At 37.1% G+C, this 57,671-nt stretch carries 55 protein-coding genes, 2 tRNA genes, 1 pseudogene and 1 riboswitch (1 of these 59 running past the window's edge); of the genes and pseudogenes, 29 read left to right on the top strand and 29 right to left on the bottom strand.

The annotated features are described in order from the left end of the window. Window positions 1-138: 138 nt before the first annotated feature. The 4 genes from A5482_RS00005 (at window position 139) to A5482_RS00020 (ending at window position 2,968) form a co-directional block, all read left to right on the top strand. Entirely contained in the window at window positions 139-282 is a 144-nt protein-coding gene (locus tag A5482_RS00005; RefSeq protein ID WP_161486851.1) for a hypothetical protein, read from the top strand. 161 nt (window positions 283-443) lie between these two features. Then, on the top strand, window positions 444-2,090 hold the full coding sequence (cas10d, locus tag A5482_RS00010; protein WP_069791839.1) for a type I-D CRISPR-associated protein Cas10d/Csc3: 1,647 nt from the start codon (window positions 444-446) through the stop codon (window positions 2,088-2,090). A gap of 63 nt (window positions 2,091-2,153) precedes the next feature. Next, window positions 2,154-2,621, top strand: a complete 468-nt coding sequence (locus A5482_RS00015) for a helix-turn-helix domain-containing protein (protein WP_069791634.1) — start codon at window positions 2,154-2,156, stop codon at window positions 2,619-2,621. A 20-nt stretch (window positions 2,622-2,641) separates the two neighbouring features. Next, a complete protein-coding gene (locus A5482_RS00020) occupies window positions 2,642-2,968 on the top strand; it encodes a transposase (protein ID WP_446684785.1) in 327 nt (108 codons plus the stop codon). 85 nt (window positions 2,969-3,053) lie between these two features. Here the strand turns inward: A5482_RS00020 and A5482_RS00025 are convergent, their stop codons facing one another. Further along, window positions 3,054-4,361 carry an NF041680 family putative transposase gene (locus A5482_RS00025; RefSeq protein ID WP_446684748.1) on the bottom strand — a complete coding sequence of 436 codons (1,308 nt, stop codon included), beginning with the start codon at window positions 4,359-4,361 and terminating at the stop codon, window positions 3,054-3,056. Between the two features lie 110 nt (window positions 4,362-4,471). Between A5482_RS00025 and A5482_RS00030 the strand changes: the two genes are divergently transcribed. From A5482_RS00030 to cas2, 3 genes are read left to right on the top strand one after another with little or no spacing between them, the layout of a single operon-like run. Further along, on the top strand, window positions 4,472-4,726 hold the full coding sequence (locus A5482_RS00030) for a transposase (protein ID WP_446684846.1): 255 nt from the start codon (window positions 4,472-4,474) through the stop codon (window positions 4,724-4,726). A 32-nt stretch (window positions 4,727-4,758) separates the two neighbouring features. After that, complete coding sequence (locus A5482_RS00035) at window positions 4,759-4,950, top strand: hypothetical protein (protein ID WP_069790324.1); 192 nt, start codon at window positions 4,759-4,761, stop codon at window positions 4,948-4,950. A gap of 35 nt (window positions 4,951-4,985) precedes the next feature. Continuing rightward, on the top strand, window positions 4,986-5,258 hold the full coding sequence (gene cas2, locus A5482_RS00040) for a CRISPR-associated endonuclease Cas2 (protein WP_069790325.1): 273 nt from the start codon (window positions 4,986-4,988) through the stop codon (window positions 5,256-5,258). 339 nt (window positions 5,259-5,597) lie between these two features. On the opposite strand, the gene A5482_RS00045 is transcribed toward cas2, so the two are convergent. Continuing rightward, window positions 5,598-7,385: an ABC transporter ATP-binding protein gene (locus A5482_RS00045; protein WP_069790326.1), complete on the bottom strand. Its 1,788-nt coding sequence runs from the start codon at window positions 7,383-7,385 to the stop codon at window positions 5,598-5,600. A 528-nt stretch (window positions 7,386-7,913) separates the two neighbouring features. Between A5482_RS00045 and A5482_RS00050 the strand changes: the two genes are divergently transcribed. The 5 genes from A5482_RS00050 to A5482_RS00070 all read left to right on the top strand — a co-directional run bounded on the left by A5482_RS00050 (window position 7,914) and on the right by A5482_RS00070 (window position 16,605). Next, window positions 7,914-11,042: a DEAD/DEAH box helicase gene (locus A5482_RS00050; RefSeq protein ID WP_069790327.1), complete on the top strand. Its 3,129-nt coding sequence runs from the start codon at window positions 7,914-7,916 to the stop codon at window positions 11,040-11,042. 304 nt (window positions 11,043-11,346) lie between these two features. Continuing rightward, the gene (locus tag A5482_RS00055) at window positions 11,347-12,684 is read left to right on the top strand and encodes a sedoheptulose 7-phosphate cyclase (RefSeq protein WP_242411917.1); all 1,338 of its coding nucleotides are present in this window, start codon (window positions 11,347-11,349) and stop codon (window positions 12,682-12,684) included. 248 nt (window positions 12,685-12,932) lie between these two features. After that, complete coding sequence (locus tag A5482_RS00060; RefSeq protein WP_069790328.1) at window positions 12,933-13,757, top strand: O-methyltransferase; 825 nt, start codon at window positions 12,933-12,935, stop codon at window positions 13,755-13,757. A gap of 212 nt (window positions 13,758-13,969) precedes the next feature. Beyond that, on the top strand, window positions 13,970-14,992 hold the full coding sequence (locus A5482_RS00065; protein WP_069790329.1) for a D-alanine--D-alanine ligase family protein: 1,023 nt from the start codon (window positions 13,970-13,972) through the stop codon (window positions 14,990-14,992). Window positions 14,993-15,282: 290 nt separating this feature from the next. Further along, complete coding sequence (locus A5482_RS00070; protein WP_069790330.1) at window positions 15,283-16,605, top strand: ATP-grasp domain-containing protein; 1,323 nt, start codon at window positions 15,283-15,285, stop codon at window positions 16,603-16,605. A gap of 33 nt (window positions 16,606-16,638) precedes the next feature. Here the strand turns inward: A5482_RS00070 and A5482_RS00075 are convergent, their stop codons facing one another. After that, window positions 16,639-17,319: a glycoside hydrolase family 24 protein gene (locus tag A5482_RS00075; protein ID WP_141712664.1), complete on the bottom strand. Its 681-nt coding sequence runs from the start codon at window positions 17,317-17,319 to the stop codon at window positions 16,639-16,641. Window positions 17,320-17,693: 374 nt separating this feature from the next. On the opposite strand from A5482_RS00075, the gene A5482_RS00080 reads away from it, so the two are divergent. After that, window positions 17,694-18,668 (top strand): hypothetical protein, encoded by a 975-nt coding sequence (locus A5482_RS00080; RefSeq protein WP_069790332.1) that lies wholly within the window; start codon window positions 17,694-17,696, stop codon window positions 18,666-18,668. Between the two features lie 115 nt (window positions 18,669-18,783). Here the strand turns inward: A5482_RS00080 and ftsH2 are convergent, their stop codons facing one another. The 13 genes from ftsH2 to A5482_RS00145 form a co-directional block, all read right to left on the bottom strand. Next, window positions 18,784-20,670 (bottom strand): ATP-dependent zinc metalloprotease FtsH2, encoded by a 1,887-nt coding sequence (gene ftsH2, locus A5482_RS00085; protein ID WP_069790333.1) that lies wholly within the window; start codon window positions 20,668-20,670, stop codon window positions 18,784-18,786. 291 nt (window positions 20,671-20,961) lie between these two features. Then, window positions 20,962-21,969: a CsgG/HfaB family protein gene (locus A5482_RS00090; RefSeq protein WP_069790334.1), complete on the bottom strand. Its 1,008-nt coding sequence runs from the start codon at window positions 21,967-21,969 to the stop codon at window positions 20,962-20,964. A 153-nt stretch (window positions 21,970-22,122) separates the two neighbouring features. Further along, window positions 22,123-22,977 carry a bifunctional class I SAM-dependent methyltransferase/HIT family protein gene (locus A5482_RS00095; RefSeq protein WP_069790335.1) on the bottom strand — a complete coding sequence of 285 codons (855 nt, stop codon included), beginning with the start codon at window positions 22,975-22,977 and terminating at the stop codon, window positions 22,123-22,125. A 25-nt stretch (window positions 22,978-23,002) separates the two neighbouring features. Further along, the gene (locus A5482_RS00100; RefSeq protein ID WP_069790336.1) at window positions 23,003-23,380 is read right to left on the bottom strand and encodes a toxin-antitoxin system TumE family protein; all 378 of its coding nucleotides are present in this window, start codon (window positions 23,378-23,380) and stop codon (window positions 23,003-23,005) included. Continuing rightward, window positions 23,367-23,669: a hypothetical protein gene (locus tag A5482_RS00105; RefSeq protein WP_069790337.1), complete on the bottom strand. Its 303-nt coding sequence runs from the start codon at window positions 23,667-23,669 to the stop codon at window positions 23,367-23,369. Before A5482_RS00105 ends, A5482_RS00100 begins: the two co-directional genes overlap by 14 nt. A gap of 91 nt (window positions 23,670-23,760) precedes the next feature. Further along, window positions 23,761-24,555, bottom strand: coding sequence for an ABC transporter permease (locus A5482_RS00110; protein ID WP_069790362.1), 795 nt, complete (start codon window positions 24,553-24,555; stop codon window positions 23,761-23,763). A 95-nt stretch (window positions 24,556-24,650) separates the two neighbouring features. Then, a complete protein-coding gene (locus A5482_RS00115; protein WP_069790338.1) occupies window positions 24,651-25,814 on the bottom strand; it encodes a DegT/DnrJ/EryC1/StrS family aminotransferase in 1,164 nt (387 codons plus the stop codon). Between the two features lie 81 nt (window positions 25,815-25,895). Further along, complete coding sequence (locus tag A5482_RS00120; RefSeq protein ID WP_069790339.1) at window positions 25,896-26,333, bottom strand: tetratricopeptide repeat protein; 438 nt, start codon at window positions 26,331-26,333, stop codon at window positions 25,896-25,898. Window positions 26,334-26,350: 17 nt separating this feature from the next. Further along, window positions 26,351-26,887, bottom strand: a complete 537-nt coding sequence (locus A5482_RS00125; protein ID WP_069790340.1) for a hypothetical protein — start codon at window positions 26,885-26,887, stop codon at window positions 26,351-26,353. A 71-nt stretch (window positions 26,888-26,958) separates the two neighbouring features. Beyond that, window positions 26,959-27,444, bottom strand: coding sequence for an allophycocyanin subunit alpha-B (locus A5482_RS00130; RefSeq protein WP_069790341.1), 486 nt, complete (start codon window positions 27,442-27,444; stop codon window positions 26,959-26,961). A gap of 105 nt (window positions 27,445-27,549) precedes the next feature. Next, window positions 27,550-27,969 carry a hypothetical protein gene (locus A5482_RS00135; protein ID WP_069790342.1) on the bottom strand — a complete coding sequence of 140 codons (420 nt, stop codon included), beginning with the start codon at window positions 27,967-27,969 and terminating at the stop codon, window positions 27,550-27,552. Window positions 27,970-28,152: 183 nt separating this feature from the next. Beyond that, on the bottom strand, window positions 28,153-28,305 hold the full coding sequence (pirA, locus tag A5482_RS00140; RefSeq protein WP_161486826.1) for an arginine synthesis PII-interacting regulator PirA: 153 nt from the start codon (window positions 28,303-28,305) through the stop codon (window positions 28,153-28,155). A gap of 130 nt (window positions 28,306-28,435) precedes the next feature. Then, window positions 28,436-28,582: a hypothetical protein gene (locus A5482_RS00145; RefSeq protein WP_201150049.1), complete on the bottom strand. Its 147-nt coding sequence runs from the start codon at window positions 28,580-28,582 to the stop codon at window positions 28,436-28,438. A 37-nt stretch (window positions 28,583-28,619) separates the two neighbouring features. Further along, window positions 28,620-28,680: riboswitch (Glutamine riboswitch) on the bottom strand. Between the two features lie 364 nt (window positions 28,681-29,044). On the opposite strand from A5482_RS00145, the gene glmM reads away from it, so the two are divergent. The 4 genes from glmM (at window position 29,045) to A5482_RS00165 (ending at window position 33,530) form a co-directional block, all read left to right on the top strand. Next, a complete protein-coding gene (gene glmM, locus A5482_RS00150) occupies window positions 29,045-30,469 on the top strand; it encodes a phosphoglucosamine mutase (RefSeq protein ID WP_083260401.1) in 1,425 nt (474 codons plus the stop codon). A 64-nt stretch (window positions 30,470-30,533) separates the two neighbouring features. Further along, window positions 30,534-32,258, top strand: coding sequence for a hormogonium polysaccharide biosynthesis protein HpsL (gene hpsL / locus A5482_RS00155; protein WP_069790344.1), 1,725 nt, complete (start codon window positions 30,534-30,536; stop codon window positions 32,256-32,258). Next, window positions 32,255-33,241 carry a hormogonium polysaccharide biosynthesis glycosyltransferase HpsN gene (hpsN, locus tag A5482_RS00160; RefSeq protein WP_069790345.1) on the top strand — a complete coding sequence of 329 codons (987 nt, stop codon included), beginning with the start codon at window positions 32,255-32,257 and terminating at the stop codon, window positions 33,239-33,241. The genes hpsL and hpsN overlap by 4 nt, the downstream gene beginning before the upstream one ends. A gap of 16 nt (window positions 33,242-33,257) precedes the next feature. Further along, complete coding sequence (locus A5482_RS00165) at window positions 33,258-33,530, top strand: glutaredoxin family protein (protein WP_069790346.1); 273 nt, start codon at window positions 33,258-33,260, stop codon at window positions 33,528-33,530. Window positions 33,531-33,546: 16 nt separating this feature from the next. Here the strand turns inward: A5482_RS00165 and A5482_RS00170 are convergent, their stop codons facing one another. After that, on the bottom strand, window positions 33,547-34,140 hold the full coding sequence (locus A5482_RS00170; RefSeq protein ID WP_069790347.1) for a chorismate lyase: 594 nt from the start codon (window positions 34,138-34,140) through the stop codon (window positions 33,547-33,549). Window positions 34,141-34,428: 288 nt separating this feature from the next. Here A5482_RS00170 and A5482_RS00175 point away from each other — a divergent pair, with 288 nt between their 5' ends. The 4 genes from A5482_RS00175 (at window position 34,429) to A5482_RS00190 (ending at window position 37,931) form a co-directional block, all read left to right on the top strand. Further along, window positions 34,429-34,884 (top strand): phosphate-starvation-inducible PsiE family protein, encoded by a 456-nt coding sequence (locus tag A5482_RS00175; protein ID WP_069790348.1) that lies wholly within the window; start codon window positions 34,429-34,431, stop codon window positions 34,882-34,884. 37 nt (window positions 34,885-34,921) lie between these two features. Further along, window positions 34,922-35,815 (top strand): ROK family protein, encoded by an 894-nt coding sequence (locus A5482_RS00180; protein ID WP_069790349.1) that lies wholly within the window; start codon window positions 34,922-34,924, stop codon window positions 35,813-35,815. Between the two features lie 237 nt (window positions 35,816-36,052). Then, entirely contained in the window at window positions 36,053-37,075 is a 1,023-nt protein-coding gene (locus tag A5482_RS00185; protein ID WP_069790363.1) for a potassium channel family protein, read from the top strand. A gap of 37 nt (window positions 37,076-37,112) precedes the next feature. Then, window positions 37,113-37,931 carry a hypothetical protein gene (locus A5482_RS00190; protein ID WP_069790350.1) on the top strand — a complete coding sequence of 273 codons (819 nt, stop codon included), beginning with the start codon at window positions 37,113-37,115 and terminating at the stop codon, window positions 37,929-37,931. A 3-nt stretch (window positions 37,932-37,934) separates the two neighbouring features. On the opposite strand, the gene A5482_RS00195 is transcribed toward A5482_RS00190, so the two are convergent. Then, window positions 37,935-39,836, bottom strand: coding sequence for a serine/threonine-protein kinase (locus A5482_RS00195; protein WP_069790351.1), 1,902 nt, complete (start codon window positions 39,834-39,836; stop codon window positions 37,935-37,937). Window positions 39,837-40,000: 164 nt separating this feature from the next. On the opposite strand from A5482_RS00195, the gene A5482_RS00200 reads away from it, so the two are divergent. Further along, window positions 40,001-40,087, top strand: a tRNA-Ser gene (locus A5482_RS00200). 134 nt (window positions 40,088-40,221) lie between these two features. On the opposite strand, the gene A5482_RS00205 is transcribed toward A5482_RS00200, so the two are convergent. Further along, window positions 40,222-40,803: an Npun_F5749 family FMN-dependent PPOX-type flavoprotein gene (locus A5482_RS00205; RefSeq protein WP_069790352.1), complete on the bottom strand. Its 582-nt coding sequence runs from the start codon at window positions 40,801-40,803 to the stop codon at window positions 40,222-40,224. A 103-nt stretch (window positions 40,804-40,906) separates the two neighbouring features. On the opposite strand from A5482_RS00205, the gene A5482_RS00210 reads away from it, so the two are divergent. Next, entirely contained in the window at window positions 40,907-42,376 is a 1,470-nt protein-coding gene (locus A5482_RS00210) for a glycosyl hydrolase family 57 (RefSeq protein WP_069790353.1), read from the top strand. Window positions 42,377-42,515: 139 nt separating this feature from the next. Here A5482_RS00210 and A5482_RS00215 read toward each other — a convergent pair whose 3' ends face one another. The 5 genes from A5482_RS00215 to A5482_RS00235 form a co-directional block, all read right to left on the bottom strand. Then, a complete protein-coding gene (locus tag A5482_RS00215; protein WP_069790354.1) occupies window positions 42,516-43,478 on the bottom strand; it encodes a GDP-mannose 4,6-dehydratase in 963 nt (320 codons plus the stop codon). Window positions 43,479-43,557: 79 nt separating this feature from the next. Further along, window positions 43,558-43,860, bottom strand: coding sequence for a hypothetical protein (locus tag A5482_RS00220; protein WP_141712665.1), 303 nt, complete (start codon window positions 43,858-43,860; stop codon window positions 43,558-43,560). A gap of 72 nt (window positions 43,861-43,932) precedes the next feature. Then, complete coding sequence (rpoD, locus tag A5482_RS00225; RefSeq protein ID WP_069790356.1) at window positions 43,933-45,111, bottom strand: RNA polymerase sigma factor RpoD; 1,179 nt, start codon at window positions 45,109-45,111, stop codon at window positions 43,933-43,935. 792 nt (window positions 45,112-45,903) lie between these two features. Beyond that, window positions 45,904-46,206: an RNA recognition motif domain-containing protein gene (locus tag A5482_RS00230; RefSeq protein ID WP_069790357.1), complete on the bottom strand. Its 303-nt coding sequence runs from the start codon at window positions 46,204-46,206 to the stop codon at window positions 45,904-45,906. Window positions 46,207-46,491: 285 nt separating this feature from the next. Then, window positions 46,492-46,770, bottom strand: a complete 279-nt coding sequence (locus A5482_RS00235) for a DUF2470 domain-containing protein (protein WP_069790358.1) — start codon at window positions 46,768-46,770, stop codon at window positions 46,492-46,494. A 232-nt stretch (window positions 46,771-47,002) separates the two neighbouring features. On the opposite strand from A5482_RS00235, the gene urtA reads away from it, so the two are divergent. The 5 genes and pseudogenes from urtA to A5482_RS00260 all read left to right on the top strand — a co-directional run bounded on the left by urtA (window position 47,003) and on the right by A5482_RS00260 (window position 51,703). Continuing rightward, complete coding sequence (urtA, locus tag A5482_RS00240; RefSeq protein WP_242411918.1) at window positions 47,003-48,229, top strand: urea ABC transporter substrate-binding protein; 1,227 nt, start codon at window positions 47,003-47,005, stop codon at window positions 48,227-48,229. Window positions 48,230-48,365: 136 nt separating this feature from the next. After that, complete coding sequence (locus A5482_RS00245; protein ID WP_069790364.1) at window positions 48,366-48,863, top strand: HNH endonuclease; 498 nt, start codon at window positions 48,366-48,368, stop codon at window positions 48,861-48,863. A gap of 226 nt (window positions 48,864-49,089) precedes the next feature. Next, window positions 49,090-49,641 carry an NYN domain-containing protein gene (locus A5482_RS00250; protein WP_069790360.1) on the top strand — a complete coding sequence of 184 codons (552 nt, stop codon included), beginning with the start codon at window positions 49,090-49,092 and terminating at the stop codon, window positions 49,639-49,641. A gap of 56 nt (window positions 49,642-49,697) precedes the next feature. Then, window positions 49,698-49,778: transfer RNA gene (locus A5482_RS00255), tRNA-Leu, on the top strand. A gap of 613 nt (window positions 49,779-50,391) precedes the next feature. Further along, window positions 50,392-51,703: pseudogene (locus A5482_RS00260) on the top strand (IS701 family transposase). Window positions 51,704-51,771: 68 nt separating this feature from the next. Here A5482_RS00260 and A5482_RS00265 read toward each other — a convergent pair. The 5 genes from A5482_RS00265 to kdpA all read right to left on the bottom strand — a co-directional run bounded on the left by A5482_RS00265 (window position 51,772) and on the right by kdpA (window position 57,472). Next, window positions 51,772-52,851, bottom strand: coding sequence for a sensor protein KdpD (locus A5482_RS00265; protein ID WP_069791253.1), 1,080 nt, complete (start codon window positions 52,849-52,851; stop codon window positions 51,772-51,774). Window positions 52,852-52,857: 6 nt separating this feature from the next. Next, window positions 52,858-53,436: a K(+)-transporting ATPase subunit C gene (kdpC, locus tag A5482_RS00270; RefSeq protein WP_069791254.1), complete on the bottom strand. Its 579-nt coding sequence runs from the start codon at window positions 53,434-53,436 to the stop codon at window positions 52,858-52,860. A gap of 85 nt (window positions 53,437-53,521) precedes the next feature. Next, window positions 53,522-53,809: a K(+)-transporting ATPase subunit F gene (kdpF, locus tag A5482_RS00275; protein ID WP_369816744.1), complete on the bottom strand. Its 288-nt coding sequence runs from the start codon at window positions 53,807-53,809 to the stop codon at window positions 53,522-53,524. Window positions 53,810-53,981: 172 nt separating this feature from the next. Further along, window positions 53,982-55,892 (bottom strand): potassium-transporting ATPase subunit KdpB, encoded by a 1,911-nt coding sequence (gene kdpB / locus A5482_RS00280; protein WP_369816746.1) that lies wholly within the window; start codon window positions 55,890-55,892, stop codon window positions 53,982-53,984. Beyond that, on the bottom strand, window positions 55,793-57,472 hold the full coding sequence (kdpA, locus tag A5482_RS00285; RefSeq protein ID WP_069791271.1) for a potassium-transporting ATPase subunit KdpA: 1,680 nt from the start codon (window positions 57,470-57,472) through the stop codon (window positions 55,793-55,795). The genes kdpB and kdpA overlap by 100 nt, the downstream gene beginning before the upstream one ends. A gap of 124 nt (window positions 57,473-57,596) precedes the next feature. On the opposite strand from kdpA, the gene A5482_RS00290 reads away from it, so the two are divergent. Beyond that, on the top strand, window positions 57,597-57,671 hold the beginning of the coding sequence (locus tag A5482_RS00290; protein WP_069791255.1) for a sensor histidine kinase. 1,002 nt of this gene lie beyond the right edge of the window; the window shows 75 of its 1,077 coding nt (coding positions 1-75); the start codon lies at window positions 57,597-57,599; its stop codon lies beyond the right edge, outside the window.

The raw sequence follows: 57,671 nt of genomic DNA on the forward strand, positions 1-57,671 counted from the left end.
GTTTTATCTGGTATCCAAGTCTATCAACCTGATAATCGTTGGATTAATCAGATTAACAAACGACTAAAAATACAAGGATTAGTTAGTTATGTCGTGCCTTATTCCATATGGGAGGTTAAAGGGCGTTTACAATTACCTATGCATTTTGAAATATATCCTATCGATGAGGTAGGCACAGATGAAAAACCCCCCTATGCGATCGCTTTTGGGCAATCGGCTTTACTTCTCGACACTTTAGCATATCGTTTAAAAAGTAAAAGAGGTGAATCATGGATTTGCTAGAGTTTCAATCCCTAATAGGTATCGATGTAGGAATTCTTTGCCCCCAAATATGGCTGGTGAAGTCACTAATCAACAAAACACGACAAATTGAAGAGTATTAATTATTTTATCTTTTCTCTCTTCCGTTCTAAATAAAATAATAAATTTCGCAATCTAAAATTATGCCTAAAAAAAGCAAAAATCCTAACTCAGAATCTAATCAACTACAGCTTGATTTAGACAACAATCACATTCAAAAGGATACCTTTGCACAAGAGGAAGAATTAATGAATTACGATGAATTTGAAGATTATGACTATGATGATGATGAATTTAATTTAGGTGATGAGTGGGAAAATAGCGATCGCACCATTGCACCTCCAAAAAGAGAATTAATTACCCTTAAACTTTTACAAGAAGCGATTATCAAACAAAATCCTGATGATATAGTCATGGCAGATTTTGCCGAATATGTATTACCGAATTTGTTGAAAGTTGCTGTCGGTGTAACTGCTAAAGGGGGGAAATGGATTGAGAAGAAGTTAGCCGAAGGAATTAAAAGTAAAAGAGCATTAAGTGATCAATCTCTCAATACTCATCTTTTAAATGGCTTATTTCCTGCTAATTTAATTCAAAAAGAATTACAGAAATTAGACACCACCATTAGACGAGTCATCAAAGAAAAAGAAAGACGATTATCAACAGCAGGTTTCATTCTTCATGACTTTGAAAAATTTGATTATAGTCGTTTCCCTGAAATGCCCCAAAAATATATCGACTTGCAAAAAGATGAAAGTAAAAAAATCAGGGATTTATCCGTTGCCCAACATCGGGAAATTATTACCGTTATCATTAAATATCTTAATCTCGATCGACTCATTGATCCAGAAAATTCAGACAGCTACTTAGAATATTTAGACGATATTTTATTCATAGCTTATAACACTCAAACCCGTTATGACACCAACTGGAATTTATCCAGTAATAGCGACTTAACACCGAAATTAACAGGAGATAAATTAAACTCCCTCGCTTATTTATCCTGTTTAGCAGATCGTTTTGCGTCAATCATCAAACATCCCCAAGACGCATTACAACCAAGTATTAACGATTTAGTTGGGCGACTTAGTAATCGACAGTTAAAACTTTCCTATCATAGTATTGCCGAAAATAGAGGTGTTTTAACCAATATCCTTAACAATGCTTTAATCGATGCCCACACTAATCTCAATACAAACGAACAAAAATACTATTATCCTTTACTTTATTTACCCACAGGAGTAGTTTATTTGTGCGATCGTCATGCACCTAATATCAATAAAGATGATATTCCCTTATTAGTCGTTGACAAGATTAAATCTCTTTGTAGTGATGAACTTAAAAAACGTCAAACAGGATTTAACCGTGATGGTAAAGGCATTAAATATCCTGATTATTATGAGCTATTTTTTGATGATATTAGTTTAATGGAAGTTGCCCTCGATGCAACCATTAAGATTCTTCACGATAAAAAAAACCCTGTTTCCGCTAGTCGTAGTGAAAATTTAGTTAAATTTCAGCAACAAGAAATTTTACCTAGTTGTTATAACTTTCAATTCTCTGATGATATTAGAATTGATCGAATAGCTGAATTTGGCGATACAATAACTCGTAAAATTTGGGGAACAAAAGTAGAAAAAATCACAGAATTAATTAAAGAAAATAAAGCTCAAAGGAAAAACAATAAAGACTTACCTGAACTTCTTAGTCTTGAGTTAACATCTGAAGTATTAATTCAAAAAATTGCTGAATTTTGGAACTTATCTGAGCATTTACCTGCGATTAAGTAGGTAGGCGATGAAAAATCGAGTTAAATGAAGAAATATAAATAGGAAGACAAGGGAGGAAAATAGATGGGAGCAAGATTAAGAGTATTTCTGCTCAAAGAAGAAGAAAGAACTCTCAAAGAAATACAACAAGCACAAAATCTAAACAAAAGAGAAAGACAACGAGGAGAAGCAATCAGGTTAAGTCACCATGGTTGGTACGTAGAGAAAATAGCAGCTTATTTAGGTTGGACAGAAGAAACAGTGAGAAAAACCCTGAGAAATTGGCAAAGTAAAGGATTGGGAGCAATATATGAGAAAAAAAGACCAGGAAGAGAAAAAAAATGGGTTGAAGAAGACATGATATACATAGAAAAAACAATCAGAGAAGATGAACGACGATATAATAGTAAACAATTAGCACAGAAGTTAAAAAGAGAACGAAAAGTAAACTTAAGTAGCGACCGTTTGCGTCGAATACTAAAAAAAAGGGAATCGTCTGGAAGCGAACCAGACAAAGTCATAGACAAAAACAAGACCCAAGAAAACGGCTAAACAAACAGGCAGACTTAGAAATGTTAAACATAAGTGCTGCGACAGGAGAGATAGACCTTTTATATGGAGATGAATCAGGATTTTGTCAGTGGAGCGAACAAGGATATAGTTATTATTTTCAGGGAGAGCAGAAACGACAAGAGCAAACAAAAAGAAGAGGAAAAAGATTGAGCATCATAGGATTGTGGCAACCGTTAGTTCAATTCTTCTATAGTCTGGTGATAGGAAGTTTTAAGAGTGATGACTTTATCAATTTAATGGACGAACAATCAAAAATAGCTTCAGAATCAGGGCGAATGCGTGTAATAGTACTTGATAACGGCTCAATTCATACAACTGTAGTTTAGACTAAGAAAAAATTGTAAGAGAATAAGTAAGCTAACAAAGATTAGCTCAAAAACGCTATAAATGAATTTAATAATGGCTTAAAAGTTATTTTTTTGGTCTTTTTTTAGTCTTAGATAAACGCTTTTTAACCGTAGGATAAACTTTAGCTTTGTTTCTTTTTCGACCTTTAGGCCAGCCATGGGATTTTCCCCGACTTTTAGGAGAAAGGGTAGGACTTCCAATGTCCATCAATAATGAAGTCATAGACAGAGCCACTCTTCCGGGGGTTAAATTCTGTTGAGGTTTTTGCCATGGCAGATGATATTCTTTGACTAAATCCTTGGATAACCATAACTGCCAAGTAATATTGACAATTAAATTGCTCCACCTTTGACAACTCTCAGGGGTGCGAAAATGGGGTAACGTCCAATGTAATCTTTGCTTGGCGAAACGATACCAGTGGTCCACACCAAATCGTCGGCTGTATTGAATCCAAATATTGGAAGAAGATAAAAATTGCTCTCCCACCCAGATTAACCACAGTGGGCGATGTAAAGCACCAGTTTTTTTCTGCTTCAATCGTTCAATTTTAAACAGGGTTAGCTTTTGTGAAGGGGCATTGTAGAAATGAAGTTCTTTCCATTTACTCATCCGTATTGTTCCTAGGGATGAGTCTTCCATTTCTAATATTTCATGGGCATGGGGAAAATGGTCACATTGATTTAATTTCAACTTTGCCCCATGTTTTTTCGGTCTGCCTCTACCGCTATAGGCTGGAGGATTACCATAAAGACATAGATTAGAACGTACTCTAATCAACTTACTGATTTCAATATCTGCGGTTTGCTTAATAAATTTGCCATTGCCATACTCACAATCCAACACCACCAATTTCGGTTTATTTTCTGGCAATTTTCTACACACTTGCCTTAGTTGCCATGTTGCTTTACCCAGAGGATTTTCAAAGGATGTGATTCTTTCATGTCTTAAAGGTAATGCCCAACTTCCTTTCTCATTCAATGGTGGTAACCAAGCGATGGTGCTATATCCTTGTCCTATGACCGATGAATTGATGGATGACGAAGAATATTGATAACCTCTATCTTTCATGGTGGGACTATCTTCAAACTTCCACTGAGTATGATCTATACCTAGTAATGTATATTCTAAGGTGTCTATTTCTTGAATATATCGTTTCATCAATTTGTTGCTGTTCGGACGACAATCTTTTATGGCTTCATAGGTACTACACCATTGCCGATGGAAAAAAGGTGATAAAGAAAAATCTGCCAAACTACGAGCATTTTCCGTGGTCATAACACTATCCATCAATTGAAAAGTGGCATCTTTACCTTTGACTAACATTTCATAGGTGTCATGACGGAAATTTTCCAGTCTGCTATATTTGTTCATAGAGAGAAGATTTTATTTTTGCTTATTTATATTTTCTCTCTATTTTTCTTTTATGTCTTGTCCTTCTTTGCTCCACTTTCCATTTAGTCTAAACTACAGATACAAGTAAAATAGCCAAAGAAAAATACTCACAGTGGGAGGAAAAAGGACTATTTTTGTTTTTCTTGCCACCCTATTGTTCCGAGATGAATAATATCGAGTTGGAATGGCAGCATTTAAAGCGAGACCAATTAGCTGGTCAAATGTTCGAGACAGAAAAAGAATTAGCTTGTCATGTAATATGGGGGTTAGAACATAGAGGAGAAAAAGGACAATATTCTGTTGATTTTGTCAATGTTCGTCCTCATTTACATTCTTTTACATAGCTTGGTTTTCTTTCGCCTACCTACTTAATGCTGTGTCTTTAACTAAAGAAGGATTAAAAGTTTTTCTGCGCTTATATGAAGAGAAAAAACAATCAAAATTTAAACATCCTGTTTTAAAAAGACAATGTACTTATCAAGAAGCATTTGAAATTCAGACTCGTTTATTGGCTAAATATTTAATGGATGAAACAGAACAATATCCACCATTAATTGTGAAAAAATAAGTCTAAAGTTATCCTTTATTTATTCTCTAAAAAAAATGTTTGTTGTTATTAGTTACGATATTACCGACAATAAAAGAAGAACAAAGATACATAATATTTTAAAATCCTATGGACAATGGGTGCAATATAGTATTTTTGAATGTGATTTGACTAATACTCAGTATGCTAAACTGCGTCACCGACTTAGTAAGTTAATTAAGGAGGATAGTGATAGTATTCGTTTTTATTTTTTGGGGCAATGTTGTCAGGGTAAAATAGAGCGTATTGGTGGTGAACAACCCTCAGATGATACTATCTTTTTTGCGTAAGGATGGGGGTGTAAATGTACTATTATTCTCGGAAGTCTCCAAAAAACTCCTCTGTTTATGGTTTACGGCATTTGAATAAGTGCGATCGCCTTACGCTCTTTACTATGACTGATTCATAGGTAATTTAGTTAATGATTTTTAATACTAATGTGCTATAATTTCCCCAGGCTTACGGAAATGAACCTTGAAAACTTTATATATCAAAGGCTTCAAATGTGAGCGGTTTAAATCAACTTAATACCTACTAAGGGATTGAAACACCCTCACTGATTATATTGAGCAACAACAAAAGGTTTAAATCAACTTAATACCTACTAAGGGATTCAAACCATTAATGAACTAACTGTCCATTGCTAATTGTTCCCCTGTTTGTACTTGCCATAAATTTTGATAGATACCATTGTGAGCTATTAATTCTTCGTGTTTACCCTGTTCGATAATTTTGCCCCTTTCCATGACATAGATACAGTCAGCATGGCGAATGGTGGAGAGACGATGGGCGATCATAATTGTGGTACGACCTTTTGTAATATATTGTAGTGAACGGGCGATCGCACTTTCGGTTTCATTATCAACGGCGGAGGTTGCCTCATCGAGAATGAGAATAGGAGGATTTTTGAGAATAGCCCTAGCGATAGATAATCTTTGTCTTTGCCCCCCTGACAACTTTTGCCCCCTTTCACCGACAACAGTATCGTAACCTTGGGGTAATTCCATAATAAATTCATGGGCTTCGGCATTTTTAGCGGCGGAAATCACGTCTTCTTCCGTGGCATCTGGGCTACCATAGGCAATATTTTCCCTCACGCTACCATGGAAAAGAAATACATCTTGACTTACCAAACCGATCGCCCGTCGCAAATCATAGAGTACAATATCTTGAATATTGATACCATCGAGGGTAATCATACCCGAATTAATTTCGTAGAGTCTGAGTAATAATTTAATAATGGTACTTTTTCCCGAACCCGTCGAACCTACAATGGCGGTGGTTTTTCCCGCAGGTATATCAAGATTAAGATGTTGCAAAACAGGCTCTCTTTCAAAATAAGAAAAGGTAACATCCTTTAAATGAATTTCCCCTTGGGTGTGGGCAAAGGATAGGGGTATATCTCCCGAATGAATTTGAATGGGGGTGTCCAATAACGCCATTACCCTAGTGGTAGAAGCCATGGCCCTTTGGTACAAATCGAGGGTTTGCCCTAGACGGGTAAGGGGCCATAATAATCGTTGGGTCATGAATACCAGTACACTATAAGTACCCACTGCCAATGTCCCTTCTTCCACCTGTAAACCCCCAAATAAAAGGATGCTGGTAAATCCTGCCAAGATAACCAGACGAATCAGGGGCACAAAACCTGCACTGTAGGCGATCGCCCTTTGGTTACTACGACGATAGGCTTCACTGTCAACCCTTACTCTCTCTACTTCATAGGTTTCGGTGGTAAAACTTTTGATGGTGGTAATGCCACTTAGATTGTTACTCAAACGACTATTGAGCAGACTTACTTTTTCTCTCACATCACCGTATAGAGGCTCAAGAAACTTCTGAAAGGCGATCGCACCCCAAATAATAATGGGAATAGGTACAATAGCCATCCAAGCAGTGGTAGGGGTAAGAATAAAGAAAGCCAAACCGATAATAATTACCGTGGTAATTACCTGTAAAATTTCATTGGCTCCCACATCCAAAAATCTTTCTAACTGGTTAATATCATCATTCAAGACTGATAGTAAACGCCCTGTGCTTTTATTTTCAAAAAATTCTAATTCTAAATTCTGAATATGGCCATAGGCATCTAAGCGTAAATCATGCTGAATATTTTGGGCCAAATTACGCCATAAACGCTCATAAGCATATTGAAATGCAGATTCTAATGTCCAAATTATGACCGATAAAACCGTCAGCACCAACAACTGAGAAAAAACGCTCTCAAAACCAAACTGTGCGATCGCACTATCTTCCCTCTGTACCACCACATCTACCGCCGCCCCAATCAACACGGGGGGTGCTAAATCAAAAACCTTATTTAATACCGAACAAATAACCGCACGATAAATCAAACCACGGTATTTCGGAGAATATTCTAATAATCGTGAAAGAGGGGCAATAGATTTGGAGGTCATAATGTGAAAAATAACTATACTTAGCAAAAATGCTATATCTCACCATTGTAAAGAAATTTAGACAAAAAAAAGGAGCAAACATCGACTCCAACCCATCAGACTTGTTATTCTATAACCGTATCATTGCTCAAAACAAAAAGAATTAGCGTCAAATCTCCTCAATTATTACTGTGCCAACTTTTCAAAACAGAATGATCAATAATCCTTCATAGTGGTAAAATAAAAATTCATGGCAAAATATCTTACCAGTCGTATTAGATCATACATCGTAAGTATTCCCCAAGCCTGATATTAGTCCATAATGGAACACAAAATATGGGAAATTGATTACCAATTATCAATGTCTCACCGTGAGCTATTATATTTTTATCTAATAAAAAACAGATTATTTATTTATCAAAAATAACTACATCTATAATAACTACAATCTTATTTTTTGCAACCTTATAACCTAGATTATTCCTTAACTATCTCATCTGTAGAAGGTAATCTAAGTTTGTATATCTATTTTTAAAAAACTAAAATAATATGTCAATTTTGCGTGGTAGTTTTATTGTCAAAAATCACTTCAAATATTTCTTTATTTGGAATGAAGAATGGAAACAATTAGGCACAGAAAAATACGATTTACAAACCAGAGATATTTATAACTATCCCTTTCAAAGTCAATCATTAGACAATTTTATCTCCACCTTAGAAAAGTACAAATTAGTTCCCGAATCCATCCATAATCAAACCTTTGAAAAAAGTAAAGGAAAACAAAAAGAATTAGTTTTATTTCCCGTCCAAAAAAAGCCAAGATCAAAAACTGTTGTTCCGCTACTATATGAACAATTTATGGCGATCGAAAATAAACTAAGTACCGTTATTTTATACCCTTGGAAAGTAGAAGGAATTAAACTAAATTTTCTTGATACCATTAGCTTCTTACAGCAAATCCCCCTCAATAACGAAGAATATATCGGCTCAGATTTACGATTTTGGAGTCATGTATATAGATGGAGTTTAGATCTCATTTGTCGCCAAAAATTTCTCCCCACCATTGATGACCATAATAAAAGTTTTTGGCAACCATTACTAGATAGTAACATCGACCAAATAAGGTTAACTAAATTTGTGCAATCGATGCCCTCATTGTGCCGTTGCTACGTTGATTCAGAAGAATCACCAACTATTGATCCTCAAGAATTAATTTTAGACTTTTTAACCAATATTGTTGACTTACAAATCAGACAATTACTAGAACAACCCACCCCTTTAGGCAATGATATAACTATTGAACCTTGGTTAAATTCCTTAGCTGAAACTGACATAAACCATTGCGATTTGCCATCCACAGAAAGTAAACGTTTAAAGATGGCCTTTGACCATTGGACATTGCCAATTCAAGATAATTTAATTACCTCCGACTTTCAATTATCAAAAAAACAATATCGTATTTGTTTTAAATTAAACCCCCCTGCACCATCAGAAAATAACTATGATAATTGGAAACTAGACTACTATTTACAAGCCATTGATAACCCAGATTTTCTCGTACCATCCGAGCAAATTTGGCAACATTCTCACCCTGATTTAGAAATTGACGATCGCACCATAGAAAACCCTCAAGAAATTCTTTTAAAAGGATTAGGTTTAGCATCCAAAATTTATCCTTTGGTGGCAAAAAGTTTAGAAAATGCAATGCCAAATCATTGCCAATTAAACGCTATTGACGCTTATCAATTTATTCGTAGTTCAGTATGGCAACTACAAGATAATGGATTAGGTATTATTTTACCCGAAGGTTTAGCAGAAGGAGCAGGAGAAAAACGTTTAGGAGTCAAAATTGAAGCAAAAGTTAACCTCAAAAAAGGAGAGCGTTTAAACCTCAATAGTTTATTGAACTATAACCTCAAAGTTGCCGTAGGGGATAAAGTTTTAACCAACAAAGAATTTCAAAATCTTTTGGCTCAAAAATCCCCCATTGTGGAAGTAGATGGGCAATGGTTAGCATTGCAACCTGCTGATGTAAAGGCCGCCCAAGATATTTTAGATCAAGCCAATAATAATATTAATTTAACCGTGGAAGATGCCCTGCGCCTGAGCGGAGGTAACGGAGAAACCATTGCAAAATTACCCGTCGTTTCCTTCGAGAGTAGTGGGGCATTATCAGAATTAATCAATAGTGTTAACGACTATCAAAAAATCAAAATTTTACCCACCCCGAAAACCTTTAAAGGGGATTTACGAGAATATCAAAAAGCAGGTTTTAGTTGGCTTTATTTTCTCGAAAAATGGAATTTAGGGGCTTGTTTAGCTGATGATATGGGTTTAGGTAAAACCATTCAATTAATAGCCTTTTTATTACGTTTAAAGCAGGATAAATTATTAACTAAGCCCTGTTTAATTGTCTGCCCAACCTCGGTGATGAATAACTGGGCTAGGGAAATTCAAAAATTTGCCCCCAATGTCAAGGCTTTAATTCATCATGGGGAGCAGCGCCATAAGGGTAAGACATTTGTTAAGGAGGCAAAAAAGTATGATGTGATTATCACTAGCTATGCCCTCGTATTTCGTGATTTAGATGGTTTAAAAGGGGTTGATTGGCAAGGGGTAATTTTGGATGAAGCTCAAAATATCAAAAATCCTCAAGCAAAACAAACTCAAGCCATTCGTCAGTTGGATGGAGATTTTCGTATCGCTTTGACGGGTACTCCTGTGGAAAATCGTCTTTCTGAATTATGGTCAATTTTGGAGTTTTTGAACCCGGGTTATTTAGGTACACAGCAGTTTTTCCAACGGCGTTTTACTTTGCCCATCGAGAAATATGGGGATCAAGATTCTCTGAAAACTTTACGCTCTTTGGTTCAGCCTTTTATCCTGAGACGATTAAAAACCGATAAAAATATCATTCAGGATTTACCCGAAAAGCAGGAGATGAATGTTTATTGTGGTTTGTCTCCCGAACAAGCGCACCTATACCAAAGTTTGGTAGATGATTCTTTGGTTAAAATTAATGATAGTAAGGGGATTCAGCGCCATGGTTTGGTGTTAACTTTATTGATGAGATTAAAACAAGTGTGTAATCATCCTGCTCATTTTCTCAAGGAGAATAGTTTAGATTTTGAGCCTCGCTCTGGCAAATTGTTACGATTGGAAGAAATGTTAGAGGAAATTGTGGCTGAGGGCGATCGCACTTTAATCTTTACTCAGTTTACCGAATGGGGCAACTTATTAGAACCGTATCTACAGAAAAAACTAGGAGTAGATGTGATGTTCCTATCAGGAAGCACAAAAATAGAAAAACGTCAAGAAATGGTTGACCGTTTCCAAAATGATCCCCAAGGGCCGCCAATTTTCATTCTCTCTCTAAAAGCAGGAGGTACAGGATTAAACCTCACCAAAGCAAACCACGTTTTCCATTTCGATAGATGGTGGAATCCCGCCGTAGAAAATCAAGCCACCGATAGGGCATTCCGCATCGGGCAAACTCAAAATGTACAGGTGCATAAATTCGTCTGTAGCGGTACTTTGGAGGAAAAAATTAACGACATTCTCGAAAGTAAAAAACAACTAGCCGAACAAACCATCAATAGTGGAGAAGATTGGCTAACCGACTTAGATAGCGATCAATTAAGAAATTTACTTGTATTGGATCGTAATGCCGTTTTGTAAATCTCATCAAATATCATTCTTAATTAATCTACCATCTTTCCATGACAAGGGATTTTAACTATTGTTTTTGGCAATGGGCTTAAGCCCATTGTTCGTTGCGTTGGTATAATTTTTTTTACAGATTCAGTACAACCTGAAAAAAGTATTAATTTCTTAATATTTGTTTTAACTTTTCTTTACAATCTTAAAAATATTGTGTAGTATGGTAGCCAGAATAGATAAACCTCTGAGGTTTCGGGCTATTCAGTCAACAATAAGGATTGAAACAGTCATGGTTTCTAGTGAAATAAAAAGTTCGTTCCCAATGATGAGAGATTCAACCATGGGCAACGGCGCCCTAGCCGAAAATCTCAAGGAAGATGATAAGACAGTAATTTGGCGCCCCCACGAAGAAAAATATCGCACATCAGAATGGTACACAGGTTCAGGTCAAATTACCACCGCTGATGAGGGTTTATCCTTTGAAGTAACGGCGGTATATCAACTCAAGTCAGAGGTAAAGGTAGTTAAGGATATTTTCGCCATATCTAACCATACCCTCGCGAATATTTATCGCCCTCGTAGTCGTTGTATCGCCGTAGTAGATCAAACCGTTGCCCAGTTATACGGAGAGAAAATAGAAGGTTATTTCCAAGCCCAAGAAATTCCCTTAGAATTAATGGTCATACGGGCATGGGAAAGTGATAAAACCCCCGAAACAGTCCATCGTATCCTTGCCTTTTTAGGGAAAGATGGCTGTGATGTGTCTCGTAATGAGCCTGTATTAGTCATTGGGGGTGGTGTGTTGAGTGATGTGGCTGGTTTAGCCTGTGCGCTGCAACATCGCCGCACCCCTTACATCATGATTGGTACAACCATCATTGCCGCCATTGATGCAGGCCCTTCTCCCCGTACTTGTACCAATGGCACTCAGTTTAAAAACAGCATTGGGGTGTATCATCCCCCAGTATTAACTCTAGTGGATCGTCAATTTTTCTCTACCCTTGATATGGGACATATCCGTAATGGTATGGCAGAAATTATCAAGATGGCAGTCACCGATGATAAGGAGTTGTTTGAGTTATTGGAACAGTACGGGCAGGAGTTGATTAAAACTCGTTTTGCCACCATCGATGCTAGTGAAGAACTAGAAAAAATCGCTGATTTGATTATCTACAAAGCTCTTTATGCCTATATGAAGCATGAAGGAACAAATATGTTTGAAACGTACCAAGACAGGCCCCACGCTTACGGGCATACTTGGAGTCCTCGTTTTGAACCTGCTGTTAAATTAATGCACGGTCATGCAGTCACCATTGGCATGGCATTTGGAGCTACGTTGGCTCAAGAGTTGGGCTGGTTAAGCCAAGAAGAGTGTCAAAGAATTATTAATTTATCTAGTAAATTAGGTTTATCGGTGTTTCACCCCATCCTAGAAGATGTTCAAATCATGGTAGATGGGCAGAAAAATATGCGCCGTAAACGGGGTGATGGGGGCTTATGGGCGCCTTTACCTACCACCATCGGAGCTTGTGACTATGTTCAAGAGGTGGAACCTGAGTTGCTCAATCAAGCGGTTGTTGCTCACAAAAAGTACTGCTCCCAGTTACCCCATGAGGGTGCAGGAGAGCAGATGTATCTCAGTGATCTTGGTTTAGAATAGGACTACGAGGGTTGTTCTGATTGGCGTCTGATCGCCCTTGTTCATCTTTTTCAAACCATCTGAAATCTTAATCTGATCTTAACAAAGGTGGGCTTACAGGTCTGCTTTTGTTAAGAAAATGCAAAATTTGGCAATAAATCCATTTATTTCCTCGATTAGTAAGGGATTAACCTTTATTTTTCATCGTATTTTATTATTTTTTCCCTTAATTTATATTTCATTCATATTACAAAAGTTGGAGTAATCCCATGTCAGCAACTGTTAACAAACCAAAGGCGATCGCACCATTAGCCATCTTAGTCGAAAAATTAGAGCAAATATTACAAAATGCAAAGAATACTGAGAAATCCTCTCAGTTCGTTAATGATTTGCAAGAAGCCTACGAATTCGCTTCAAACTTAGAACCCTACTTAGGAGAAGTATCCACTACTCAATCAGGGGCGCTCGCCAATCTTGCCCAGAAAACAGCCCAAGAAGATTGGAGCAAATTATTTGCAGAAGGGGCAACCCCCTTTGAACTAGAACAGGAAATGCTCTCTGGGCATATCGAAGGGCAAATGTTACAAATTTTCGTCAAAATGTTAGGGGCAAAAAACGTCCTTGAAATTGGAATGTTTACAGGTTACTCCGCCCTAGCCATGGCAGAAGCCCTCCCCGACGATGGCAAAGTAATCGCCTGTGAAGTAGATGACTACGTCGCCAAATTTGCCCAAGAGTGTTTTTCCCACTCTCCCCATGGCGAAAAAATCACCGTAAAAGTAGCCCCTGCCCTCCATACCATGGCAGAATTAGCCCAAGAAGATAAAAATTTCGATTTCGTCTTTATCGATGCCAACAAGAAAGAATACAAAGATTATTTTAATTTATTACTAGACAAAAAATTGGTAAGTCCTGGATGCTTAATTGTTGTAGATAACACCCTATATCAAGGACAGGTATATCTACCCGAATCTAAACGTACAGAAAATGGTCAAGCCATCCACGAATTTAATCAAATGGTAGCCCAAGACGAGCGAGTGCAACAGGTATTATTGCCCCTGCGGGATGGTTTAACCGTCATTCGAGTTAACTAAAGGAAATGGAAGGTAATAATTAGCTTCGTGAGATTATCAGGCAAGGGGCTTAAGCCCCTTGTTATTTATTGCCTAAATCGATTTAATTATGCCTACTTACTCAAAATTTTTACATTGGGTTGAGGTAACAAAACCCAACAAAAGTTAATGTAATTTATCAATCTTCAGAAGCTCAAAAAGAGCGCAAAATTTACTTTTTTACCTAATCTTCAATGTTTACACCAGAAAAACCCTTAAAAGTACTACATATCGGAGGCTCTTTAGTGTCCGATTTTTACGATAAACTATCCTTACTTTACCTCAAAGAAGTAGTACAACCTCCCTGCGTAAACGCTTATTATGCAGTAGTACATCCCGATGGATTGTGGCAACATGGAGACTTATTAACCAACCTCAGCGCCCCTAAACCCCTATCCGATTTTCTCCAAGAATTACCATCCGTAGATGTGGTCGTACCCCATCTATTTTGTGAACCTGGGATGACTACCGTAAGGGGCTTTTTTGAGGATATGTTGGGCTTACCTGTGGTTGGCTCAAAATCTTCCTGCACTGCCCTTGCTACCAATAAAGCCCACACCAGAGACATTGTTTCGGCTAATGGGGTATTAGTGGCAAAGGGTCAACTTTTAAAACAGGGAGATAAAGTAACCTTAAAAACACCTTTTATTATCAAACCCAATCGAGAGGATAATTCTCTGGGAATTACCCTTGTGAAAGATGAAAGTCAAATCGATGAAGCCTTGAAATTAGGTTTTCAATATGATAGTCAACTTTTGGCAGAAGAGTTTATTCCTGGGCGAGAAATTCGGGTGGCAGTTATTGACAAGGGTAATAAATTAGAGGTTTTACCCATGTTTGAATATTTAGTCACCGAAACTAATCCTATTCGCACTACCGCAGAAAAACTGGAACTTAAGGAGGATGGGATGCCCCAACAACAAACCCCCCAACCTAATGTAAAAGCTATTTGCCCAGCGCACCTTACCCCAGAATTGGAAACTAAGTTAAGTTTAGCAGCCATAAAAGCCCACCGTGCGATCGGTGGTAGGGATTATTCCCTTTATGATTTTAGGGTACATCAAGATACTAATGAGCCTTATTTTTTGGAAGCTGGTTTATTTTGGGCTTTTAGTAATATCAGCATGATTTCTAAAATGTTATTGGCAAAAGGAGAAAATTTAGACTCGGTAATCTTTGATGTTTGGTGTAATGCGGTGCAAAGATTTAAGAATTAACTAGACTGGAAAAATTAGTTTTATGTTTATTCAAATTTTTCTTAACAAGAGTCTTATTCAAATTTTTCTTAACAAGGGGCTTATTCAAATTTTTCCTAACAAGGGGCTTATTCAAATTTTTCCTAACAAGGGGCTTAAGCCCCTTGCCTAAATCCCCTTTAAGGATTTCTCGAAATGTAAAAAGTTTAGTTTAAATCATTTTTTTTGCAATATTGTTATTTCTATGGTCATAATCTAAACATTCCAAATATTTTTTATATTATTAATTATTTATTCTTCACTCACGAACAATGTTTTCAACTACTTTTAAGAGTCTTGGTACCCTAGCCTTATTAAAACTAGCATTACCCTTTAATTTAACCCTAGTATTAATAGCTTCAATTATCAACATATTTTCTACTCCATTTAAAATAAAAAAAAAGCCTAATATTAACTCAAAAACTGTCCTTTTAACAGGTGGTAAAATGACTAAAGCTCTACAGTTGGCAAGGTCATTTTATAGTGCTGGACATAGGGTTATCCTAGTGGAAACCCATAAATATTGGTTATCGGGACATCGTTTTTCGGTGGCGGTAGATAAGTTTTTTACTATTCCTGATCCTGTGAAAGATAAGGAGGGTTATATTGATGGTTTATTGGACATTGTAAAACGGGAAAATGTGGATATATTTATCCCTGTTTCTAGCCCTGTGGCGAGTTATTATGATTCGGTAGCAAAAATGGTATTGTCTCCCTATTGCAAGGTTTTACATTTCGATGTGGAAATGACTTTGGTATTGGATGATAAGGCGAGTTTATGTCAAAAGGCTTCTTCTTTGGGCTTGACTTCCCCTGCTTCTTATCTTATTACTGATGTTCAAGAAATTCTTGATTTTGACTTTAGTAAAAATAACCATAAATATATTTTAAAAAGTATTAAATATGATTCGGTTTATCGTCTTAATATGACGCAATTTCCTTTTGAGGGAATGGAGGAATATGTGCGCAGTTTGCCCATTAGTGAGGAAAATCCTTGGGTAATGCAACAGTTTATTACGGGGCAGGAGTATTGCACCCATAGCACGGTGCTCAATGGCAAAATTAGGCTTCATTGTTGCTCAATGTCCTCTCATTTTCAGGTGAATTATGAACACGTTGACAATCAAAAGATTTATGAGTGGGTGGAGGAGTTTGTGGGTAAGCTGAATTTGACTGGGCAAATTTCTTTTGATTTTATTCAAACGGATGATGGCACGGTTTACCCCATTGAATGTAATCCTCGCACCCATTCGGCCATTTCCATGTTTTATAATCATCCTTTGGTAGCCGATGCTTATTTAAATGATGGAGATGATGCCCCTATTACTCCCTTAGAAAGCAGTAAACCTACTTTTTGGACTTACCATGAATTATGGCGCTTAACTGAGGTGCGATCGCCCCAGGATTTATCTCAATGGTGGCAGAAAGTAACAAAAGGTCAAGACGGGATTTTTTCTTGGCAAGATCCTTTACCATTTTTAATGGTGCATCATTGGCAAATTCCCCTATTACTATTTGGTAATTTAATAAAATTAAAACCATGGGTAAAAATTGACTTTAATATCGGTAAATTGGTAGAGTCCGCCGGAGATTAAAGTAATAGAGTTATTAATTGTTTTTACGTTAATTTAATATAAATAATACGATGAACCAGCATTCATTAGCTCTTCTTCCAACATCTTTTTATAAATGTTAGGCAAACTTTTAGTAATAGAGTTATTTTCAATACCATAACCCAAACTTGTCCAAGTGGGAGAAAGTAACTCTAATACCAAGTCAATTTGTCCTTGTTCTAATAATTTGGTAATGTCTCTGCCCCCCCATGCATTGGCATCCCTTAGCCAACTGTACAGCACCTCATCTTGATAAATCGGCTCAAAACTATAATTTTTGCGCAGGAAACCAGAAGGGCGAGGATGGTAAAGTTCTGCTTTTTCTGCCCAAGTGGTATTCAAAAACTGGTATCTTCCCGCAGCGGTGGAACATCTACCCCTGTTTGGCCCGTTACCAATGACAATACATTGATTAGGATGTTGTTTTAAATTGTCGATATGGCGACCACCATAAATGATATTATAAGGGCGATCGGAATTTGCCTCCGAAGCGCTGATAGTACGCATCAAAGCTCTAATATAAGGATTTCCCCCTTCCATTTCTAAGGGTTCTATATTGTAATTCTGAGTAATATTGGAAATAATTTGTTGTCCAGCCCTTTTTAATTGTGGCTCTTTATCCCTGATTAATATTCTTCCTACTGCCAATAAAATAAGTACTAAGATAAACGTTTTCAGAATGTTCTTACTAATCATAGATATTTTATTTGGTCGGGAATCAGTCAGGTTAGTCATAACATAATTAATTTTTCTCTTTCCTTTTGTAACATAAATTCATGGATAAATGTGATGATTTACACCGTAAAATGTGATGATGACCATAACTTGTTCCCACAAAAAAAGCGGGTACTAAGCCGATTGCACTCTCCATCATTGCTGAAAGTATGTTTTTTTCCATGGAAAGATGAGCAAGATTAACAAAGATATAGTCGCGGATGCACACAGAAACAAGACTACAACCCATCAAAAGATAAAGTTTTATTTCACAAAGCCCAAAAAAAATGTTATCTATAATACGATTATCCAAATATAGAAATTATAATTATATTTTCCGAGGTTAATCATAAGTTATGACCAGAAAAAAGACTAGAACTGGAACTGGTTTAGGAAGTTCTAAATCTAAAGTTAACATCACCCTTAGCCCAGAAGCGAACGAAACTTTGGTTGCTCTTGCAAAAGAGACTGGTTTAACTAAGTCTAAATTATTTGATCAAATTTTAGTGGGTGGATTTGTGATCAATAGTCACAGTGCAGATACTAAGGTTGTTTTGCATGATGAAGGGGAGCAAAAGTTTTTGATCACTGAAGTTGATGATAATGATAAAGATGGTGAGTCTGATTCTGGTTCTTTAAATAATAATGCCATCGAAGAAGAAATAAAAAACCACCAAGCAAAAATTGCTGAGTTAGAACAAGAAATTAATAAACAAAAAAATTTGGTGGCGGATAAATCTAAAACTAATCAAGATTTGGAAACCAAGTTACAGGCACAACAAGATAAGGTTGGCTCGATTCAAAAAGAGTTAGAAGATAAAAATAATCAGATCAAAAACTTAGAAGATAATTTTAAAAAAGTCACTCAGGATTCAGAAAAAAGTGATAACTCTGATGAACTTAAAAATCTTAATCAAGAATTAAACTCCGCCTATAATTCTATTAAAAATTTAGAAAATAAACAATCTGAATTAAGCTCTTTAGTTGAAGAAAAAGAAAAGTATATTAGAGAATTAACAGACAAGTTTTTTACCTTAAAAGAAGAAGTTAAAAATAGTGATAATAATGAACAATTGAGTTCTATTATTGACCAACTTAAAAAAGAAATAGCTGATTATCGTCAACAGGTTGCACACAAAGAGCAAGAGAAAGTTGCTTTGAGCCAAAATTATGCTACTAAACAAAATAGTATTATTCAAGGTTTAACTAAGGAAAATACACAACTAAAGCAGGAAAATGCTAATTTAAATAAACGCTTAATGGATTTACAATCAGTGGCCAGTATTGGCGAAAAAATGCTTAACAAATGGCGTAATACCAACAATTATTAAGTAATTAAAATTCTCATAAAAAAACTGACCTAATTAATAGGTCAGCTTCCGTTATTCATTTCAAAAAAGAGGGAAAATTGGTAGGGGGCGATCGCCCTGGCTACCTAATTTATATCTATAGTTGAGGAATAAACTGTTCTTTTTCAGGAACTTCAGTGTATTCAGCGACAATCTGACGGAATTCTTCACCATCAATGGTTTCTCTCTCAATTAAAAGATCCACTAGACGGTCAATTACTTCACGGTTATCTCTGACGATTTGACGGGCTAATTGATGACCATGTTCGGCAATGGTGCGAATTTGATCATCAATGCGGGAAGCACTTTCTTCGGAATACTCAGCACGGTTCATAAAACCACCACCAAGAAAAACTTCTCCACCTTGTCCTTCGAGGGATAAAGGCCCCATGTCACTCATACCAAAGCGAGTTACCATCTGCCTTGCCATACCAGTGACTTGTTGTAAGTCACCCCCTGCGCCAGTGGTTACTTCGTCATCACCAAAGATTTCCTCTTCAGCTGCACGTCCACCCATAGCACCAGCAATTCTTGCCATTAACTGGGATTTAGTGGTTAAACCCTGTTCCTCATTAGGAGTAAACCAAGTTAAACCTTGGGCTTGTCCACGGGGAATAAGGGTTACTTTCTGCACAGGATCATGGTCTTTGAGCAAAGTACCGACGATGGCATGACCTACTTCATGGTAAGCAATCAAACGCTTACTCTTACTATCCACAAGGGGAGTACCTTCCATCCCTGCGATAACACGATCTACCGCATCATCGATTTCACTCATGGTGATTTCGGTTTTGCGACGACGGGCGGTAAGGATAGCCGCTTCATTGAGAAGGTTTGCTAGGTCAGCACCACTAAAACCGGGGGTACGACGGGCGATCGCCTCGATAGACACCTCAGAAGATAGTTTTTTGTTACGGGCATGGACATCCAACACCCCTAAACGACCTTTAAAGTCAGGGGGATCAACCATTACCTGACGGTCAAAACGACCTGGACGCATCAACGCAGAATCAAGTACATCGGCTCTGTTGGTAGCCGCAATGACGATGATACCAGTATTACCTTCAAAACCATCCATTTCCGTTAAGAGTTGGTTTAAGGTTTGTTCTCTTTCATCGTTACCGCCACCGATACCAGCACCACGCTGACGACCTACCGCATCAATCTCATCAATAAAGATAAGACAAGGAGCGTTTTCCTTTGCTTTTTTGAACAAGTCACGGACACGGGAAGCACCCACACCCACAAACATTTCTACAAATTCCGAACCAGAAATACTGAAGAAAGGAACACCAGCTTCCCCTGCGATCGCCTTTGCTAACAAGGTTTTACCAGTTCCGGGAGGTCCTACCAGTAGAACCCCTTTAGGAATACGAGCGCCTACGGCGGTGAATTTTTCAGGCTGCTTAAGGAAAGTTACCACTTCTTGTAACTCCTCTTTTGCCTCATCGATACCAGCCACATCATCAAACTTCACTCCAGTTTTAGCATCCATCTGGAAACGAGCCTTAGACTTACCAAAACTCATTGCCTGACCAGGACCCCCTGGCATATTGCTAGAACGACGGAACAAAAAGAATAAAGAAGCAATCAATAATACAGGGAAGACTAAATTACCCAAAATACCCCAAACTGCCCCTTCATTGCGCACAGGGTGAGAATCAAAACTAATACCAGACTCTCTTAATTTACTGATCAACTCAGGAGAAGAACCAGGTAAATCAACTCTTAATCTTTGTACCTGACGTAATTCAGGGTCAATGGCTTCAACGATAGCAGTGCGTCCACCTTCATATAAATCAACACTGCTAACTCTGCCTTTGTCAATGTATTCTAAAAATCTACCATAGGTCATGCGGGTACTTGCGGTATTATTACCAGCATTGCTCATGTTGTTGGGAGCAAAACTGCCTTGCCACAAGAAAAATCCCACTACCAAAAACGGGATTGCCCACAATAGTATAGTTCGCCAAGGTGTTTTCATATCTTCTTAAATCCTCTTTTTAATTTCAAAAGTGTTTTGACACTTTCTTTTAATGTTGTCTTTTATTTAATTATTAACAATAATAACAACCACTTCTTAACTAAACTTAACATAATTCTCATCTTAAACGCAAAAAAACCTATTGGGGGAAAACCACACCAAAATTATTAGGGTTGGTGAAAAAATGGAATTATAAAGGTAGGGAGTAATTTTTGACTTGAAATGGTCTGGTGTGGCATCTTTCAAATTTCACCTTTACCCCCTCCTTTTATCTCTTACGACCTCCAAATATTACATGGGGGAAGCAATGTCACCAACTCGAAAACTAGAACCAGAAACGATACGTCCTTGACTAGATGTAGAATCCACATCCTGAAGCTCAATAACTCCCACTTGGTCAGTGATTCGGCGGATAACTTCTCCTGTTTCAGGATCTGTAACTTCTCTGGATACTCTTTCGATAGATAGTCTCAAACCATTACGATAACCGTGATTACTACCACGATTGATGATTACACTATTTCCAGCCACATCTGCCACTACCCCAGACACATCGGGGGAAACTCTGCCCACGGCAGATAATTCAGTCTGTCTTGAGTCCATTTGCTGAATGACTTCTCGGATAGCGTCACGGGTAGCAACAGTGAGTAATGTACCGTCATTGTTAGTGGATGTACCTAAGTCCATTCCCCGAATTCTTACGTCTCCATCTACCTGAGAAACTTCTGCTTGTCCTTCTGCACTCATGACTATTTCCCCTGTGGTGCTATTAATAACACGGGTATTGAGGGTAACGAGGGCTTTTTTGGTCTGATTACCAAGGCTAAAACCAAATAGTCCAAAACCAGTGCCTCTTTCTTGTAAATCAAATTGAGTGATAGAGCCAACCATGATCAATTCTGCGCCTAGTAAACGCCCTATTTGAGCGGCGGTCCCTGGATCTACTAAACCACTGTCGGTTAAACCCTGCTCGTTAAGAACATCATTAAGGCGACTACGTTCGATGACTCGATATTTTCTGGTATCAACTAATTCTCCCGCTACCACATCGCTTACTCCTCTGGCTGCACCATCGATTAAGTTAAGGTTTCTTGCGTTGCTAAGACTACTGTAGTCGAAGTCCATGACGGCAATGGTAAGTCTTTCTTGGTTGTTTTGGGCAAGAAGGGTTTGGGATGGTTGACTTTGGGCTAGGGCTTGGTATGGGCTGATGTTGAGGCTTGAGAGGGAGATGGTGATAAGACTAGAGGCGATCGCAATGGAAACTATTTTAGGATACTTCTTTTTGATGATAGTCATGGCTATGGTATTTTTAAATCTAAAAATTAACAGATACTTAAAATTATAATATTTATTGCTATGACGTTTATTTTGGTAAATAGTTCCACAAAAATTAATAAAAAATAATTTAGTAAAACTTACTACAATGTAGTTTTTTCGTAGTGGTTGATTTTATCTTTCTGAGATGATAGATCGAATCCCTTTATTTGATTTTTGATTATCTTTTTCATAGCGAGGAATGATATGAATATGACTGTGCATTACTTTCTGCCCTCCTGCTTTATTTACATTAAATCCTACATTAAAACCATCAGGATTATATTCTTTTTTTAGAATTTGCTGTACGTTATTCACCATTTGCCAACAGTTTTTTTGATATTCTACGGGCAAATCAAAATAATTGGACCCATGAATTTTAGGAATAATTAAACTATGTCCTTTTGTTAAAGGGTAACCATCTTTGATAGCATAACTAAAGCTAGATTCGGTGATAAGTTCTAATTTAGAATAAGGATTGCAAAAGATACAATATTCTTTTCTTTCTTTGATTTGATTGTAGGGAGTATATTCATAAATTTCGCAAAATTCATCTTTGTATAATGATTTAAATGGTAAGTTTACTAATCTTTGATAGGTTGGTTTTTTGTGAACATAATGGGTTCTATATCCTTCTTTTTTTAAGTCTCTTCTCACAGCAAAATATGCTTTTCCTGATGGTTTGAGCTTATGGGCGATCGTCATTATAACTTCTTCTTGAGGTTCAGGAAACAACACATTTAGGACATAGAAACAAATTATAGTATCAAATTTCTCTTGGGGATAATCAGGGAAATAATGGGGATCATAACCAATAATATTTAAACCCGTTTCTTGTAATTTTTTAACATCATTACCAAGCCCACAACCAAAGTCTAGTACTTTACCTTTTAATAGTTTATTTTGTAACAAATATCTGGCAGGAAATGATAAATATTTTCTATCTATGGCTGTTAAATGACTATATCTATTTTTCTGTTGATCATCCATTGTTATTTGTCATTAATGGGATTACTTATAAATGTTCCATGATAATCTCTAGAATTACCTCTTCCAAACTTGGAACTTGAGAAGATATAATTTCATTTTTAATATGTTTATGTTCTATAAAGCCCAAATCTGGTTTATGTTTTGCATTATCATAACGAAATATTAGATTATTTTCTAAATCTTGATAATGAAATGAGTAAGCCAATTTATCAACAGATATTTGCAAATCGATATATTCCTTAAAGAATAAAATAAAACCATTTATAAAATCTAATTTTCCTTGTATATAACCTAAATAAATAGATCTTGCATCCACAGAAACATTAGATGATAATATTATTCCTTCTGTCACATATTTATGAATAACAACTTGTAAATTAAACGGATAATCACTTAATAACATAACTGATTTTCTGTAATTTTTCTAAAGAATAAATTAACCTTTCTTTAGTTTTTATTTCTCCTAACCAAGTAATATATTCATCATCAGCCCCTTGCAAATCTTCTGCTGTATAATTGTCCAAGAAAAAGTCTGAGGATATATGATATTTTTCTTCAAACTGTTTTAATAAATAATCAGTTTTTGTGAGAGCCCTTTGTAAATTTTTAACCTCGCTATCGATAGCACTTTTAATTAAGGTTTGTTCTAGGAATATATCGGGCGAATTAGATTTAATCTGTAACTCTAACATTTTAGTTCTCCTTTACCAATTTTTTTATTTCTTATCCTAGCATTTTGGATGAGGTATTTTATAGCTTTATTAAAATGTATTAATACAATATTTATTTTCTTGTAAAACGTAAGGTTTCGATGGATTGAGCCGTTAAAAATAGACCTAGTATAATGTAACTTAAAAAGATAATAAAACTAGAGGTGCTAAATATGCCTTGGACAAACTCCTCATAACTTTTTAGCACTGATAATTGATTAATAAATTGACCAAAAGCCCCTTGTAAATTGTTAGTTAAAGCATCTAAAATCGAGATAAAAACGACTAAGATAAAAGTAATAATTGCTGAAAAAATTGTGCTATCAGTCAGGGAAGAAATAAACATTCCCAAAGATAAAATGGCACTGGCAAGGAGAATTAAGCCAAGGTGGGCTAAAAGAGGCACTTGGGGAGGAATGGGAGGATTAGAAGTGCTAAATGCGATCGCCTCATATAACAAAATTGGTACAATCATAGTAATATAAAACACCACTACCCCCAATAGTTTACCGAGGGCAACCACCCAATTAAAAACAGGAGAAGTGGCTAAAAGTTCAATAGTTCCCCTTTTTCTTTCCTCCGAATATAAACCCATAGATAACATCGGTAAAAGGAAAATGGTGATAGAACCCATAATACCAAAAAACACTTGTATAAACTCGTAGGGTACATCCCTCGGAGTCGTATTACCCAATTGCTCTTGTAGTGCTACGTTTTGAATGATACCCTCTTCACTAAATAGAATAAAGAGAAAGAATACTCCTGAAATTAACCAAAAAACACTCGCAATGGTAAGGGCTAAAGGAGAGTTAAAATAGCTTTGTAATTCCTTTTGAAAAATAGCGATTATATTATTAATAATTTTCATAAAATAAATACAAAATTGAATTATTAAACTACATAAAAATAATAGTCTAATTAGGTTTTGATGAAAAAGTGATTTCGTGACTGACATTTTAGCAATTAATCACTAATATTTTTAGTCCATTGAATAATAGCATCTGCCACGGCTTCAATATCACCTTGAGGCAATTCGGGATAAATAGGTAAACTCAACACCTCGGAAGCTAATTGAGTAGTAAGAGGATGAGGAATATATTGACCTTCATATACTGGTAATTGATCTTGGGGAATGGGATAATAAATCATGCTACCAATGCCCTTGTCGGCGAGATAGTCTTTCAATTCGTCTCTTTTGCCATTTTTAACTCTGATAGTGTATTGATGGAATACATGACCATCTGAAAATTGAGGTACGATGATAAAGTCATTATTCCCCAACAGTTGATTATATTGACGGGCAATATTTTGCCTTGCTTGATTCCATTTTTCAATATATCTTAGTTTTACTCGTAGAATAGTTGCTTGAATGCTATCAAGACGGGAATTGTATCCCAACATCTCGTTATGATAATTCTTCTTCGCCCCATGTACCCGCAACATTCTGGCTAATTCGGCAACTTTATCATCATTAGTGGTAATCATCCCTCCATCGCCATAGGCGCCGAGGTTTTTGGTGGGATAAAAGGAAAAAGCCCCCACATCACCAATACCGCCTACATATTTACCGTCCATACTATTACGTTGATTATCACTGCATTTTTGCTCACATCCTAGACAATCTCCATAATATTTTGCCCCAAAGGCTTGGGCGCAGTCTTCAATGATTTTTAATCCATATTCTTGGGCAATTTCTTTTATTTGCGCCATTTTGGCAGGTTGCCCATAAAGATGCACGGGCATAATGGCTTTAGTTTTCGGGGTAATTTTTTCTTTGATACTGAGGGGATTAATGTTAAAACTATCTTCTTCTATCTGTGCAAAGATAGGTTTTGCCCCTACCAAGCTGATAGATTCTGCGGTGGCATAAAATGAAAAAGGAGTTGTAATGACTTCATCCCCATCCCCAATATTTAAGGCTTTTAGGGCAATAATCAGTGCATCTGTACCAGAATTTACCCCGATCGCATGGCTAACTCCCAAAAAACTAGCAATTTCTTGTTCTAATTTTTGAACTTCTGGCCCTAATACAAATTGAGTTGATTCTAGCACAAGGGCGATCGCACCATCAATCTCAGATTTTAATTGTTGATATTGCAGTTTTAAATCAAGAATAGGAATTTTCATAAAAAATGGAATACTAAAGACACAATAATTTTAGGGCTAAAAATAACCAATCATTAAACTTTTCTTTACCTCACCGAGATTTTATTCACCTTCAGGGGGGCTTTCAGGAGCGATAGGTGACTCCGTGGGGGGATTTTCCTCTTCTTCCAAACCCTGTTGGATAATGCCCAAAACCTGCTGATATTGCTCATTATCTGGATTAAGGGCTACTAACTTCTCCATGGGAGGTAATGCCCCTTGCAAATCTCCCTTTTGCAGATTTAATTCTACTAATCTCTCCAGGGCAAAGCTATTTTCTGGCTCATTTTCCAACACTGATTGATAACCTGCAATTTCTCTATCAATTTGAGCAATGGCACCATCATCTCCTTGGGAGTTTTGATTATCCGTTGCCACAGGAGTTTGAGGATTCATAATCATATTAACCACCGCAGACACAGAAAACAAAACAAAAGCTAATCCCGACAAAATTATAAAAACCTTTTTAAAAATTTCTTTTCCTTTCTTTTTATTCGCCATAAAATTAACTATATTATTCAATGTAAATAATCAAACATTAACACCCCTAAACTAAATGCTATAGAAGCAATAGAAACCATTATAAAAATAAGTGACTTACCATAAATCTTTTTTTCTTCTAAATCTAAACTAAGCAAAATAGTAGATGAAGTGATTACTAGAATATCTGCAAAATAATCAAAATAACAAAATATAAAAACTAATAAAATAGACCAAACCAATACCGAGATAAACCCCTTTAAATCAGAACTAATGGACTCCTCAAATATAAAAGTAATAATAGAAAAAGGATTCATTACCATCAAAGAGATAGTCATAATCAATATTAAAGAAAATGCGCGGATAACCATGAGTAGCAAATCATCATCAATTAATATACTCCATCTATCTATTATATTTCTGGTATTTCTAATTAAAATTTCAGAGCGACTAGCTATGGACCAACCAATCATCAAATAAATGCAAGAATATAACAATAGAGATAACCATGATTTTTTATCAATCCAAGAAATGTGATTTTCTAAAAATAAATCCTCTTCCTTTTTTTTAGCCATATAACTTTAGCAAAAAGGGCTTGATAATCAAGCCCCCATAAAATGTCATCAAAAATTTTTAATGTTTTCTTTTAAGACATTACTTGAACCATATAATCAAAATAAGGAGCAGTTTCAGCCGCTTCTTCTTTGCTCAAAAGGGCAAGGGATGCTTCTTTTAAACAACGGATGGAATCAACCATGCCGGGTAAAGGTACTCCAAGGGAATTGTACATTTCCTTGACACCAATCAAACCAATTTTCTCGATAGGCCCTTTATCTCCCGCCAAAACTCCATAGGTGGCTAAACGTAAATACCAACCGAAGTCTCTTAAACATTGATTATATTGTTTTTGTCCAGAAGCGTTACCACCATTGGCACGATATTCAGGACGTTTTTTAAATAACTCTTGACTAGCTTTTTCAACGATTTTCTTTTCGTTTTCTGCTAGGGTTTCAGCTACTTTGAGACGGAGTAATCCTGAATCTAAAAAACTTTTGATTCCTTCTAATTCCCCACTGCTAGGATAACGCAGTTCATCATCTGCTTTGAGAATAACTTGACTTACTATGCTCATCTTAAAATACGAGTATTATTTTTTTATTATGTTTAGTTTAACTTAATTTGGCTTATCTATTTATGGCAAAGGTTGTCACATTTTAGTAAACTTTTTAATAATTCTTTAATTTTGGAATAGCTCGAATACTTGACGGGAAAAATATTTTAGCTTTTCTTTAATTTCTTCTACGGGGGGAGATTTACCTTCTAATTGCCAATTCTCAATGGTGGATAATCGCCACGCTTCCCCTGTGTGGTTAAATCCTGCACTCTCAACCCCAATTAATTTATGGGTTTTATCAATTTCATCATAGTGAAATCTGATTTGTACTAAGATACTTCTACTCTGAATTTTGCGACTCCAACCGGGGAAGTGAAAACCGATGTCGATGGAGTCGGGATCTACTAAATTAATGGTATCAGGATCATTATGCCACGGTTTGAGATCTGTTTTTACGTCTGGAAATTGTTGTTTGAATAGGTTGACAACGGCTGCGATTTTTGTGGCTATTTCTAAACCTCTGGCTTTTTCTTCTGCATTCATAAGCTGTCTATAATCTAGTTACTATTTCGGCTCAAACCTCGTAGGTTATTACTAACACTATAGTTTGCTTTTTGAGTAAACAGTAATCTAAAACACATTTGATGTATCTTCTACATAGAAAAAACCCTTTTGCTTTTATGATTAAGAGCATCAGGGTTTTGGTTTACAAATTAGGTTATTTTATTAGCTAAGGTAGTAGCGTTTTTCGGCTTCTAGTTGATTTACTAAATCGTTTTTTCCGTTGGCTTTGGCTACCTGTAATCTATGTTCTAGGGTTTCTAATAGGGTGTTACGATGGGCTTGTTTTGCTTGTTGAGCGGTATTTTTATTAATCATTTTTTTTACTTCTTGATGATGTGTTTATTTTATTTATACGAACTAAAATGTGGTGGGTGATGCCCACCTTTTTAAGTTGTAAGAGAGTCGAGGGAAAACTATGATAAGTTCTCTTATCTCTATTTTTTTATTAAAGTCCTACTTCGGCGGATATTCTTGTTAACATCGATGCTTGACGATTTTGAGTACGTTTGCGATCGCCCCTCATCAATAAACGAGCTTGTTGACTAACCGAACTGAGATTATTATTTTTTTTTAAAGTGTTATTTGCGTTCATAATGTCGCCTCCTCTAATTTGTTGAGTTTAGATTCGAGGCGCGTTCCTTCAGAAGATTTGTTCTTCTTACTTCCGTCTGTAACAAACAGATGAACGATTTATCCTTACTCTTTTAATATAACATAGAAAACCCAAAACTGTCAAAGGAAAAAGTTCTGAGGAGTTGATTTATTGAACGTTTTAGTCTATCATGCAATGATCTTTAAAATCATGGTTATGATATAACCAATATAACAAAACTTAATTAGAATTTTATGGATTAACTAAACCGAAAATTAATGAATCATAGCCATTTAAATTAAATACTTTTAAATATTCCTAATAAATTATATTTTTGGCAATAGTATTAATTAACCGCTGATGGTTCATAAACCAAGTAAATATGTTAATTGGTTTGGTTTTATACATAAATTTTGATAGCTATTCATTTAATTAATTGTGTGAGGAAAATTGAAAATGGTAATGTCTTTTGATCTGGCTCAAAATGGCAAGGTACTCGATAATGCAGGGGTGCGATTTGGTGTTAGTGCTTTACCTGATAAGCTCTTTGGTACTGATGGTATCAGAGGTAAGGCGGGTGATTTACTCACCCCTGAGTTGGCTTTAGGGGTTGGTATGGCCGCCGGAAGGGTCTGGAATCAAGGGCAAAATGATTCTAAAACGGTTATTATCGGTCAGGATTCTCGTAATTCTAGTGATATGTTAGCCATGGCGATCGCCTCTGGTTTAACTTCTATGGGTTTAGAGGTGTGGAATATCGGCTTGTGTCCTACCCCTTGCGTTTCTTATCTTACCCGCACCATGGGTGCTGTGGGGGGGATCATGATTTCTGCTAGTCATAACCCCCCAGAGGATAACGGTATTAAGTTTTTTGGGGCAGATGGTACTAAATTGAATAATCAAAAGGCGATCGCCATTGAAAATCTCCTCAAAAGCCACAATTTAAAAGGAGATGGTAATAAATATGGCAAAAATATCCATCGTCATGGGTTAGCCACCAATTATCAAAGATTTTTAACCCAATCCCTACCCACAGATATTAACTTTCAAGGAATGCGCATTGTTCTTGATTTGGCATGGGGAGCAGCGGTAGAAATTGCCCCTCAAGTATTTACCGAGTTAGGGGCAGAAGTGATTACCCTTCATCATCAAGCAGATGGCGATCTCATTAATGTTAACTGCGGTTCCACTCACCTTGATAGAATAAAACAAGCTATCAAAGAATATGATGCTGACATGGGTTTTGCCTTCGATGGTGATGCCGATAGGGTAATGGCCATGGACTCTGACGGTAACAAAATTTGCGGTGATTATATTCTTTACCTTTGGGGACAATACTTACAAGAGCAAGGGCAACTACCCAATAACCTTTTAGTGGGTACTGTTATGGCAAACCTCGGCTTTGAATTGGCATGGCAAAAGTTAGGCGGTAAACTGGTACGCACCCCCGTAGGAGATCAACACGTACAAGCTACCATGTGGGAAACAGGAGCCATGTTAGGGGGTGAACAGTCAGGACATATCCTCTGTCATCATCACCACTATTCGGGAGATGGCATTCAAACCGCTCTTCATCTTGCTTCCCTTACCCGTCAAAGGGGTGTTAGCTTAACCCAATTAGTAAAAGAAAGTTTTACCCCCTACCCTCAATTATTGAAAAATGTACGGGTAGAAGACAGGGAAAAACGGTTGCGCTGGGAGGAGTGTGAACCTGTGCGTCAGGCGATCGCTAAGGCAGAGTCAGCTATGGGTAATCAAGGTCGTATTTTGGTACGTGCATCAGGCACAGAGCCTTTAATTCGGGTCATGGTAGAAGCTCAAAATCATAATTTAGTTAACCATTGGACTGATAATTTAGTGGCGGTAGTCGAGCAACATCTAGCATAATTGAAAAGAAAAGAATTGCTTGTTTTATGGGTGATTCTTTTCAGTACATCATCCCCAAAGCATTATGACTGCCTCGAAAACTCAAAAATTTCGCAACCGTAAAAGGGGTGTAAACAATGCTCCCCCTAATACCCCTGCTCCCCTCAGTCGTAAAGAAAAAATGGCTCTCAAGCGGCAGCAAAGGCAAAAAAAGCAAAAATTGGTCAGTTCATGGGCGATCTCCATTATCTTCGGAATATTAGTAGCCCTACCTTCATTTTTTCTCTTATCACCAAAGATGGCAGTGGCCGCTGCCCTAGGAGTTATGGCACTAATTCTTTCCTATCAGTTTCCCAAATCAGCCCTTTGGGTGTTTCTGATTTATATGCCCTTCGGAGGTACAGTAGTATATGCCTTTGCAGGAGGAAATCTGATCTTCCAGATTGCTAAAGATGTATTTTATATTCCCGCCCTATGTGCCCTACTACTTCAGGCATGGAAGCAGAGGAAACCCATTATCATCGCTAAGCCCTTGCTTCCTACTTTGATGATACTAAGCATAGTCTGCCTAATGGTTTTAGTTTTCATAAACCTTCGTATTCAACTTTTGGCCCCAGCTTGTAACTTGGTACAAAATGTCAGTCCCCCTCCTATTTGTAAAGAAGGACAACCATTTTTACAGGGTATTTTGGGCTTAAAAATATTTATCGGCTACATACCCTTAATGTTTTGTGGTTATCATCTCATCGAAGATAAACAAACCGTACTTAAACTCGGTCGATTATTAACGGTTTTAGCAATCATCTGTTGTCTTTTAGCCTTGGTGCAATACCAATTTCTAAAAAGTGGGCGTTGTCAAGCAACCAGCGAATTTACCGAAGGTGCTGGTCTATTTCGAGCTAGTTTAGATGCTAGATGCTTTGTGGGTGGCTCACTACTATATACCCCAGACCAAAATCAAATACGACTACCCGGAACATTTGTCTCTCCATGGCATTGGGGCTGGTTTCTCATTGCCAATAGCGCCATTTGTTTTACGGTGGCCTTTTTCGAAACTTCCCGTTTTTGGCAATTAATCGGACTTGGGGGCATGGGTTTAGTTTTCATTAATGCGGTAGTGTCAGGACAAAGAGCCGCTCTTTTCCTTGTACCTATATTTATCGCTGTAATGTTAGTTTTAACGGGGCAAATTTTTCGTCTTAAACGTTTTATTCCCATTGCCGTAATTCTCTTCATTATTGGTTTTATATTTATTACGGCTAACCCTGAATTCGTCACGGACAGAATTGATAGTGCGATCGGGCGTTGGAATGCCTCCCCTCCTCAAGACTTTATCATTAAACAGTGGCAATGGGCTATTAGTAATGGTGACGGAATTCTTTTAGGATCAGGTTTAGGTAAAGCGACTAATTCCGCTAGAGCTTTTGGCGCTGTGGCATTTTTGGAAACCTATCATCCCAAAATTATTTATGAACTTGGTATGTTAGGTTTAATCGCTTTTTTAGGATTTATTACTCATTTAGTAATATATACTTTTAAAAAGTATCGTTCCATTAAAGATCCAACTCTCAAAAGTTTTGCCAGTGCCTTTTGGGTGTTTTTACTATTTATTGGTTATTTTCCCTACTGGTATCCCCTTGACACTGACCCTGTGGCCGTTTACTACTGGTTATTTGCGGGAGTTTTAATTAAACTAACAGTGATAGATAAACAAGAACGGGATCAAGAAGTTCAAGTTATCTTGACTAAAAATCGTAAAACCAGAAAAAAATTTAAGTCCCTCAAAAAAAGACACCCTGCGACATCATGAATCAACCTTTAGTTTCTGTGATTATTCCTACTTATAAACGAGAACAAGCCCTTGTGGATAGTATTCGGGATGTACTTAAACAAGATTATCCTTTTTTTGAAGTGCTTGTGGTGGATCAAACTCTGGATCATGATCAAGAAGTTGAATTTTTTTTGAGCAATCATCATACACAAGGAAAAATAAAATGGTATCGGGTAGATTGGGCTAGTTTACCAAAAGCCCGAAATTATGGAGTTAGTAAGGCGAAAGGCGACATCGTAATTTTTATTGATGATGATGTTCAGCTATCAGAGGATTATATTTCTTCCCATGTCAAAAATTATTTAGATAATGAAAAGATAGGTGCAGTAGCTGGAAGAGTTTTAGACCGTATGAAGCAGTTTTCGGCTCAAACAGGAGAGCAAGGCTATTCAACGGCATTCAAAGAGCATTTAGAGCCCGAAGCAAGTGATCCGGGGTTGGCATGGTATCATTTGGATTTTGTTTATCTCATCAAACCGCAAAAAATTATCACTGCCAGGGGTTGCAATATGTCTTTTCGGCGAGATATTTTTACGGAGTACGATGTTTGGTTTGATGAGAGGTTTCGGGGTAGTGCGGTAAGGGAGGAGTCTGATTTTTGTTTACGGTTACGTAGTACGGGTTATGATATTTGGTACGATCCACTGGCGGAGTTAGTTCATTTAGGGGAGGAACTTGGGGGTTGTCATGATATTACAACCAAGTCTTTGAGTTATCAGTTTGCTTTTTACCATAATCATTTTTTGATGGGTTTAAAAAATTTGACTTTATCCCAACAGATGCGTTTTTACAGAAAGTTATTTGATTGTCATGTTTTGGGTAATCCTCCTTGTAATAAAAGTGGTTCTTTGAACAAAATTATTAGTCGAGGAGTATTTTATTTTTTAGGTTTTTTAGATGCTTTGAAAACTCAGTTTTTAGGTTTATTTAGTAACTATCATTCTTCTTTTACAGTGGAGTAATTAATATTTTAAAGTAATGAATTTAATTTTATATAGCAAGAAAAGTTGTCACCTTTGTGAAGGATTAGAGGAAAAATTAAGAGAAATTGATGATATTAATATAAATATTGAAATTAGAGATATTACTACCAATGAACAATGGTTTGACGTTTATAAATACGAAATACCCGTTTTATTTATGGTTACGGATAAGGGCGATCGCCCCATACCCCGTATGTCTCCTCGTATTTCTGTGACACAACTAAGCAAAAAATTACAACAGTTTGCAAATGATGTGAGTGATAATTAGAATGTAATAAAAAGAGTTATTCTTGATATTTTATTTCTCCTAAATATTTAGATAAATAAGGGGAAAAAACTTCATAAATAAGAGTTAAAGGTTTGCGGTTGTGCCAAAAAAGATAATGTCGCCCCCAAAAAGGTCCTTTTTCCCCAAAACTTTCTTCTAAATAAGGACAATTACCGTAATAAATACCTTGAATATCCCGATACAATTCTGTGTGCAATTTAGATAAACTTTCCCAAATCGGTAAGGCTCTATTTTCTAAATAATGATCCACATTGTCCGCACTCCACCAAGAAGAAGCATAAGCTAATCTTTGTCCAGAAGCCGTTTTGAGCCATACTTGTCTTCTTAACCTAGGCCCAGGTACATTTTCTATGGCCTGAGGAGCGTTATCTTTATCCATACCAATCAAAGACATATCAATCACATCCACTTGGGTAGGCTCTTGGGTTAATAACCTCAAATGCCTTGTGGGAGAGCCATCCCCTAATAATAGTATTTGCCAAGGAGGTGCTAATTGGGTATGGGGTAAACCTGTTTTAACTTCTTCTTCTCCCCCTTGCCAGAGATTATCTAAACAATTCCACTGAGTTACGATTGGTTTAGTCTTCAAGGTTTTTTGCTGATGAGTTTACAAAACTTAATAATATTGTAGCAATTATGTTCATACAGTTGCTAAGGACACTTTTTTAAATCTCCTCAACCATCAGAATGGCAAGAACGTGTTTTAATATTTGTGTGTTGAAAATGTCAACTAAAAAAGTTTTGATCTACGAAATATTCAATAGTCTAATGAAAGGAGAATAAAATGAATTATTTTGTTCAACGGAATATATATTGTCTTTTCCATTTTATTGTTATTTTTCAATTCAAAATATATTAAGACATATATATAATTTATATGAATAGTTTTATTAATTATTTAAAAGAAGCATTTAAAGATAAAAACTTTTTAAAAATAGTTCACCTTACAGAAAATATTGTTTCTAAAATTCTTTCTTTAGGAATTATTATTGTTGTTTTTATTTCGATATTAGATTTAATATTTGTCTTAGCAAAATATTTATTTATCACTGGAGAGTTTGGCTTTTTTGCTAGTACAATTTTTGAAATATTCGGACTATTTCTTAATATATTGATTGCCCTGGAACTATTGGAAAATATTACTGTATATTTAAGAAAGCATATACTTCAACTGGAGTTAGTTTTGACTACTGCCTTAATTGCGGTAGCAAGAAAAATTATTATTTTTGATCCCAAACAATATGACAAAATTGATTTAATTGCTTTAGGGATAGCGATAATTTGTCTCTCCGCCAGTTATTGGTTAGTGAGAAAGTCCCATGAGGTTGAGTAAATAGTAAAATAAATAGGGATAAAAAAAGTATTTAAAAATGGTAAAAGAAAAAGAAGTAATAGGAGTAGATTTGGGTGGCACAGCCATTAAATTTGGTCGTTTTCTGGAGGATGGTACTTGTTTAGAGTCTTTTAGTGTTGCCACTCCTCAACCTGCTACCCCTGAAGATGTCATAAATGCGATCGCCCTTACCGTTAATAGAATTAGCCAAGATAAAAATATTGTTGCCTTGGGCATTGGAATGCCGGGGGCGACAGACGTAAAAGGTAGAATAGCCAAAGTAGCCATCAACCTAAGTGGATGGCATGATGTACCCCTTGCCGATGAATTGGAAAAGAAAACAGGACTAAAAACCATTCTTTGTAACGATGCTAACTGTGCAGGATTAGGAGAAGCATGGCTAGGCGCAGGAAAAAACTATCAAAATTTAATTTTATTAACCATTGGTACAGGGGTAGGGGGCGCTGTTATCCTCCATGGTAAATTATTTATCGGACATAATGGCGCTGGGGGAGAATTAGGTTTAGTGACCTTCAATCCCCATGGACATCCCTGTAATAGCGGTAACACAGGCTCTTTTGAACAACACGCTTCTGCTACTGCCATTTATCGTGATACGGGCAAAAAACCCTCTGAGTGGGGCGAATTAGCGAAGAAAAATGATCCTAGCGCCCTAAAATTTTGGGAAGATTATGGCAAGATAATAGGCACTGGTTTGGCAACCTACATTTACATCTTTACCCCAGAAGCCATTTTGATTGGGGGGGGAGTGAGTGCTAGTGCTGAATATTTTTTACCATCAGCTTGGAAAGAAGTTGAAAAAAGAGTTTTACCTAGTTCTAGGGAAGGACTAAAATTGATGGTGGCAAAATTAGGTAATGATGCAGGAATGGTTGGCGCTGCCAAACTAGCTTGGGAATTAACTCAATAACGTATTACCATAATTAATATTTTTAGCGAATACACCATGGTTATTAAGTTTTAGATATTCCGCACCTTAGAGAACATTAAGTAAAATAAAAAGCGGAACTAAATCTGTTTTTTTGTCAGGGCATCATCAAAAAAATTAAGCTCATATTTGAGCCGTGAGTATCAAAAATAACCAGGAGTGTTTAAGTGAGTGAGTAGCGGAAAAAAACCTTCAGCTTCCGAACAAAAATATTATCGAATGAAAAGGGAGCTAATCGGCGCCTCTGTAGCCCTAGGAGGTGTATTATTATCAGGAACGCTATGGTATTGGTTAGTAGAACAATGGTCTTTGGTAGATTCTGCCTATATGACCATTATTACTCTCTCAACGGTGGGTTTTGGGGAAATTAGAACCCTTGATGATCGAGCTAGAATTTTTACCATGGTTCTCATTTTAATGGGAATTGTCATTTTTGGTTATCTTGTCAATCGTTTTACTGAAGCTATTTCCCAAGGTTATTTTAAAGAAAGACTAAGATTTAAACAAAAAAAGAACGTGATTGATAAATTACAAAATCATTATATTCTCTGCGGTTTTGGGCGCATGGGTTTCCATGTTGCGAGGGAATTACACGCCGAAAATACTCCTTTTATCGTCCTTGAAAAGAGTGAAAGTGAGTTGGAAAAAGCCGAAGAGTTGGGTTATCTACATCTTCAGGGAGATGCCACCCTTGATGAATCTTTGTTAGAAGCAAAAGTTGAAACTGCTTTGGCAATTATTGCGGCGCTTAGTTCTGATGCTGATAATCTCTATACGGTAATATCTGCTAAGGCTCTTAATCCTAGCATAAGGGCGATCGCCCGAGCAAACTCAGAAGAAGCGGTAAAAAAGCTAGAAAGGGCTGGGGCAGATGCTGTGGTATCCCCCTACGTCACTGGCGGAAAAAGACTGGCAGCTGCCGCCCTACGCCCCCAGATAATGGATTTTGTCGATGGTATCCTCAGCGGTGGGGAAAGATCATTTTACCTAGAGGAATTTTTGTTAGAAGAAGATTGTCTTTGTCTGAGGCAAACCCTTAGAGAAGCAGGGTTACGGGCGAGATCTGGCGCTTTAGTGGTGGCTATCCGCACTCCTAATAATGGACTCATACCTGGCCCTAATGGGGAAAGTATCCTTGAGGAGGGAGATTCTTTGATTTGTATGGGTACGGCGGAACAATTACGCACTCTAAATTCTATTCTTGCACCCATGAAGAAGTCTCCTCGTCAACCAAGAAAATAATATTTATAAGGGTAGGAGGAGATAATAGTTTTTTTAAATGGATAATTTTTTAGTGAGTAATTTTTTAGGAGATATTTTATGTCAAATATACTGGGAATGGCAACGAAATAAAAATAAGATTGTTTCTATTTCTGATGATATTTTTTATAATTTAACTTTGAATGAAAAGAAGGATACAGTAACATTTAACAGTCCTATATGTTTAAGGTTAGCTAAAATATATTTTTTAAATCATGAAGATTTAGCGGTGGATTTTGTTAAATTTTATGATAAAAACCAATTTAAATACTATCCTAATTTAAAAATCTATATATCGGGTAATGGTTGGCTAGAATTAACTGTAACAAATCAGTTTTTAGAGGAATATTTAACCTATTTATCTAGTTATTGTTTTAATAATAAATATGCTACTAAAAATAAACAACCAGCGGAATTTAAGCACATTTATATTTATGGTCGTTTTTGTTCCATTTTGAAATCAGCCCATGAACATAATATTATTACCTTAAATAGTCTTGATTTATCTGAAAATTCATGGCATATCTTAGATATAAAAAATATCAAATTTAATAACTTGCCATACACCATAGACAGTGATTTAAGTTTAATAAAAACTCTGATATATTGTATAGAAATCACAGAAAATAAACAAAAAAAAATCAACTATTTATCTATGGTTGAAAAGATGTATCAAGCCTTAATGGCATGGGAAAAAAACTGTCGTATTTGGGGAGAAGTAAAAGAGAAAAATATAGATCTATCTAGGGCGAGATTAGGGCTAAGTGCGATCGCCCTTAGATATTATCATAACCTATGTAAATCAGTATTTACAGATAATTTCCCTACCCAATTATAACTATTATCTTGACCAAACACTAATGTTAATATTGCCATTAACTTTTCTAATTTGACCATCCCACTTAGCGACACTAAAAGCTCTCAAATCCGTTTCACCCCGCATCACTTGCCTTAAAGCCTCCCTCACCTCAGGGGTAACATTACCCCGTAATAAGCGATCAAAAGTAGCCTCAATGGTTGCCGCATCCGCTGCCACAGGAAAAGATAAATTTACTTCCTCAATACTTCCATTCGCATCATTCACCTTATAACTAACCTGACTATTGCTATTAAAAATATTGTCATAACTCCATTCCGTAGTATTATCATCTGGATTAGGTCGAGTTTGATTCGGTTGTCCAAATCTGCCTAAAATCTCATTTACCACATTGCCCGTTGTTAAAACAGGTAAAGAGTTTCCATCCACCGAAGAATTATTATCCCTATTTTGCCCTCTGGAGTTACCAGAGTTATCTGTTGGAGAATTAGAAGACTCTTGATTTTGGCTATTATCAGAAGAATTTGTTTCCTCGGTATTAGATTGATTTTCAGCAATTTCTGACTCAGTTTCTTCATTTTCTACTGTTTCCTCTGGAGGAATTTCTTCCTCTGGGCGACGAAATATATCAGGATTAAAAATAGGATTACGACGGTTAGACTCAATGGGGGTTTCCACTTCTTCAGGGGGTGAGGATGATTCATTGTCACCCGATTCATTGGCCAACTGAGAATTAGAATTATCAAATATATTGGCAATTACTCCATAACCGAGGGTGAAAGAGGCGATCGCAATGAGAAATAGCCATAGAATAGGTAATAAAGAGCCAAACAAGCCCTGTTTTTCATCCTCCTCATAATTTTGAGTCGGAGAAGTATTAACCGCCACAGTACCTCCCTTGCCCCTTCCGATGGTGCCACCATTGATAGGAGGATTATTAACTAAATTTTGCGGAGTAGCACGACCTCCCACCGCAATGGTAGGATCATAACTAACAGTATGATTATTACTCGCCCTTGAAGAATGATTATTTTTAGGAGGTGTCCCAGGACTCCCAAAACCCATGGTAGGATAATGGGAAGTCATCGGCTTAAGGGCTTCTATCATTTCCTGAGAATTAGAAAAACGCTCTCGGGGACTAAAGCGAATCGCCCTATCAATTACCCCCGCAAGGTTAGAATGGAAATCAGGAATTTCATCACGCCACAAAATTTCTCCCGTGCGACTATCGGTGCGTAAATATTGAGGTGGTTTTCCTGTCAACATATATACCGCCGTCAAACCAAGGCTATATAAATCACTAGAGAAAATGGGGCGCCCCGCCGCTTGTTCCGAAGACATATAACCAGGGGTCCCAATGGCGATAGAATAGGCAGACTGGCCCTGAGAATAAACAAAGGTAGTTAAAGCCTCTTTTACTGCCCCAAAGTCTATTAAAACGGGTAAATTATCCTTTGCCCGAAGAATTATATTGTCAGGCTTTACATCTCGATGAACGATATTTTCTTTATGTAAATAGCCCAATACAGGTAATATTTTTAATAAGAATTCCTCAACCTTTTCAGGAGGTATTTTGCCTTCCTCTTGAACTTTTTTAGTTAGGGTAATTCCTTCTACCCACTCTTGCACTAAATAAAAATTTTTATCTTCGCAAAAATAAGCATGAAGACGGGGTACTTGAATTTGTTCATCCCCTACGTGTTCTAATATACGTGCTTCTTGTTCAAAACGATCATACATCCATTGAGGAATACTAGACTCATTAATAATCGGTTTTAGTTGCTTAATCACGCATCTTTTGCCCGAGGGCGAATGAGTATCGATGGCCAGAAAAGTCTCGCCAAATCCACCTCTACCAATAGATTCTATGATTTGATAACGATTATTTAACAATGTAGTAGTATTCATTCCTTTGGTGGAAGTCATTCGTATTTTTCCCATCTATCATAACCATTATTTTTAAAATTTTGAGAGAGAGACTTGTGCATTCTTCCCTGTAAAAGCCATAAAAGTCATCATTAATAAGTATTTTTTCCTTTTTACCTTGTAAATTTTTTTTAGATTAGCTATAATATTTAACTGTGTCATCTGGAGAGGTGGCCGAGCGGTTGAAGGCGCAGCACTGGAAATGCTGTTTGGGGGTAACTTCAACGAGGGTTCGAATCCCTCCCTCTCCGTACTCCATAAGAAGAGCTAAGGTTTTATACCAAGGCTCTTTTTTGTTGTTAATTTTTTGGGTTTTACATTTTATTAGTAGTTTAGTTGGCGCAAAGGATTTAAACCCCTTGTTTAAAAAAAATATGTTTTGCAATTATGGATTAATAGGACTCATTTCCCAGTGATTTTGTTCCTCTAGTTGGTATAGGTATCTATTTTGAGGGTTGCCTTTGAGTTGTAGATGGTCAACTTTTTGGGGTTTAAAAATAAGTAAACAAAAAGTATCAAGGGGATTATCAAGGTTATCGGGGGTGATGATAGATTCATCATTGAGTGTTTCTCCTGGATTTGCCCATGTAAATTGAATTTTGGCGTTATCGCTTAATTTATCCCATACTTGCTTACGGGCATTGAGCATTTTTTGATCTTTTTCTTGGTGGGTGATAATATCAATGTGACCATTGATTCTAAATTGTTCTCTGGTTTTGGTAAAGTACCAACAAATTTCGCTTTGGGGTCGTTTTTGTAGGTGTTGATATTTTTCGCTTCTGATGTCGGTGATGATTTGTAGCCAGTTGGTATCTTCATAAAAACCCCGAAAAACTACAGTGCGATTGGTGGGGTATCCTTCGGCGGAAATGGTGGCTAGTTGGAAATAACGGCTATAGGGTTTTGCCCTATTTATATGTAATGCTTTGGCTAAGGGCGATCGCCATGGTGCTAGAATATGAGACATTAGGGTATATATAAAAAATTAATTAAGATTTAATGGTCAAACTAAAAAGACTTACATAATAAAGATACTATAGCGATAGTTCACATGGAGAACAAAAGCTATCATGACCGCTACAAACGTACAACAGTTTAGACAAATTACCGCAGATATTCCTCCCCTATCAGGTAAAGAAGCAGAGATAGAAAAAATAGTCAATCATCAAGAAACCGTTTTTTTAGATAAAACAGATATTAATTTACAAGACAAAAAAGCCTTATTTGCCTGTGCCTTACATATGCACCAACCCACGATTCCCGCAGGGCAACATGGAGAATTAATCTCTAATTTACAACATATGTTTGAGCATCAAGGGGAAGGAGATAATCATAACGCTTCCGTATTTGCTTGGTGTTATAGTCGCATGGGGGATTTTATTCCCGAATTAGTGGCAAACGGCTGTAGCCCCCGCATTATGTTGGATTATTCGGGCAACCTGTTATGGGGATTGCAACAAATGGGTAGGGAAGATGTTTTAAATAATCTCCGTAAAATTACTCAGGATGAAACCTATCAACCCTATATAGAATGGTTAGGTACCATGTGGTCCCATGGGGTAATTCCTTCTACTCCTATTCCTGATATTAAGCTACACATCCAAGCATGGCAACATCATTTCGCTGCTATTTTTGGGGAGGATGCCCTAAAACGGGTGAAGGGTTTTTCTCCTCCTGAGATGCACCTACCCAATCATCCTGATACTTTGTATGAATATATCAAGGCGTTAAAAGAGTGTGGTTATCGTTGGTTATTGGTACAAGAGCATTCAGTGGAAAGACTTGATGGACAAGGGTTACACCAAGAAGATAAATATATCCCTAATCGTTTGGTGGCTAAAAATTCTCAGGGAGAGACTATCACCATTACAGCATTAATCAAAACTCAGGGTTCAGATACTAAATTAGTAGCACAGATGCAACCCTACCACGAAGCTAAAAGCAAAAGTCGTCAATTTATCAATGGCATCAGTATTCCTCCTTGTGTGACGCAAATTGCCGATGGAGAAAATGGTGGGGTGATGATGAATGAGTTTCCTAGGGATTTTCCCCCCCTTTGGTATGGCATCAAAGATTCTGATGTGGTGGGGGTAAATGGTACGGAATATTTGGAGTTGTTGGCAGCTTCTGGGGTATCTGAAGATGATTTTCCTGTATGTCAGGCAGTGGGGCAACATAAGATATGGCAACGGGTTGAGAATGATTTTACTTCAGAAAAAGTCGAAAGTGCGATCGCCTTTTTAACCGAAAATGATCATCAATTTCATACCGAAGGTGCATCGTGGACTAATGATTTAAGCTGGGTAAGGGGTTATGAGAATGTATTACAACCCATGAATCAATTAAGTGCTTTATTCCATCAAAAATATGATGGTGTGGTAAAAGAAAATCCTGAAATCACCAAAAATCAAGATTATCAAGAAGCCCTTTTATATCATCTACTATTGCAAACCAGTTGTTTTCGCTATTGGGGGCAAGGCACATGGACAGATTACGCTAAAGAGTTATACCAGCGAGGAATAGACATTATCAGACCATAACCATATTTTTATTATTTTTTATTCTTAAATTCCTCCATAATGGGGGAGTTTTTTGGTGATAATAAATAAGTTGACTAACTATAATTGTTAATCTCAAGATCAAAAAACTTTTGCCTACCCTCACAACTCCACTTTTTCATCAAGCTTTATTCACCTTGGCTTCAATCATTCCTTTGACCACATCGGGCATTTTATATTGGGCTTCCCAGTTCAGTATTTTTTTCGCTTTGGTGGGGTTCCCCTGACTAAAAGCTAAATCAGTAGGACGTAATAAAGTGCGATCGCACTCTACATATTTTTGCCAATCCAAATCAAAAAAATCAAAAGCACAAGCCACAAAATCCTCTAACTTATAACTAGCCCCCGTAGCAATGACAAAATCTTCGGGAGAATCATGTTGCAACATCAAATACATTGCCTGCACATACTCAGGCGCCCAACCCCAATCTCGACTAATATTAATATTACCCAAAGATAAAACCTGCTCTCTACCCTCCGCAATGTCTATCACCCTATCAATAATTTTTTGAGTCACAAAACGACGAGGGCGCAACGGAGACTCGTGATTAAACAAAATTCCCGTACAAGCAAAAAGATGATAGGCCTCTCGATAATTAGCCACCTGCCAAAAAGCTGTTGACTTTGCCACCCCATAAGGACTTCTAGGGCGAAAAGGGGTATTCTCATCGGCCGCCTGAACTCCTATATCCCCAAAACATTCGCTCGAACCCGCACTATAAAACTTAATGGGGCGATGGGTAAAACGAATGGCTTCCAATAAATTTAAAGTACCCGTCGCAATACTTTCTAAGGTTTCCACTGGTAACTCAAAGGACAAACCCACGGAACTTTGTCCAGCCAAATTATAAACCTCATCGGGTTCAGTTTTCATCAAAATCTGTAAGACACTGCGAAAATCGTTCAGTGCCATGGACTCTAATTGAATTTTATCCTTGATTCCTAAAAGCTCTAAATTTCTGAAGGAAGACATCTGAGCATCCCTAGAAGTACCTGCCACCTCATAACCCTTAGACAATAACAATTGAGCTAAATAAGCCCCATCCTGCCCAGATATGCCAGATATTAACGCTTTTTTTGTCATAAGGATAATCTTGTTTTAGGTTGTAGAAGTAGAGAAGAAAAGGAGATGAAGTGATAAAATCTTTATTCTTAATTATCAATTACTCTTTGCTGTTACTATTAACAAACTTATAAGCAATATAAAAAACAACCCCAATCACCAGAATACTGAGTAAGGACTTAAGAATAGAAAACACGGTACTAATTAGGGAAAATAATAACATCACCCCAAACACACTAATGATAACTTTGCCCCCTGTGGGTAAAGCCGTAAACCATCCTTTGATGACGGGGATAACACTGCCCTGAGCATTATTAGGAGGATTTAAAGGGGTAGCGTCATAAATTTCGGCTTCAATTTCTTCTATTTTTTCTTGCCAATTTTTGTCTGATTTTGTGGTCATTGCTTTTGATATAGTGGGAAAACAATCCCCCATGGTTGATTATTATGGGGGAAAAATTAAGAGAGATTATTCCTAACGGATATATTCTTTTAGGATACTATTACGGTTGGGATGGCGCAACTTACGTAATGCTTTAGCTTCAATTTGACGGATGCGCTCACGGGTAACGTTAAATATCTGCCCGATTTCTTCTAGGGTTTTCATTCGTCCATCATCCAAACCATAACGGAGTCTGAGGACATCTCTTTCACGGGGGCTAAGGGAGTCGAGTACATTTTCTAAGTCTTCCCGTAATAAGTTTTTGGATACTTCATCTTCGGGGGTTTCTCCGTCCGCTTCGATAAAGTCACCTAGACGAGAATCCTCTTCCTTACCGATAGGAGTTTCTAAGGAGATAGGTAGTTGCGCAGACTTGGCGATGAATCTTAGTTTTTCGATAGTCATCTCCATATCTTCTGCGATTTCTTCCTCAGTGGGTTTTCTGCCCATTTTTTGAGAAAGCATTTTGGTGGTTTTCTTAATCCGTGAGATGGTTTCGTAGAGATGGACGGGTAAACGGATAGTACGGGATTGATCTGCGATCGCACGGGTAATAGCTTGACGAATCCACCATGTGGCGTAAGTGGAGAATTTGTAACCCTTTTCATGGTCAAACTTTTCGGCGGCGCGAATCAAACCTAACGAACCTTCTTGAATCAAATCTTGAAAAGATAACCCTCGATTCATGTACTTCTTGGCAATGGATACCACCAAACGCAAATTTGATTGAACCATTTTATCCTTTGCCCTTCTCCCAATATGCAAACGACGGTTAAACTGACGCATATTGGGAATGTCACAAGCTACGGCCCATTCTTCATCGGTGGGAATACGTCCTAAATGCTCGATTTGAGTAGCTCGGATATATTCTAAATCTAGTAAGTCTGCAATCTGACGGGCCAACTCAATTTCTTCCTCTGCCCTTAAAAGTCTGATGCGACCAATTTCTTGGAGATAAACACGAATAGAATCTTCGGTAAAAGGCTTTTTCTTGGTTTGAGTTCGACGGCGGTTAGCAGCAAGTTTTGTAGCTTTTTTCGTACTTGTTTCAACAACCCCCATAGAATCTGCATCGGACATAATTTCTGTTAATTCTGTATCTACAGAAACTGAACTTTTATTCTTACCCTTAGATGTTGATCCTAAATCTAAAAGTGCTTCCATGTCGTCAGTGGGGGTGATAGTTGCGAAAATTTCTTGTGCCTGCGTCATGCCGTTTTCCTCTTATTCCTTTTATGCTTGAAGATTAATAGTGAAAAAGTTGTAAATTATTTGTTGAATTGATCCTGTTTCTTGACAGAATCTTCATGAAAATTCAAACAAATCAACTGAGATGATTTTTATTTTCATCGGTTTGTTTGCCATCAAAATTAAATTCGGTTTGAAAAACCAGCTTAACTTTAGACTTAGTTTTGCCATGATACCCATCAGCATAAAACCTAGGGGAGCAAAAGCTAGAACTATACCTAATATTTTTGTTAAGGAGTAGAATTTCAACTGAAAACTCTTGTTTTATCGAAGTCTATTTCCATATTCGGAGTAAATCTTTCTTGGAAATATCTGCGAGGGTTGGATGAGATAAATTGTCATCGCATTTTCTGCACTAAGTGCTTAATGGTCCCTTTTTTTAAATCAATTGTTACGGAGCTTTGAAAAAAAGTCATTCCCTTTTACTCTTGATTGTTAAACAAGTTTTTTCGGTCAAATCTTTCAGATATTGTAATGAATTTCACAGAAAATGGCATCGAGAAGTGATATTTTTTTAACCATAGTGGATAATATCCGTCGTAATACATACGTTTTGTTAGTAGGTGCAAATTCTTCCTTGCTCTTAGGTTAACAAACCTTTTTGGTTTTGGGTTAAATATGTCTAAATTTCCTTATTTTTATTTCGAGTTGGGCACTTTTGTTATGAAATGTTGAGATAAATGCTAAATTTTCCCAAAAAAAATCCCCACCTAATTTGTAGATGAGGATTTATTTATTAAAACCTTCTAAGGTTTTTTAGAAGCGACTTCCGCCTCTGCTGCCACCGCCACCGTAGGAGGAACGATTGTTGTTGTTCTCACGGGGTTTAGCTTTATTAACCTTCATATCACGCCCCATCCATTCTGCACCGTCTAAGGCTTCAATGGCTGCGTTTTCTTCGGCTTCGGTGTCCATTTCTACGAAACCAAAACCACGCATACGACCAGTTTCACGGTCAGTGGGTAAATATACTCTTTTTACTGCTCCGAAGTCTGCAAACGCAGAGGTAAGGTGAGCTTCGGTAACGTCATAGGAAAGGTTGCCTACATATATTGACATAATTGTCTTGTCTCCAGTGTTTTTATTGCTTATGGTAGGATCTGTAATATTCGGAGAGAAGACTGCCAGTGGAAAACTCGAAAATTCGGGAATATCTTCAACAAAATCTTTAAACCGATACTTTAATCTCTTCTGAAGTCATTATAACACTTAAATTACTCATTGGTGTTTTTATTTACTTAAGTAACAAGAAATGGGAAATAAAAAATAGACTAAAAATATCGGCTCATATCCCCAAACCTATCACCTATTCACCCTAAAGCAATTTTTGTGGCATTGCTAAATTTATTGTTTAGTTTTAGCGGTTTTGATCATCTCCACTAAGGTATGGTGAGCATCCTTGGCATCGGTGAGAGTGTGGTCAAATGTTATTCTAATGGGGTTTTGAGGTTCATTGTTAACGGCAATATTCATTCCTTCATGATCAATGGAAATCATGGTGGCACTTTGTACATTTTCGATGTGAGCAAAGGCTTGGGCATAAAGAATTATGGCATCTTGATGATCGTCATTCATGTGTTTACAAATGCGATCGCTCACTACTTGATCAATTACTTGGCTCATTTCTTAAAATTTCTTAATACTATTTACAGGTACAAGATAATTTTAATATTTTCAGGGATTTATGGTGATAGCCTCAAAAAAGAATTGAAAAGAAAAGCTAGATTATCATCTTCGTTAGGGAAAAATATGAGAGTCAACGCATATATCAAAGGTAATAGGTTCAACACCAGTGAATTTTTGCCACAGCAGAAGAAAATTCTTAGGGTATGGGGGTTTAACATTAGGAGCGAGTTTGTTCTTTAAAGGTTGTCATAATGACATTCCCATGGGTAATGAAGAAACAATTTCCCCGAAAGAAAACATCATAAAAGTGGGAATACTACACTCCCTCAGTGGCACCATGGCCATTAGCGAAACGGCGGTGGTGGAAGCTGAATTATTAGCCATCAAGGAAATTAATAGAAATGGGGGGGTGTTAGGAAAACAAATTGAAGCAATTATTGAAGATGGTGCTTCCGACTGGCTCACATTTAGGGATAAGGCGAGGAAGTTGATTGATAAAGATCAGGTGGTAACGGTGTTTGGTTGTTGGACTTCTGCGAGTCGTCAGGCGGTTTTACCCGTATTTGAAGCCAAAAATCATATGCTTTGGTATCCTGTTCAGTATGAAGGGCAAGAATGTTCTCGCAACATTTTTTATACTGGGGCAACTCCTAATCAACAAATTGAACCTGCGGTGGAGTGGTTGTTGCGAAATAAAGGGGATGAGTTTTTTTTGGTGGGTTCAGATTACATTTTTCCCCGTACCGCTAATCTTATTATTAAACAACAACTTGATGCTTTGGGGGGAAAAACTGTGGGGGAAAATTATTTACCCTTGGGAAATATCGGGGTTGGCTCTATCATTTCAAAAATTCAGGCAACCTTACCCCATGGGGGAATTATTTTTAACAGTCTCAATGGCGATAGTAATGTGGCTTTTTTTAAACAAATTCACGCGGCGGGATTGGGTGCTGATAAATATTCTGTGATGTCGGTGAGTATTGCCGAGGAGGAAGTTCGGCAAATGGGAGTAGAGTATTTGAGGGGACATTATGCCGCATGGAACTATTTTCAAACGGTGGAAACTCCGGAAAATATTAAATTTGTTGATAGTTTTAAGGCTGAATATGGTGCTGATAGGGTAACCAATGATCCTATGGAATCTGCTTATGTCATGGTATATCTTTGGAAACAAGCGGTGGAGAAAGCTGGTAATGAGATGGATTTAGATGCTATCAGGGTAAGTGCGATCGGGCAAAAGTTGAATGCCCCCCATGGTATGGTTACGATGCACCCAAATCATCATATTTCTAAAACTGTGCGCATTGGGCAGGTGAGAGATGATGGACTGTTTGATATTGTCTATTCTAGCGATGCTTCTGTAGATCCTATTCCTTGGAATCGCTTTGTGCCTGAAACTCAAGGTTTTGTATGTGATTGGACTGATCCGAGCAAAGGAGGAAAGTATGAGGTGTAATGGTTGTTTTTTCCTTAGAAATTATGTTTTATGTTTGTCTGAAACATGAACCTAGTCAGGTTTGACGGCTCTATTTTGTGCAATAAATATGTTGTTTGTGCTAGTATCAGCAATAAATCCTTGGAAAAAGACGTTTATGGGTAAGGTTTTAGTTTTAAATGCCTCCTATGAACCGCTAAATATCACCAGTTGGAAAAGAGCGGTAATTCTGTTAATTAAAGGCAAGGCGGAACAGTTAGAGCATGATGGAACATTTATTTGTCAGACATTCCCGTTACCCTCGGTGATTAGGTTACGGTATTATGTCAAGGTTCCCTATAAGGAAATTCCTTTAACTAGAAAAAATGTGCTAGAGCGCGATCGACATACTTGTCAATATTGTAATTATAGAGGGGAAAAATTAACATTAGATCATGTTCTTCCCCGTTCCCGAAAAGGCCCTGATACTTGGGAAAATTTGGTTACAGCTTGTGTGAGGTGCAATATTCGTAAGGGAAATAGAACTCCGAAGGAAGCAGAGATGCCGTTATTGACGCAACCAAGAAAACCTTACAGCAGTTTGCATTTTGAAATTGTTAAGTGTACTAAAGATAATCTTAATCATGAGTGGCGAAAGTATGTCATTGGTATCTAAGGGGCGCTGAAAAAGTGGAGTCATTGAGGTTGAGACACACAAGATAACTTGTGCTGTAAAGTTGATTTTGTGTAGGGGCGTAACATACTACGTCTCTACTTTTGATAGGGATAAATTGTTGGTTTAGTTGTCAATATTTATACACCGACAATTATAAAATTTTGCTAAAATTTAACATTATGACATCAAGACAGATAAACCCATAAAATAGGATATATGCAGGAAAATGGTTTCTACTACTTCTCAAATTATTTTGCTGGTAGATGGTTACAACATCATTGGGGCGTGGAATTCCCTTAAGAAAATGAGGGATAAGAATGGTTTAGAGTATGCTAGACAGTCTTTGCTAGATACCCTCGTGAATTACACTGGTTACAAGGCATTAGAAACAAAGGTAGTATTTGACGCTCATTACCAAAAAACTCCTAGCTATAAGGATAAATATAGCGATCGCCTCTGGGTACACTATACATCTTATAACGAAACTGCAGACACCTACATAGAAAAATATTGTGCTTCATTTCAGCGCAAAAACCCCGATACTAGCACCAGAATTGTAGTTGCTACCTCAGACCAAGCACAACGCCACACAGTAGTTGGTTATGGGGCAGAATGGATGTCAGCTCAAGTCTTGGCAAAGGAGATTGATATGACCCAAAAAAGAGAAAAACGCAATCATCGCTCTAGGAATAAGCCCCAAGGGCGCTTTTTATTCAACTCCCTCGATAGTAAAACTCAGAAAGCTCTTACACAAATGCGTTTCGGAACTCATCGATGATTTCTCCTTGAATTTTTATTTAGCTTGTGTTATTATAGTTTTTGGTCTTATTTAAAGCGGACGTGGCGGAATTGGTAGACGCGCTAGATTTAGGTTCTAGTATCTCTGATGTGAGAGTTCGAGTCTCTCCGTCCGCATTCTATAAAGAGTGTTTTAAATAGTAATTGTACATCATATTTGTACATTAACAAATTATTTGTCATCGGTAACAAATTAGTGTCGTCTTAACAAATTAAATGACGTGATAACAAATTAATGTCGTCAAGGCAGACGGAGAGACTCGCTTTCAGTTCTCTAAAAGAACTCTTCCTTGCTCGGAAGTGATTCGCTAACCGCTGTAACAGGACACCTGCATCCTTATTGCGGAGAGTGCTCTTATTTTCTCTATCCAAAGATAGACAGCATCGAAATCAGTTAACAGGAGCAGAAAGCAAACTTTTAATTAAAAGTAAACTACTCCAAACTTTCGTAGAGCAGAGGTAACTAAAACTTGAACTACGGCACTACAGCTATTATAACCCTATAAGCCATGTAATAAACCGATAAGACCCATATATACTTATATATAGAGAGTATTTTACGATTTTAACAATAATAAGTAAATAAATAAATAATAGTTGCATGGTGTAACTTTCAATCCCTATAGAAGGTATTTTACGATTCGCCTTACAGATCATCCCTCTTTTGTCACTTTCCGAGAGAAAAAGTGGCAAAATAAAAAGATAGTAAAAATGAAACGCAATTATGGCAATGGATATAGCTGAACAAATCAGGCAACACTTACCTCGAAATCCCACAGAAACAGTTCCTCTGATTGATAACTATTGTTCGTTTTATCGTTCTTTATTTTCTGATGTGCGTATTTAAATATTTACACTTAGGATTAATTTCAACACTCAAAAGAAAATCTTTGCCAGAAATAAGTAAAATTGTTAATGTTTCCTCTCAAGGTTTACATCATTTTTTGACAAAATCTAATTGGAATTCATCAGACTTGGAAAAAGTACGTTTAAAATATATTTTAAGTATACTGATTGATACACCGATTACAGTAATCATTGATGAAACAGGAGATCGTAAAAAGGGAAATAACACAGATTATACTTCTCGACAATATTTGGGAAGCTTAGGGAAAATAGATCAAGGTATAGTATCAGTAAATGTTTATGGTCTTTATAGAAATATTACTTTCCCTTTAGTGACAAGAATATTCAAACCAAAAAAGACTCTCAAAGAGGGTGATGTTTACAAAACAAAAATAGAATTAGCAAGAGAAATTATCGAGTATTTAGTAGAGTTAGGTTTTTCTATTAATTTAGTATTAGCTGATAGTTTATATGGGGAAGCATCGACTTTAATTAATGCACTGAGACAAAATAATCTTGATTTGATTGTCTGTATTAGAAAAGACCATGGTGTCTGGATGCCAAGTTCACAGACGATAAGAGCGAATAAATGGTACAAATTTAAACGAATTTTTAGTGATGGTAAAAAAGAAGATAGATACATTAGAGAAATTATTTATGGTCTCAGAAGAGAAATAACTTATTGGCAAATTACTACTAACACAGAAACTATGCCAGAAAACAGCACTAGTTTTGTAATGACTAACATCCAAAAAACGAGAACTGAACAGAAAAAAACTATGGGAAATTTATATGGTCAACGTACATGGATAGAGTATGGATTTCGGCAGTGTAAACAAGAATTAGGCTGGACAGATTATCGTTTAACCAAGGGAGAAGATATAGAAAAATGGTGGGAAATTATCAATAGTGTTTACTGGATGATTAGCTTAAAAACTCAACTTATTACAGACTTAATTAATCAAGAAAAAATAGTAGAGACTCAAGATAAGAAAATCTTCATCACAGAAGATTGGCGTGATTTTAGTAGTTGGAAAAATACATTGATTAACTATCGAATTATGGTTAAACCAATGCTTATTTTTTGCACAATATTACCTTGGTTAAGAATAATGGAAAGCGATGTATTATGGATAGGGTTTAGTAATTTGCTCAAATACAGCAATAATTGTATGATTCATTTTCTCAGTGGATAAATTTATTTTTTCCGATTAGTTATTTCGGAAAGTGACAAAAAAGGAATAATAATAAACTTCGTCAATCTCTAATGTTGAGTGGCGATAATATGTAAATCTATTTGTTTTTTCCAAATCAATTTCATTAATTTCTGGGTAAAAGAACCTTTCCACAAACGTTTCCATAAAGGTTGTTTACTTTCACCAATGACAATTTGGGTAATCTTTTGTTGTTCGGCAATTCGGGCGATCGCCTCGGGGACATTATCATCTTCAACTCGTAAAAAAGTACCCCCAAAATCTTGACAAAGTTTTTGACAGGTTTCGATGTGCAGGGCTTCGGTTTTAGAAAGAAAATGCTCAGGATTTTTAATAAATAAAACAAAAAAAGGAGCATTCATATAATTAGCTAATCTTGCTCCACGGCGTAACAAACCCAAGGAATTAGGATAAGTAGAAACACATACTAACACTCTCTCTTGGATAGAATAAAACTGTGTAGAAGAAAGTAATTGCTGGGTTTCCTCCTCCACTGTATCAGCAATTTCTCGCAGAGCTAATTCCCTTAAAGCAATGAGATTTTTACGTTGGAAAAAATTTTGCAAAGATTGCTCAATTTTATCCGTAGCATATATTTTTCCCCCTAGTAAACGCTCTTCAAGGGTTTCTGGGGTTACATCAATAACAACAACTTGATTTGCTTCTTCTAAAAGGCGATCGGGAATACGTTCTCGAACTACTACCCCCGTAATTTTCGCCACAAGATCATTCAAACTCTCTAAGTGTTGAATATTGACCGTAGAATAAACATCAATTCCTGCCCTGAGAATTTCTTCCACATCTTCATAGCGTTTTTGGTATCGAGAATTAGGGACATTGGTATGAGCCAACTCATCAACTAATACCAATTGAGGGCAACGGTTGATAATGGCATCGGTATCCATTTCCGTTAGGGTTAACTCCTCCTGATTAATAGCCTTGCGGGGGATAATTTCTAAACCATTAGCTTGTAATAAAGTTTCCTGACGGTTATGGGTTTCTAAAAGTCCGATAACCACATCAATACCATCTTGCTTAAGACTCTTGCCCTCCTGCAACATTTTATAGGTTTTACCAACCCCCGGAGCCATACCAATAAATATTTTATGGTTGCCTTGTTTGTGATTCATGGTTAATTAAAGATTATCAAGGGCAAGGTTTAATTGCAGAACATTTACTCTGGGTTCGCCAAAAATACCCAAAAATCTACCCTCTGTATTATCTTCGATTAGTTCCTGTAATTGCTCTGGGGTAAGGTTACGGGCGATCGCAATGCGTTCCATTTGATTTTGAGCCGATTGAGGACTAATATGGGGGTCTAGTCCTGACCCTGAAGTATAAACTAAATCAGCCCGAGGAGCTATATTTGCGGACTCTAATTCTTCCAACTGGGTTGCAATATAGTCCATCAGTTCAGGATTACTAGGGGCTAAATTACTAGCGCCAGATACTCCCGTATGACCTGCATCCTCTCCTGTACTATAGTTGACGACACTAGGACGACTCCAAAAGTAGAGATCCCCCCGAAAAGGTTGACCAATCAAAACCGAACCAACAATGTTGCCCTGCTCATTTTCAATTAAGCTACCGTTAGCTTGATATGGTATAAACACTTGTCCAAAAATCAAAATAAACAAAGGATAAATAATCCCTGTGATTAACCATAGAATGAGAGTAGCGCGAATAGCTTTAGAAAAATCACCCATAGAAAGCATTTTTTATTCTCCTTAAAAAAGTAAAGTATCGATATTTTTATGCGGTTAAAATACAATTCATCTTTTGTTTAAACAACCAATTATCTTAAAATTTCTCTGGTTGAAAAATAACAACAAATAAGTAGATGAATAAACTAATCGTTACTAAGCCTAATAGTCCTAGAGCATAAGATTGACCCCGAGACATAACTTGATTGGTACTGGCGTAAACCAAAGGGGAAAAGATTAAATTAATCAATAAAACTGATATTAAATAAACAGGTAATTTTCGGGAGAAAAATTTACAAATTATTGTCAAACTTGTTTCTTGCATATTACGGTAACTAATTTTAGTGGTCATTTGTTGAGGCTCAAAAGTGTTAAAGTTCATCATATTTTGTTGGTAACGTAAAAATAAAAGGTGCTAAAGCAAACTGTTTTCACGGGCGAGGAAAATAGAATAAAAGACCTGTTGCGAATTAAATATCTGCGTATCTAAAATCCTTGTTAAATAAAGATTGAGTTTTTCAAAAAACTTATTTCGCAACAACTTTACAGTCAGAAATTTAACCCAATCCCACCGCCGTTACCACCACATCAATAGCCTTAATGGCGATGAAAGGAGCAATAACGCCCCCCAAACCATAGATAAGGATATTTCTTTGTAACAGTTGATCCGCCGTTAAAGCTCGAAATTCTACCCCTTTCAAAGCTAAAGGAATCAAAGCAGGAATAATCAAAGCGTTATAAATCAGAGCGGACAAAATGGCTGATTGAGAGCTACCTAAATTCATAATATTTAAAGCCCCAATCCCTGTACCTGCAAAAATAGCAGGAATAATGGCAAAATATTTGGCAACATCATTGGCAATGGAAAAAGTAGTCAAAGCGCCACGGGTAATTAATAATTGTTTGCCGATGGTGACAATATCAATTAACTTGGTAGGATCTGAGTCTAAATCCACCATATTAGCCGCCTCTTTGGCTGCTTGAGTACCAGAGTTCATGGCAACCCCCACATTAGCTTGGGCAAGGGCTGGAGCATCATTGGTCCCATCCCCCGTCATGGCAACTAATTTTCCTTTGGCTTGTTCATTGCGAATCACCTCAATTTTATCCTCGGGAGTAGCCTCAGCAACAAAATCATCGACCCCTGCTTCCTCGGCAATTACTTCAGCGGTGATGCGGTTATCTCCCGTAAGCATTACAGTACGAATTCCCATGCGTCTCATTTGGTCAAATCGTTCTCGAATGCCCGGTTTAATAATATCTTTGAGATAAATGACCCCATAAATTTCGTCTTTTTGACACACTGCTAAGGGAGTACCCCCCAAACGGGATACTTTTTCGTACACTTGATCTAGTTTTTCGGGAACATTACCACCTCTCGATCGCACGAATCCTTTGATAGCATCCACTGCTCCTTTACGAACTTCTATGCCATTACTTAAATCAGTGCCACTCATACGGGTACGGGCAGAAAATTCTATGCCTGTGGCTCCATGGCGATCGCAATTAGTATCCACATCCAATTGGTTTGCTAAATCAACAATGGATCGTCCTTCGGGAGTTTCATCAAAAAGACTAGAAATCAGCGCAACCTCCGCCACTTCTTCCATGGTATGACCATTTACAGGGATAAACTCCTCTGCCAAGCGGTTACCCAAAGTAATAGTACCCGTTTTGTCCAGTACAAGAGTATTAATATCTCCACAAATTTCCACCGCTCTCCCCGAAGTTGCAATTACATTAAACTGAGCTACTCGATCCATCCCCGCAATACCGATGGCACTGAGTAAACCCCCGATGGTGGTAGGTATGAGAGCAACCAATAAAGAAATTAATACGGCAATACTGACGGGATTTTCTACATAATTCGCCACAGGAGGCATAGTAGCAATTACAATCAAGAAAACCTGAGTTAAAACCGCCAACAATACCGTTAAAGCAATTTCATTAGGGGTTTTGCTTCTCTGCGCCCCTTCCACGAGGTTAATCATACGATCAATAAAACCTTTACCTGGATCTACACTAATCCTGATGGTAAGTTCATCGGAGACAATGCGAGTCCCCCCCGTGACCGAACTAGCAATATCAGTGCCGGGTTGCTTCAAAACAGGAGCAGACTCCCCCGTAATAGCCGATTCATCCACCGAAGCCATACCACCAATTACCTCTCCATCGGCAGGAATTACGTCCCCTGCAATAACCTTGATATGGTCACCCCGTCTAAGGGAAGTGGAATTAACCTCCTGAGTAGTGCCATCAGCCATTATTTTTCGAGCAATGGTTTCACTTTTAGTGGCTCTGAGTGCGTCTGCTTGGGCTTTACCTCTCCCTTCTGCCACTGCTTCGGCAAAATTCGCAAAAAGGATTGTTAAAAAGCAAATCCTTCTGCAATGGGACCTAGTGCTAGTACGGGAAAAAAGGTTAATGCCCCTAAAATCAAAATTACCCCTGCGGTTACACCCGTAAATAACTTGGTATCTGTGCGTAATGTTCCAGCATTTAAAGGTACTTTTTGTTTTCTGGACATATTGTCAGCCAGTAGTAGTAGGGCAATAATCGGTACATATCGACCCACAAGAAGGCTAAAAGTAGCGCTGAGATTCCACCATAGGGTATCGTCACCCAAACCCTCAAAGCCTGAACCATTATTGGCTGCCGCTGAGGCATATTCAAAAACTACTTGAGATAGACCATGAAAACCAGGATTACTTATTCCTGCTAAGGTTTCAGGAAAAGCTAAAGTGATGGCACTGGGTATCAAAATGGCAATGGGATGTACTAATAAAATGACACTGGCTAAAACGATTTCTGGTTTTTCTATTTTTCTGCCTAAAAATTCTGGAGTCCTTCCCACCATTAAGCCTGTCAAAAAAACTGCCAAGATGAGGTAAATAAATAGATATGCTGTACCAGTGCCTTGTCCTCCCCATACTATTTGTAGGAAAAGATTGAATAAGACGCTAAATCCTCCAGGGGGCATCAAGGAGTCGTGCATTCCATTCACTGCACCGCACATGGTTCCTGTGGTCATCACTGCCCATAATGCGGTTTGACTCCAGCCAAATCGTACTTCTTTCCCTTCTAAGTTGGGTTGAGTATCTCCGAGAAGGTTATTAACTAGAGGGTTTCCTTGATATTCTCCCACGGCGCTAATGACAACGAGAAAGGCAAAAATACTAAATACCATCCAAAATATTAACCATCCTTGACGCTTATTTTGGGCAAATACTCCATAGGTATAAATTAAGGAGGTGGGAATGCTCATCATGGCAAGGATAGTAAATAAGTTAGAGAAGGGATTGGGGTTTTCATAGGGATGGGCTGAATTGATGCCGAAAAAACCTCCTCCGTTTTCCCCTAATTCTTTGATAATTTCAAAGTGGGCAACTGGACCGGTGGCAATTACTTGATTTGCTCCTTCTAGGGTTGTCACTGTGATGGGGGGAGATAGGGTTTCGGGTACTCCTGAAATAATAAGAACGATCGCCCCTACTATGGATATAGGTAACAAAATCCGAGTAATACATAGGGTTAAATCTACGTAAAAGTTGCCTAATCTTTTTCCTGTTATGCCTCTGATAAAGGCGATCGCCACGGCTAAACCTGTACCTGCGGAGGTAAACATCAAAAAACCTAAAGCCAGTACCTGAGAACCATAACTAAAGGTTGTTTCCCCAGAATAATGCTGTTGATTAGTATTAGTCAGAAAGGAAATGGAAGTGTGTAAAGCTAAATCCCAACTGGGGGCATCTAGTTCGGTGGGATTTAATGGTAAGAATCCTTGTAGCATCAAAATAGAAAAAACAAGGATACCCATAATTAAATTACTAGCCACCACATCTTTTGCATACTGTACTCCTGTGGTGTTCGTTGCTTCGATAATTTTTAAACCAAATAATGGAAAAAGTCGAGCTTCTAAAGGTTTGAGAAATCTATCTAAAAAAGTAGATTTTCCTAAAAAAACATTTGCTATATAACTACCTAGTATTGGCGTAATTAAAATTACCAATATCAGGGTTAAAATGATTTGTATAAATCCTTGAACCATAACTTTTAAAACAAATAAAACTTTTAACTTAATCTTAAAAAGAATTACCATTAAAAGTCTCTAAACAAACGTATAACTTTGCGTTTATCTTTTCTAAACACTTATCTAAACGCTATTATTTTTTATGACGAAACTACTTAAAAAAGTCTTGGTATCTTTGCATCTTCGTGAAAAAAAAATGGTGCTAATTGTCGCTTTA

The organism is Cyanobacterium sp. IPPAS B-1200, from assembly GCF_001747005.2.
Lineage (GTDB): Bacteria > Cyanobacteriota > Cyanobacteriia > Cyanobacteriales > Cyanobacteriaceae > Cyanobacterium.

Bases quoted from the DNA above. Each gene is read 5' to 3' on its own strand.
- pirA (WP_161486826.1), bottom strand. From the start codon at position 28,305: ATGATTAATAAAAATACCGCTCAACAAGCAAAACAAGCCCATCGTAAC.
- A5482_RS00245 (WP_069790364.1), top strand. From the start codon at position 48,366: ATGGGTAAGGTTTTAGTTTTAAATGCCTCCTATGAACCGCTAAATATC.
- rpoD (WP_069790356.1), bottom strand. From the start codon at position 45,111: ATGACGCAGGCACAAGAAATTTTCGCAACTATCACCCCCACTGACGAC.
- A5482_RS00065 (WP_069790329.1), top strand. From the start codon at position 13,970: ATGTTTACACCAGAAAAACCCTTAAAAGTACTACATATCGGAGGCTCT.
- A5482_RS00210 (WP_069790353.1), top strand. From the start codon at position 40,907: ATGACCGCTACAAACGTACAACAGTTTAGACAAATTACCGCAGATATT.
- cas2 (WP_069790325.1), top strand. From the start codon at position 4,986: ATGTTTGTTGTTATTAGTTACGATATTACCGACAATAAAAGAAGAACA.
- A5482_RS00075 (WP_141712664.1), bottom strand. From the start codon at position 17,319: ATGATTAGTAAGAACATTCTGAAAACGTTTATCTTAGTACTTATTTTA.
- A5482_RS00005 (WP_161486851.1), top strand. From the start codon at position 139: ATGCATTTTGAAATATATCCTATCGATGAGGTAGGCACAGATGAAAAA.
- A5482_RS00230 (WP_069790357.1), bottom strand. From the start codon at position 46,206: ATGTCAATATATGTAGGCAACCTTTCCTATGACGTTACCGAAGCTCAC.
- A5482_RS00175 (WP_069790348.1), top strand. From the start codon at position 34,429: ATGAATAGTTTTATTAATTATTTAAAAGAAGCATTTAAAGATAAAAAC.
- kdpF (WP_369816744.1), bottom strand. From the start codon at position 53,809: ATGATGAACTTTAACACTTTTGAGCCTCAACAAATGACCACTAAAATT.
- A5482_RS00125 (WP_069790340.1), bottom strand. From the start codon at position 26,887: ATGGCTAAAAAAAAGGAAGAGGATTTATTTTTAGAAAATCACATTTCT.
- A5482_RS00110 (WP_069790362.1), bottom strand. From the start codon at position 24,555: ATGAAAATTATTAATAATATAATCGCTATTTTTCAAAAGGAATTACAA.
- A5482_RS00090 (WP_069790334.1), bottom strand. From the start codon at position 21,969: ATGACTATCATCAAAAAGAAGTATCCTAAAATAGTTTCCATTGCGATC.
- A5482_RS00050 (WP_069790327.1), top strand. From the start codon at position 7,914: ATGTCAATTTTGCGTGGTAGTTTTATTGTCAAAAATCACTTCAAATAT.
- cas10d (WP_069791839.1), top strand. From the start codon at position 444: ATGCCTAAAAAAAGCAAAAATCCTAACTCAGAATCTAATCAACTACAG.
- A5482_RS00195 (WP_069790351.1), bottom strand. From the start codon at position 39,836: ATGACTTCCACCAAAGGAATGAATACTACTACATTGTTAAATAATCGT.
- A5482_RS00235 (WP_069790358.1), bottom strand. From the start codon at position 46,770: ATGAGCCAAGTAATTGATCAAGTAGTGAGCGATCGCATTTGTAAACAC.
- A5482_RS00130 (WP_069790341.1), bottom strand. From the start codon at position 27,444: ATGAGCATAGTAAGTCAAGTTATTCTCAAAGCAGATGATGAACTGCGT.
- A5482_RS00220 (WP_141712665.1), bottom strand. From the start codon at position 43,860: ATGACCACAAAATCAGACAAAAATTGGCAAGAAAAAATAGAAGAAATT.
- A5482_RS00165 (WP_069790346.1), top strand. From the start codon at position 33,258: ATGAATTTAATTTTATATAGCAAGAAAAGTTGTCACCTTTGTGAAGGA.
- A5482_RS00100 (WP_069790336.1), bottom strand. From the start codon at position 23,380: ATGTTATTAAGTGATTATCCGTTTAATTTACAAGTTGTTATTCATAAA.
- A5482_RS00120 (WP_069790339.1), bottom strand. From the start codon at position 26,333: ATGGCGAATAAAAAGAAAGGAAAAGAAATTTTTAAAAAGGTTTTTATA.
- A5482_RS00025 (WP_446684748.1), bottom strand. From the start codon at position 4,361: ATGAACAAATATAGCAGACTGGAAAATTTCCGTCATGACACCTATGAA.
- kdpA (WP_069791271.1), bottom strand. From the start codon at position 57,472: ATGGTTCAAGGATTTATACAAATCATTTTAACCCTGATATTGGTAATT.
- A5482_RS00180 (WP_069790349.1), top strand. From the start codon at position 34,922: ATGGTAAAAGAAAAAGAAGTAATAGGAGTAGATTTGGGTGGCACAGCC.
- hpsL (WP_069790344.1), top strand. From the start codon at position 30,534: ATGACTGCCTCGAAAACTCAAAAATTTCGCAACCGTAAAAGGGGTGTA.
- A5482_RS00135 (WP_069790342.1), bottom strand. From the start codon at position 27,969: ATGAATGCAGAAGAAAAAGCCAGAGGTTTAGAAATAGCCACAAAAATC.
- A5482_RS00185 (WP_069790363.1), top strand. From the start codon at position 36,053: ATGAAAAGGGAGCTAATCGGCGCCTCTGTAGCCCTAGGAGGTGTATTA.
- A5482_RS00070 (WP_069790330.1), top strand. From the start codon at position 15,283: ATGTTTTCAACTACTTTTAAGAGTCTTGGTACCCTAGCCTTATTAAAA.
- A5482_RS00145 (WP_201150049.1), bottom strand. From the start codon at position 28,582: ATGAACGCAAATAACACTTTAAAAAAAAATAATAATCTCAGTTCGGTT.
- A5482_RS00020 (WP_446684785.1), top strand. From the start codon at position 2,642: ATGTTAAACATAAGTGCTGCGACAGGAGAGATAGACCTTTTATATGGA.
- A5482_RS00205 (WP_069790352.1), bottom strand. From the start codon at position 40,803: ATGTCTCATATTCTAGCACCATGGCGATCGCCCTTAGCCAAAGCATTA.
- A5482_RS00080 (WP_069790332.1), top strand. From the start codon at position 17,694: ATGACCAGAAAAAAGACTAGAACTGGAACTGGTTTAGGAAGTTCTAAA.
- A5482_RS00190 (WP_069790350.1), top strand. From the start codon at position 37,113: ATGGATAATTTTTTAGTGAGTAATTTTTTAGGAGATATTTTATGTCAA.
- A5482_RS00045 (WP_069790326.1), bottom strand. From the start codon at position 7,385: ATGACCTCCAAATCTATTGCCCCTCTTTCACGATTATTAGAATATTCT.
- A5482_RS00055 (WP_242411917.1), top strand. From the start codon at position 11,347: ATGATGAGAGATTCAACCATGGGCAACGGCGCCCTAGCCGAAAATCTC.
- A5482_RS00265 (WP_069791253.1), bottom strand. From the start codon at position 52,851: ATGAATCACAAACAAGGCAACCATAAAATATTTATTGGTATGGCTCCG.
- A5482_RS00215 (WP_069790354.1), bottom strand. From the start codon at position 43,478: ATGACAAAAAAAGCGTTAATATCTGGCATATCTGGGCAGGATGGGGCT.
- A5482_RS00060 (WP_069790328.1), top strand. From the start codon at position 12,933: ATGTCAGCAACTGTTAACAAACCAAAGGCGATCGCACCATTAGCCATC.
- ftsH2 (WP_069790333.1), bottom strand. From the start codon at position 20,670: ATGAAAACACCTTGGCGAACTATACTATTGTGGGCAATCCCGTTTTTG.
- A5482_RS00015 (WP_069791634.1), top strand. From the start codon at position 2,154: ATGGGAGCAAGATTAAGAGTATTTCTGCTCAAAGAAGAAGAAAGAACT.
- A5482_RS00250 (WP_069790360.1), top strand. From the start codon at position 49,090: ATGGTTTCTACTACTTCTCAAATTATTTTGCTGGTAGATGGTTACAAC.
- hpsN (WP_069790345.1), top strand. From the start codon at position 32,255: ATGAATCAACCTTTAGTTTCTGTGATTATTCCTACTTATAAACGAGAA.
- A5482_RS00115 (WP_069790338.1), bottom strand. From the start codon at position 25,814: ATGAAAATTCCTATTCTTGATTTAAAACTGCAATATCAACAATTAAAA.
- kdpC (WP_069791254.1), bottom strand. From the start codon at position 53,436: ATGCTTTCTATGGGTGATTTTTCTAAAGCTATTCGCGCTACTCTCATT.
- glmM (WP_083260401.1), top strand. From the start codon at position 29,045: ATGTCTTTTGATCTGGCTCAAAATGGCAAGGTACTCGATAATGCAGGG.
- A5482_RS00105 (WP_069790337.1), bottom strand. From the start codon at position 23,669: ATGTTAGAGTTACAGATTAAATCTAATTCGCCCGATATATTCCTAGAA.
- A5482_RS00095 (WP_069790335.1), bottom strand. From the start codon at position 22,977: ATGGATGATCAACAGAAAAATAGATATAGTCATTTAACAGCCATAGAT.